Source organism: Streptomyces ruber, assembly GCF_014648075.1.
Classification (GTDB): domain Bacteria; phylum Actinomycetota; class Actinomycetes; order Streptomycetales; family Streptomycetaceae; genus Streptomyces; species Streptomyces ruber.
Window position 1 is genome coordinate 55,903 of sequence record NZ_BMQK01000017.1, and the last position, 57,553, is coordinate 113,455.

Consider the following 57,553-nt stretch of genomic DNA (forward strand, 5'->3'; position numbering starts at 1 on the left):
CCCCGGCACGACTGCGGGGTGTGGGCGCCCTCCCTGCGCCACCACGACGACCGATTCTGGATCTTCTGGGGCGATCCCGACCACGGTATCTTCCAGATCAACGCACCGGAGATCGGCGGCCCGTGGACCCGGCCGCACCTGCTCAAGGCGGGCAAGGGGCTCATCGACGCCTGCCCGCTGTGGGACGAGGACACCGGCGAGGCCTACCTCGTGCACGCCTGGGCCAAGTCCCGCTCCGGGATCAAGAACCGCCTGACCGGGCACCGGATGCGCCCGGACGGCACCGGACTGCTCGACGAGGGCAAGGTGATCGTGGACGGGGACCGCATCCCGGGCTGGTTCACGCTGGAAGGACCCAAGCTGTACCGCCACGACGGCTGGTTCTGGATCCTCGCGCCCGCCGGCGGCGTCGAGACCGGCTGGCAGGGCGCGTTCCGCTCACGGTCGTTCTTCGGCCCGTACGAGGAACGGGTCGTCCTGGAGCAGGGCGACACCGACGTCAACGGCCCCCACCAGGGCGGCTGGGTGCGCACGGCGGCCGGGGAGGACTGGTTCGTGCACTTCCAGCAGCGGGGCGCGTACGGGCGGGTCGTCCACCTGCAGCCGGTGCGCTGGGACGGTGGGGGAGGCTGGCCCGTGATGGGCGACGAGGGCGTCCCCGTCGCCGTACACCGCAAGCCGGCCCTCCCCCCGCAGCCCCCGGCCGCCCCCGCCACCGACGACGACTTCCCCGGCGGGCGGTACGGCCGCCAGTGGCAGTGGACCGCCAATCCCGGCGAGGGCTGGGCCCCCCGGCACTCCGCCGACGGACTCCGGCTGACCTGTGTACGCAGCGCCGACGCGCACGACCCGCGCAAGCTGCCCAACGTGCTCACCCAGCGGCTGCCCGGCCTCCCGGTCACCGTCGAGGTGGAGCTGCGGCTGCACGGTGAGGAGCCGGGCGCGAAGGCCGGACTGGTCGTCCTCGGCGACGCGTTCTCCTGGATCGGCCTGGAGCGCGGCGACGACGGGACCGTACGGCTCGTGCACCGGTTCGGGGAGTCCGTCGCCGCGTCGGAGCGGGACGCCGCGCCCGCGCGGCCGGCGCCCGGGGGCCGGGCCCGGCTGCGGATCGAGACCGCCGCCGGGGCGCGCTGCCGCTTCTCCTGCGACACCGGGGACGGCTTCCGCCCCTCGGGCCAGGTCTTCGCCGCGACGCCCTGGCGCTGGGTCGGCGCCCTGCTCGGCCTGTTCGCGGTGGCGCCGCCCGGCGGGGGACACGCCGGGGCGGCCACCTTCACGCGGTTCCGCATCACCGCACGGCCGACGTCCTGACGCACCACATCCCCACGCGACACGTTCCGCTCAGCCCCCCACACCGTCCCACCCCTCGTTGGATCCAGAAGAAGAGAGCCGACCGATGAAGATCAGCATTCTCAGGAACAGCCGAGGCACGCGCCGCGCACCGGCCGCCGTCACCCTGGGCGCCGCGCTCGCGCTGACGCTCACCGCCTGCGGTGACGACGGCACCGGCGCGGCCGGCGACGCGGGCGCCGAGGGCAGCGGCACGGGCAAGATCGTTTTCTGGGACAACAACGGCGGTGTGCGCACCGACATCTGGAAGGAGATCATCGCCGACTTCGAGAAGGCGAACCCGGACATCGACGTCGAGTACGTCGGCATATCGGCCACCGAGTACCAGTCCAAGGTCGACACCGCCATCCAGGGCGGCGGACTGCCGGACGTCGGCGGCGTCGGCGCCGCCATGGCCGCCGGTTTCGCGGCCCAGGACGCCCTGGAGCCGCTGCAGGACCGGCTCGCCGAGTCCTCGCTCGACGGCAAGGTCAACGAGAGCATGCTGGAGTCGCTGAAGTCGGCCGGCGGCTCCGAGGACAACCTCTACTCGGTCCCGACCTCCGCCAACAACGGTGTGCTCTACTACCGCACCGACCTGTTCCGGAAGGCGGGCCTCGAGGAGCCGACCACCTGGGAGCGGTTCTACGAGGCGGCCGAGAAGCTCACCGACGCCAAGAACAACGCGTTCGGCTACACGATCCGCGGCGGCGCGGGCTCCATCGCGCAGGCGCTGGACGCGATGTACGGGCAGTCCGGCATCACCTCGTTCTGGGACGAGAACGAGGAGAAGACCACCCTCAACGATCCCAAGAACGTCGAGGCGCTGGAGAAGTACGCGGCCCTCTACAAGAAGACCACTCCCTCCGCCGACCTCAACAACGACTTCACCAAGATGGTCGCCCAATGGGACTCCGGCACCATCGGCATGCTGAACCACAACCTCGGCTCGTACCAGGACCACGTGAACGCGGTCGGCACCGACAAGTTCCGCGGCATCCCGCAGCCGACCGGCCCCGGCGGCAAGCGGGTCCAGGTCTCCAACCCGGTCGACGGCCTCGGCATCTTCAAGAGCTCGAAGAACAAGGGCGCCGCCTGGAAGTTCATCGAGTTCGCCACGTCGCCCGAGGCGAACTCGAAGTTCAACGAGTCGGCGGGCCAGGTCCCGGCGAACAACGACGCCGCCAAGGACGAGTGGATCACCAAGGCCGAGCCGACCAAGCTCGCCGCGGACGCCCTCAGCGACGGCTCCACCACCATCGTCCAGCTCCCGTACTACCTGCCCGACTGGAACACCCTGTCCAAGACCGACAACGAGCCCAACTTCCAGAAGGTCCTGCTCGGCGACATGAGCGCCAAGGAGTTCCTGGACACGATGGCCGACCAGCTCAACGAGGCCCAGGCGGAGTGGAACGAGCGCAAGCAGTAGCGCTCCGCCGTCCGGTTCGGGTACAGCCCCCGCGCCCCTTCCAGGGGCGCGGGGCCCTCCTTCCCCGAAAGGCACACCGTCGTGTCACTCACCCGCAGACAGGTCACCACCGCGGCCCTGGCCGCCCTCCCCCTCGCCGTCGCGGCGGCGCCCTCCGCGTCCGCGCACGGCTCCCGGGGCCCCCGCGAGCGGACCGTCCACATCGCCGGTGACTCCACCGCCGCCCAGAAGTACGCGGACGCGGCCCCCGAGACCGGCTGGGGCATGGCCCTGCCGTTCTTCCTGAGCGGCGGCGTCCGGGTCGCCAACCACGCGGTCAACGGCCGCAGTTCGAAAAGTTTCGCCGACGAGGGGCGGCTGGACGCGATCCTGGCGGTGATCCGCCCCGGCGACCTCCTCCTCGTCCAGTTCGGCCACAACGACTCAAAGTCCGAGGACCCCACGCGCCACACCGAGCCCTGGACGACGTACCAGGACCACCTGCGCCGGTACGTCGACGGCGCCCGTGCCCGCGGGGCCCGGCCCGTGCTCGCCACGTCCGTCGAGCGCAGGCGGTTCGCCGCGGACGGCACGGCGGTGCGCACCCACGGCGCGTACCCGGCGGCGATGCGCGCCCTCGCCGCCGAGGAGGGCGTCGCGCTGCTCGACATCGAGGCGCTGTCCCTCGCGCTGTGGCAGGAGCTCGGCGTCGAGGAGACCAAGAAGTACTTCAACTGGACGGCCACCGAGCAGGACAACACCCACTTCGACCCGCCCGGCGCGATCGCCGTGGCCAGGCTCGTCGCGCGGGAGCTGCTGCGCCGCCGCGTCCTCGCGCCCCGTGACGTGCGGCGCCTGGAGGACGCGATCCCCGAGTCGTGGATCACCTGGCCCGAGGCGTAGCTCCGCAACCCCGAGAACCCGACCCGACCGAAAGGGACGTCACCTCATGCGCACCCGCGCCTGGCATGCACCTGTCATAGTTCGTACCACCGCCCTCGTCGGCTGCACCGCCCTCGTCCTCGCCGTCACCGCCACCACCGCCTCGGCCCACGGCCCCTCCCGCGACCTCGCCCGGCAGACCCTCGCCGCGAAGGACGGCTGGGCCGCCGAGGGCGCCGGGACCACGGGCGGCGCGGCCGCCACCGCCGAGCACGTGTACACGGTCACCACCTGGGACGGGTTCAAGGCCGCGCTCGCCGCCGGCGGGAACGCCCCGAAGATCGTCACGGTGAAGGGCACGATCGACCCGGTCGCGGACGGCTGCGACGCGTTCGAGGCCGAGGGCTACGACTTCGACGCCTACCTGGAGAAATACTCCCCGGAGAACTGGGGCCTCGACGAGGACCTGTCCGCCGAGCCCGCCGGCAGCCCCGAGGGCCTGCGCGCGGCCTCCGCCGCCGCCCAGGACAAGGCCATCAAGGTCAACGTGCCCTCCAACACCACCATCGTGGGCGTGGGCAGAGACGCCGGCATCAGAGGCGGCAGCCTCCAGATCAGAGACGCGGACAACGTCATCGTCCGCAACCTCACCATCGAGGCGCCCCTCGACTGCTTCCCCCAGTGGGACCCGACCGACGGCGACAGCGGCGCCTGGAACTCCGAGTACGACGCGGTCGTCGTGTACGGCTCCACCCACGTGTGGATCGACCACAACACGCTCACCGACGGCCGCTACCCCGACAGCACCCTCCCCGCCCACTTCGGCCGGACCTACCAGCAGCACGACGGTCTGCTCGACATCGTGCGCGGTGCGAACCACGTGACGGTGTCCTGGAACTCGTTCGAGAACCACGACAAGACGATCCTCATCGGCAACAGCGACGGCGCCTCCGCCACCGACGCCGGCAAGCTCAAGGTCACCCTCCACCACAACCGGTTCGAGGGCATCGTGGAGCGCGCGCCGCGCGTCCGCTTCGGCCAGGTCGACGCGTACAACAACCACTACGTGGTCACCAAGGACCAGAAGTACGGCTACTCCCTCGGCGTCGGCGTCTCCTCGCAGCTGTACGCCGAGAGGAACGCCTTCTCCCTCCCGGCCGGCACCAGCCCCGCCGCGACCCTGAAGAAGTGGAGCGAGGCCCCGCTCACCGCCAAGGACAACTACGTCAACGGCAAGCGCACGGACCTCGTCGCCGTGCACAACGCGGAGAAGCCGGAGGAGGCCCTCCAGTCCGGCGCCGGGTGGAAGCCCGCGCTGCGGACCAAGGTCGACGACCCGCTCCTCGTGCCCCTGGTCGTCGGCCTGGGCGCGGGCGCCGGGAAGGTGCGGTGACGGTGCGGCGCCCCTCCGTCAGCGTCAGCAGGAGGGCGTTCGTGGGCGCGGGAGCGGGCGCCGGTGCCGCGCTCGCGCTGGGGCTCGCCGCCCCGGCCCGTGCCCACGGGCGCGCGCCCTTCGGCCGCTACGGCTCCCCGCGCGCCCGGCTGACCCCGCGCACCCTGTACGTCCACCCCGGCGGCCGCGGCGACCACACCACGATCCAGGCCGCCGTGGACGCGGCGGGCAGCGGATACACGCTGGTCATCGCGCCCGGCACCTACCGCGGGACGGTGGCCGTCGACACCGCCCGCACGCAGATGACCTGGCTCGGCGCCTCGGACGACGCCCGCGACGTGACGATCGTGTACGACAACGCGGCCGGCACCCCCAGGCCCGACGGTTCGGGCACCTACGGCACCAGCGGCTCGGCCACCACCACCGTGCAGGCCGACGGGTTCACCGCCCGGCACGTCACCTTCGCCAACGACTGGCTGCGCGCCGACCACCCGGGGGTGAGCGGCACCCAGGCCGTCGCGATCAAGGTGCAGGGCGACCGGTCCGCGTTCCACCACTGCCGGTTCCTCGGTCACCAGGACACCCTGTACGCCGACACGAGGGCGCTCGGAGCCTTCGCCCGGCAGTACTTCGCGCACTGCTACGTCGAGGGCGACGTGGACTTCGTGTTCGGACGGGCCACCGCCGTGTACGAACACTGCCACTTCCGCACCCTGATCCGTACGGACCTGACCGGACCCCCGTACGGCTTCGTCTTCGCGCCGTCCACCGCGGGCGCCAACCCGCGCGGCTACCTGGTGACCGGGAGCCGGGTGACCAGCGAGGCCCCGGACGGCTCCTACAAGCTGGCCCGCCCCTGGGTGCCCAGCTCGGACCCGACCGCCCGCCCGATGCTGACCGTGCGCGAGACCCGCCTCGGCCCCGGCATCGACGCGGTGGAGCCGTACACGAACATGGCGTCCGGCCACCCGTGGCAGGACCAGCGGTTCGCCGAGTACCGCAACAAGGGCCCGGGCGCGGCCGTCACCGTCCCGGAGAACCGGCCGCAGCTCACCCGCTCGGAGGCCAGGGCCCACACCCGGGAGGCGTACCTGGGCGACTGGGCTCCCTGGGAAGGGCGCTGAGGCGGAGTGCAGGACGGCCTTCCCCCCTTCCATCCCCTCCTCAGGGACGAGCTCCGCTTCCCGCTCGCCTGGGGCACCTCCCCCATCCGGGACTTCGGTGCCTGGCGGCGGGCGGCGCGCGCCACGGTCGAGGAGCACCTCCTCGCCGCGCCGGACCACGGCACGCCGTACGACCCGGAGTTCGGGGGCGAGCGGTCGGAGGCGGACGGGTACACACGCGAACTGGTGCACGTCTCGCTCACCCGGTACGGCCGGGTGAGCGGGGCCCTCCTCACCCCGCACGGCACCGGCCCCTTCCCGGCCGTCCTCCTCCTGCACGACCACGGATCGAGGTTCGACATCGGGAAGGAGAAGTGCGTCCGGCCCTGGTACGGCGGCGAGCCCCGGCTCGCCTCCGCGCGCCAGTGGGCCGGCCAGTGCTTCGGCGGGCGGTTCGTCGGCGACGAACTGGCCCGGCGCGGCTACGTCGTCCTCGCCCTGGACGCGCTCGGCTGGGGCGAGCGGGGGCCGGTCACCTACGAGCAGCAGCAGGCCCTCGCGAGCAACCTGTACCTCCTGGGCTCCTCGCCCGCCGGGCTCATGGCCAGGGAGGACGTACGCGCCGCTGCCTTCCTGGCCGGGCTGGAGAGGGTGGACCGGCGGCGGGTCGCGGCCCTCGGCTTCTCGATGGGCGGCTACCGCGCCTGGCAGACGGCCGCGCTCAGCGACGACATCGCGGCCGCCGCGAGCGTGTGCTGGATGACCGGCCTGAGGGAGGCGCTGGTGCCGGGGAACAACATCCTGCGTGGCCAGTCCGCCTACTGGATGCTGCACCCCGGGCTCTCCCGCCACCTCGACTTCCCCGACGTGGCGAGCATCGCCGCGCCCCGGCCGATGCTGTTCTTCCACGGCGCGCGGGACACCCTCGCCTCCAGTGAGGGTGTCCGGGCCGCGTACGGGAAGATGCGCGCCGTGTGGCGTTCGCAGCGCGCGGAGGAGCGGTTGCTCACCAAGGTGTGGCCGGAGGCCGGTCACGTCTTCGACGTGCCCATGCAGGACGAGGTCTTCGCCTGGTTCGACGCCGTGCTGTGAGGAACCGCCCCCGTCAGCGCCGTACCGGCCCGATCGACTCCAGCGTCGGCACCACCGGCACGATCGTCCCGTCGGCCGCGAACTCCAGCCGGTCGATCGTGGTCTCCCGGTGCGTGCCGTCGCCGCCGGGCCGGCCGGGGCCGTCGAGGGCGAACCGGTGGTAGACGACGTACCAGTCGTCGGTGCCGGGCACGTTCACCGCCGAGTGGTGGCCGGTGGCCCTGATGCCGTACTCGGGCCGCTTGGACAGGATGACGCCCCGCTTGGTCCACGGGCCGAGCGGGGACGGGCCGGTCGCGTACGCGACCCGGTAGTTCTCGCTGCGGGTGTCGTCCTCCGACCACATGAAGTAGTAGGTGCCCTTCCGCTTGATCACGAAGGCGCCCTCGCGGAAGTTGTCCGGGGTGATGTCCTTCACCTCGGTCGCGTCGAAGGACACCATGTCGTCGTTCAGCGGCACGACGTACGCGTTGCCGTTGCCCCAGTACAGGTACGACTGTCCGTCGTCGTCGGTGAAGACCGCCGGGTCGATCATCTGGCCGCCCGGGTAGTCCGTCCTCCCGATCAGGGGCTTGCCGAGCGCGTCCCTGAACGGGCCGGCGGGGGAGTCGGCGACCGCGACGCCGATCTGCTGCTCGGCGCAGAAGTAGAACCAGTACGTCCCGTCGCGCTCGGCGATCGCCGGGGCCCAGGCGTCGCCGTCCGCCCAGGACACGTCCGGCCCCAGGTCGAGGATGACGCCGTGGTCCGTCCAGTGGACGAGGTCCTCCGACGAGAACGCCTTGAACCGGGTGCCGCTCCAGCCGGGGAAGCCGTCGGTCGTCGGGTAGATCCAGTAGCGGCCGTCCAGGTACCGCACGTCCGGGTCGGCGTACAGACCGGGCAGCACCGGGCTGCGGGTCGGCACCGCCTCGACCGTCCAGGTGCGGCGCGTGCCTCCCCCGGTGCCAGAAGCCTGGGAGGTACCCCCAGCCGCCGTCACCGTGTACGTCCGCGGCTCGCGGAAGTCGCGGGGCGTACCGGACCGCGGGGTCACCTTCGCGCCCTCGCCGGCCCACAGCTCCGGGGCGAGGCGGCGCAGATCGGCGCCGGGCTCCATCGGCAGGACGACCTTCGCGGACTCCTCGGTGACGACCGCGTACCCCTTCTGGCCGCGCGCCGTCACGTCCACGACCGACGTGGGGCCCACCGGGTAGGCGGCCAGCAGCCGGTCGTACTCCTCCCGCGTCACCGGGATCACCGTGCCGTGCCGCGGGCTCGCGGGCAGCTGGTGGTTCTCCGGGACCGTCCACTCGCCCGAGTCCAGGTCCGTCGTCTCGAACGGCACGTAGCCGCGGCCCCCGTACTCGTCGATGAACAGGTACCACTTCTCCTCGGTGTTGGACTTGAAGACCGTCGGCCCCTCACCGCGTTCCAGGGCACCGCTGCCGACGCAGTCCGCGACGAAGTCGTACGAGGTGTCGGTGAGGGACCTGGACTTCTCGACGGTGATGAACTTCGAACAGGGGCCGGCGGAACCGGGGTTCCGCTCGTCCTTGGTGTAGCGGTAGTACGTGCCCCGGTGCTCGACGACCGTCGAGTCGATCACCGAGTAGCCGGGGTCGCTCCAGACCTTCGGCTCGCTGAAGGTGCGGAAGTCCTTCGTGGTGGCGTACATCATCCGGTTGTACGTCGAGCCGGTGTGGTCCGGGTCGTCGCCGGCGTACAGCTTGGACGCCCAGAAGACGACGTACGCGTCCAGGGTGTCGTCCCAGTAGGCCTCCGGCGCCCAGGTGTTGCCCGCGTTGCCGGGGGAGACCCGGACCAGGCGCTGGTCGGTCCAGTGCACCAGGTCGGTGGAGTCCCAGATCATGATCGACTTGCTGCCGTGCCGCTGCACCTCGTCCCAGCTCCCGCTGGAGTTGCGGTACATGCGCAAGTCCGTGGCGATCATGTAGAACCTGTCGCCCTCGGGGGAGCGGATCACGAACGGGTCGCGCAGGCCCTTCTCGCCGACGGTGGAGGTGAGGACGGGTCTGCCCGCGTTCAGCTCACGCCAGTGCAGGGCGTCGTTGCCGCGGCTGAGGGCGTAGCGGATCTGCTCGCCGTCGGCCGTGCCCTCACCTGTGAAGTAGGCGAAGAGATAGCCGGCGTACTGGGGTTTCTTCACTGGGTGCCCTTCGGGGTGGGCCTGATGGGCCGCGGAGCCGGCCGAACCGGACGGTGCTCCGAGCAGGCTCAGCAGCAGAGCTGGCAGGAGCAGCAGGAGCGTATGAGTGGAGCGGCGCATGACACGCCCTGTGGGAGTCTGGTGGATTCTGTTGATGAGCGACGACCTTCGGAGTGTCATCAGCGGCGCACGGTGCGTCAATCGGTGTGCGGGTGACGGACGGTGCGAAAATTTTCGACTCTTTCTCGGGTTTCGCGGCAACCCCGCCGGGTCCGGCGGCGACAAGGGATCAGAAGCGGGCCGGAACCGGCCCCCCTCCGGCCCGCTTCGCTCCGCCCTCCCTCCCCTCGTCTCCCCTCCCTCGCGCCCCATGAGAGGACTCCCGTGCGCCAGAGCACCGGAAGCCGTCGCGGCGCCCGCACCCTCTCGGCCGCCGCCGCGGTGGCCGTGTCCGCGGGTGCGTGCGGCGTCTGGCTCGGTCTGTCGAACGGCGGCGCCCGGGCCGCCACCACGATCACCGTCTCCTCCACCGCCGAGCTCGAGTCGGCCGTCGCGAACATCTCCGCCGGCACGACCGTCCAGGTGCGCGGCGGCACGTACCACCCGGCGGCGACCCTCAGGTCCACCGCCGACGGCACCGCGTCGGCCCGCATCACGCTCCGGGCGTACGGCGGCGAGGAGGTGCGGATCGACGGCTCACGGCTCCCCGCCGGCTCCTTCCTCGCCGAGATCGCCGGCGACCACTGGACCGTCCGGGACATCACCTGGCAGAACAGCCCGGCCCAGGGCTTCGTGGCCACCTCCTCCACCGGAGGGGTGTTCCGGAACCTCGTCACCGCGCACAACGGCGACACCGGCTTCACCCTGCGCGGCGACGGCACGGCCGGCAACCTCGTGGAGAACCTGGACAGCCACGGCAACTACGACGTGGCGACCCACGGCCGCAACGCCGACGGCATCGCCGTCAGGTTCGGCTCCGGCACCGGCAACCGTGTCACCGGCGCCCGCCTGCACGGCAACGCGGACGACGGCCTCGACCTGTGGCAGTTCTCCTCGCCGGTCGCCGTCGAGCGCTCATGGGCGTACGGCAACGGCGTCGACCACTGGCGGGACCCCGCCTTCGAGGGCGGCGGCGACGGCTTCCAGCTCGGCGGGGGCGGCGCCGCGGCCGCGCACTCCGTCCGCTCCAACGCGGCCTGGGACAACACCCGCCACGGCTTCACCGGGAACGCGGGCACCGGCACCGTCCGGCTGGACCACAACACCGCCTACGCCAACACCGGCACCGGCTTCTCCTTCCCCGACGGCACCGCCCGCCTCACCCGCAACCTCGCGGTACACAACGCCGTGGGCGCGTCCGGACTCGGCCCCGCCACGGTCTCCACCGCCAACACCTGGGACGCCGGGGTCGCCACGCCGCCCTTCGTCACCACCGACGCGACCACCGCGTACGGCCCCCGCGGACCCGGCGGCGCGCTGCCGAGCACCACGTTCCTGACCACGGGCTCGACGGCCGTCGGCGCGGCGATGAGCTGACCGCTGTCGGCTGTCCAGGGGGTTTTCGACGCGCGGGCGTGGGGCTCGCGGGTGTGGCCCGTGGCGTGGCCGTCGGCCGTGGTGTCTCGTGAACTGCCGAGGCCGGTGGAGTGTGCAGGCGAGGCGGAGGTGGCCGGGGTTGAGCGGTACGGCGGGGCTGACCGCACCTGAGGCGGAGGTGCGCGTCCCGGGACAGGGCGGGTCGCTGGAGTGGGCGGGGGAACTGCTGACCCCCGCGCTGCGCGAGGCGATGGCGGGACTGCCGGAGCCGGAACGGATCGTCGAGGGGTACCACCGCGGCTGGACCGAAGCGGACGGGGAACCCCTGGCCGCGGTGGGCAGGCCGGGCGGCAAGGCGGTGCGGCCCGCGCTGGTGTTCCTCGCCGCGAAAGCGGTGGGCGGCACGGTGGACCACGCGGTACCGGGAGCCGTGGCGGTGGAACTCGTCCACGACTTCTCACTGCTGCACGACGACGTGATCGACGGGGATCCGCTGCGGCGGCACCGCCCCGCGGCCTGGACGGTCTACGGCACGCCGGCGGCCGTACTGGCCGGCGACGCGCTGCTGGTGGTCGCCCTGCGCACGCTGTCGGCGGTGCCCGGTCCCCGGGGCGCGGCCGGCTTGCGCGAACTGGTGACCGTGCTCGCCGACCTGATGCGGGGACAGAGCCGGGACGTCGCCTTCGAGAAGGCCCCGCGCGTCGGGGCCCGTGACTACCTGGCCATGGCGGAGGGCAAGACGGGCGCGCTGATGGGCGGGGCCTGCGCCCTGGGCGGCGTGCTGGCGGGAGCGGACGAGCACCGGGTCGCCGCACTGCGGGAGTTCGGGCGGCGCCTCGGCGTGGCCTACCAGTGCGTCGACGACCTGCTGGCGATCTGGGGCGACAGCCGGCGCAGCGGGAAACCCGTGGGCGCGGACCTCGCCGCCCGGAAGAAGTCCCTGCCGGTGGCGGTCGCGCTGGCCGACGACGGCACGGCGGGCCGCCGGCTGGCCCGGCTGTACGAGCGCCCCGAGCCGCTCACGCCGGCCGACGTCGCGGTGGCCGCACGGCTGGTGGAGGAGGCAGGCGGCCGCACGGCCACGGAACGGGAGGCACAGCGGCAGGTCACGGCCGCCCTCAAGGCGCTGGCCCGTGCCGAGCCGCCGCCGGACGTGCAACGGCAGCTGCACGCGGTGGCGATGGCGATGACCCGGCGCGACCGCTGAAATTCCGGTTCGCTTTTCCGGGTGCGGCGCGCAATTTCCGTACCCGGACCCGGGGCGCTTTCCCGTACGTAACCATGGGACGGGCCGGGCGTTTCCATACCGGGACCGCGGCGCCTACGAAGAAGACAGCGGTCATCGTTTCCCGAGCAGCGGCGAACAAGCGACAAGAAGGATATCCCCATGACAGGCCCGGAGCCGGTCGTTCTGCCGGCCGTCAGTGTTTTCGGTCTGCATGTCTGCATCGGCGAGAACGTCATCGTGCAGAACGTGAGTTTCGCCGTTCCGCGCGGTGCCATCGTCGGGCTCCTCGGACCGAGCGGCTGCGGGAAGACGACGCTGCTGCGCTCCGTCGTCGGCATCCAGCCCTGCACGGCCGGGCACGTCCAGGTCCTGGGCTTTCCGGCCGGCTCGCGGGTCCTGCGCACCCGGGTCGGCTACGTCACCCAGGCTCCCTCGGTCTACCCGGACCTGACGGTGCTGGAGAACCTGCGCTACTTCTCCGCGGCCCTCGGGATGCGCGGCTGGCGCCGGGAGGACGCCGTGGTCCGCGTGGTGAAGCTGGTCGACCTGGCCGAGTACGCGGACAAGCCGGTCGCCTGGCTGTCCGGCGGGCAGTACTCCCGCGTCTCGCTGGCCGTGGCGCTGCTCGGCTCGCCCGAACTGCTGGTCATGGACGAGCCCACCGTCGGCCTCGACCCCCTGGTGCGCCGCGAGCTGTGGACGGTCTTCCGGCGGCTCGCCGACGACGGTACGACCCTGCTGGTCTCCAGCCACGTCATGGACGAGGCCGACCACTGCGACCGGCTGCTGCTCATGCGCTCCGGCCGGCTGCTGGCCTCCGCCGGACGCGACGAGGTGCTGGAGTACACCGGCTGCGAGACGGTGGAGAACGCCTTCCTGGACCTGGTCACGGCCTCCGCCGCCCTCCAGGCGGCCGGTGACCGGGCACCCGTCGCGCGGGTGCCGGCCCCGCTGCTCACCGACGAGTCCGCCGACGCAGACCGTCCGTACTTCTCCTCGGGAGCACGATGCTGACCACCGGCGCCCGCACGGCCCGCCCCCTGCCGTTCTCGATGGGCATCACCACCGCCACCGCCGGCCGGGTGCTGCTGCAGATCCGCCGGGACCGCGGCAGCACCGCCCTGATACTGGTCATCCCCTGCATGCTGATGGTGCTGCTGAAACTGGTGTTCCACGACGCGGAGAGCACGTTCGAGCGGGTCGGCCCCCAGGTCTTCGGCATCTTCCCGGTGATCGTGATGTACCTGGTCGCCTCGGTGTCCACGCTGCGCGAGCGCAGCACCGGCACCGCGGAGCGGCTGCTGACCCTGCCCGTGCAGCGGCTGGACATCGTGCTGGGCTACAGCCTCGCGTTCGCGTTCCTGGCCGTGCTGCAGGCGACGCTGTCCACCCTGCTGGCCATCGGTCCACTGGGCCTGGACATCAAGGGCCCCGCGGTGCTGCTGATGGTCATCGCGATGCTGGGGGCCCTGCTGGGACTGGCCCTGGGCATCCTGGCCAGCGGCTTCGCCCGCAACGAGTTCCAGGCGGTGCAGTTCCTCCCCGCCGGGGTGCTGCCGCAGTTCCTGGTGTGCGGGCTGTTCGTGCCGCGCGAGGAGATGCACGGCTCCCTCGGGGCCCTGGCCAAGGTCATGCCGATGACGTACGCGGTCCAGGCCGCCGCCGAGGCCGCCGCCCACGAGGGCGTCACCGGCGTCTTCGTACGGGACGCCCTGCTGATCCTGGGCTGCGTCATCGGTGTCCTGATGGCCAGCGCGGCCACGCTCAAGCGCTGAGCGCCGGCGCGGAGGACACGGGCGGGGACGCAAGAGGTGCGGGTGGGGTGCGTGTCGGCGCACCCCACCCGCACCTGTGACGACGGTCAGTGCTCGCGGCCGGAGAGATTCCACGACAGGCCGCCGTTGACGTCGCCGCGCCGCGGGATCTCGAACGGACCGAAGTTCAGCGGGCGCTCATGGCGGCCGTGGTGGTGATGGTGGAAATGCCCGTCCCCGTCACCGGGCGGCGGAAAACTGCCGGCGGCCGGGAATTCGGCGGCCGGCGCCGCGGGGGCGCCTGCCACGGCGAGCGCGGCCGCTGCGGCACACACGGTCACAGCGCGGCGAAGGAAATACATCGGCAACCACAACTCCTTGCGGCGAGGAAAACACAGCAGATCGACAGCGATGCTAGTGAAATACGCCGTCGGCCCGGCGGAGAAATTCCGGCCCGTTCCGTGCTGTCCCCCGAATGAGGGCGAATTCGCCGGGGGTTCGCCGTCAGGCGAGGGCCGCGTCCCACCACCAGGCGACGCTGGGCAGGCCCTCGGGTGCGTGCGGGCTGCTGTCGGCGGGGGACTCCGCCCACCGCGGCGGCGAGCCGCCCTCCCCGCCGGAGTCCGGGCCGAGATAGCGCGGCACCCGGAGCGCCCACTCGATGTTGCCCCGCATCCCGTACCGCAGCCCCTGCAGATAGGTGCCGAGCGCCGCCGAGGCCCGCGGGCGCACCCGGTCGTACAGCCGGAGGAAGCGCAGCAGCATCCGGTCCCTGAGCCGGGTCGCCTCCCGCACCGCCTCGGGCAGCGACAGGGCCCCGTGCTGCGTCAGCACCGTATAGACGTTCTGGTCGGCGACGTCGCGGGAGAACTCCTTGTGCAGCGAGTGCCGGTCGTTGTCCAGGGCCGCCACCATGACGGCCAGCTCGGTCAGGGCCCGTACGGCCGGCCGCTGCATCTCCGCCTCGGGCACCTCCTGCCCGGTGGCCAGCTCCAGCAGGGCGAAGGTCGGTTCCCCGCCGCTGGCCAGCAGCCGCATGGCCAGGTACTCGTCGAGGCCGGGCATGCGCCCGACCGCCTGGTTGCCGATCTGCCAGGAGACACCGGAGAGCCAGGCCCGCTGGGCGTGCGCGAACCGCCGTACCTGCGACGGTGTGCCGAGGGCACGGAACCGGCGGGCGATGTCCTGCAGCGGGGCGGCGAACCGCTCGTCGGCCATGTCCGCGCCGGGTGCCTCGAACGCCCGCTGGATCCGGCCGGCCAGCGCGGTGAACTGCGCGGGCCGTGAGCTCAGCGGCCCGGCGTCGCAGCGGGCGTCGTCGAAGGCGAAACCGAAGTACACCCAGAGCGAGCCGGCCAGCAGGCGCTCGTCGTCCGCCGCGTCCGGGGCGAACCGCGCGAAGAACTCCGTGCCGCGGGACGCGACGGCCCAGGCGCGCTCCTCCTCGGACGCGCACATGCCGCTGTCCCCGATCCACGCCTCGGCCCGCTCCTCGACCTGGCGCACGCGCGGATGGACCGCCGACTCCAGCGGACACCAGTGGGGCGGGAAGTCGGCTTCGGTGGGGGAGAGTCCCATGTCACGTCCCTGGTGGAATCGGGGTGGTCGGCCGTAGAAGGAGGACTCATCCTTCTACGGCCGGTTCCGTCCCGGAACGAGACAGGCAACATCCAGCCGGAAATCAACACCAAACGGTCAGTCCGTGTCGCCGATTGACGGTGACGGTGACGGCCGCGGTGGGATCACCTGTAGGTGATGTCGGACGACGAGTACAGGCAGTTGGTGCTGTCCGGACCCGTGCCCACCGCGGTGGTGTTGTTGTACTTCTGGCAGGGAACGACCTTGCGGCTGCTGTCGTTGAGGATCGTGATGCCCCGCAGCGTCGCGACGTCGCTGCGGTTGGTGTTGATGCCGGCGATCCGCGCGGTGGAGCCGGTCCCGGTCACCTCGATGTTGCTGAGGTTGACCTTCCGTGTGTACTGCGTGGAGCAGTCGCCGCAGGAGCGGTAGAAGGTCTTGAACTCGCTGACGGCGAAGTTCGAGATGTTCACCGTGCCGCCGCCGTTGTGCTGGAACACCTTGTCGGCGGCCTTCCTCGCGCCGCCGCCGCTCACGGTGGCGACGGTACCGTTGCCGCCCCGGAACGTGGCGGCGTCCTCGCCGACGTCCTCCCACCACACGTTCTGCAGGGTGCAGTTGCCCTCGCAGTGGATGCCGTCGGCGCCGGGCGCGCCGATGATGACGTTCTTCAACGTCGCGCCGGCCGCGAGCTTGAAGATCGGGTCCTGGCCCTCCTCCTGGCCGTCACCGGCCAGGTTGCCGCTGCCGTAGTACCGGACCATCCCGCCGTCGCGGGTGCCGGACACCGAGATGGTGGAGCTCACGGCCTGGCTGCCGGAGGGGGAGGGCCAGGTCGCGGCCTCCGCGGCCGGCAGCGTGGAACCGCCGACGAGGGCGGCGCCGGTCAGACCGAGCGCGCCGAGGCCGCTGAGGAGGGCGTGCCGGCGTACGGTCCGGTGGGGGTGACGCACACGGTGCTCCGCTGGTGAAGTCATGTCCCGCTTCCTTCGGTGGGGGATCAGAGCGGTGCTTTCCTCTGCTGGTCGCCACCGGTGGGGAAAGGGTTGCCGGACGGGACGAACTTTTTCGCTCGCTCACTCGCGGCCTCACGCGCGGACTCACTCACGGGTTCACTCACGGGTTCACGAGTCGTCCCCGCTGCTCCCGTCGCCGTCGCCGTCGCCGTCGCCGTCGTCCCCGTCGCCGTCCCGCGGTGCGAAGTCGCCGCCCACGGTGTGCTCCTCGCCGTCCGCCGTCGCGGTCATCGTGTAGCCGTCGTCGCCGGCGTCACGGCCGCCGCGCGCGTGGTCGTACTGGCCCGCGAAGACCCACTCCCCGGCCGGGACCGTACGGCCCTCCTTGAGCACCCACCGGTGGACGAGGAAGCCGCCCTCCTCCTCGACCGTGAACGTGAAGTCCTGCTCGGGCAGCGAGCGCCAGGCGCCGGTGGAGGTGACCCCGTCGGTCAGCGCGACGCGCAGCTCGACGGTGAGCGCGGTGAGCTCCTCGCCGGTCCTCAGGGTGAGGTTGCTCTGCGCCCAGAACTCGTTGCTGTGCGGGTCGACCGAGCCGTCGGACCACAGCGGCCCGCTCGCGGTCCCGACGGCCCGGTGCTGCGCGGGCGGTCCGGACGAGACGGAGCCCGACGGCGCCTCCGCCTCCGTGGAACTCTCCGCGGACGGGGTGCCGCCCGGCTGCTCGCTCGTGCCGCCGCTCGGGGCCGGGTCGTCGGGCGGGAGCGGTGCGCGGCTCGTCGCGTCCGGGGAGACGACGGGCGTCGGCGACACCGTGACGGTACGGTCCGCGGGCTGCGCGTTCCTGACCGCCGAGGCGACCGCGTAGCCGCCCACCCCGAGGATCCCGGCGACGGCGGCCGTGGCGCCCGCCAGGCGCGCCCAGCCGGCCCAGCCGCGCAGGGGCCGCGACCGGTGCGTGGTGCGGGTCTCGTCGGTCATACCGCGTTCGATCCGGGCCAGAATCGTCGCGCGGTCGGGCTCGTGGGCCTCGGCCGCCTCGCGCAGGCGGGCGCGCAGCTCGTCGTGCACGTCCCTCATCTGTCCCTTCCTCCGGTGGCCCCGGACACCGCCCTGTGGATCTGCCGCGGGGCGTCCTGCGACCCGAGCAACCTCTGGAGTTCGGCCATCCCCTTCGAGGTCTGGCTCTTCACCGTACCCACCGACACTCCCAGTGCCAGCGCGGTGTCCTTCTCGGAGAGGTCGAAGGCGTGCCGCAGCACCACGCACGCCCGTTTGCGGAACGGCAGTCTGCGCAGCGCCTCCTGCACGTCCACCATGCCGGGAACGTCGGGGTTCTCGGTCTTCTCCTCGCGCTGCGACCAGAACAGCGTGATGCGCCGCCGCTCGCGGATCGCGCTGCGGATACGGGTACGGGCCAGGTTGGCCACCACACCGCGCGCGTACGCCACCGGATGGTCGGCCGCCCGCACCCGGTCCCAGCGGTGCCAGAGCGCGAGCAGCGCGTCCGCCGCGAGATCGTCGGCCGCGTCGGCCTCGCCCGTCAGCAGAGCGGCGAGCCGCGCCAGTTCGGCGTAGTGCCGCTCGAAGAAGGCGTGGAACTCCACGGAGGCGGCGTCGTCGACGACAGTGCCCACGGGCGACCTCTCTTCGCTGCGGCTCGACGGGGGACCGGCGTGGGGCGTGTGCGCCTGTGGATACGGCCCCGGGGTGCCCCGGCGTCGCGTCGCATGATCGTTTCTCTGGGGCGAGTGATCCGGAAGCGTAGCAGTGTTCGTACGGGCCTTCGGACGCCGTATGGTCCACCGAACTCGGGATCCGTAACAGGGAGAAAACCTGAAGTGCATGCGGCGCGGGAACAATCCAGCCAACGCCCGCACACCCGGAGCACGCAGGTCACGAGGGAGTATCCGCCATGTCTGACACCCAGCAGGCGGCCGGGCCGCCGAAGACCGGGTCACCCGCGGTGACCAGGGTCGACCGCTTCTTCCAGGTCACCGCCAGGGGCTCCACCTTCGCCCGTGAGTTACGCGGCGGCTTCGCCACGTTCTTCACGATGGCGTACATCCTTGTCCTGAATCCCCTTGTCCTCGGCAGCGCCGAGGACAAGTTCGGGCACCGGCTCGACGGCGCCGAACTGGCCACCGCCACCGCCCTGGTAGCGGCCGTCATGACGATCATCATGGGCGTCGGCGGCAACCTCCCGCTCGCGCTCGCCGCCGGACTCGGGCTGAACGCGGTCGTCGCCTTCCAGGTCGCCCCGCTGATGAGCTGGGCCGACGCGATGGGTCTGGTCGTCCTCGAAGGACTGCTGATCTGCGTCCTCGTGGTGACCGGACTGCGCGAGGCCGTCATGCGCGCCGTCCCGCAGCCGCTCAAGCAGGCCATCGGTGTGGGCATCGGCCTGTTCATCGCCTTCATCGGCTTCGTCGACGCGGGGTTCGTCAGCCGGCTGCCGGACGCCGCGAACAGCACCGTCCCCGTGCAGCTCGGCGCCACCGGCGCGCTGTCGGGCTGGCCGGTGCTCGTCTTCTGTCTCGGTGTGCTGCTGACGGTCGCCCTGCTCGCCCGCGGGGTCAGGGGCGCGATCCTGATCAGCATCCTGGCCATGACGGCCGTCGCGATCGTGATCGACGCGGTCGCCGACGTCGGGAGCTGGGGCCTGACCACGCCGGAGCTTCCCGACGACATCGTGGCGGCGCCGGCGTTCGGGCTGATCGGCGACTTCAGCCTGTTCGGTGCCTTCGGCGAGACCACGGTGATCACCGTGGTGCTGCTCGTCTTCACCCTGTTGCTGTCCGACTTCTTCGACTCCATGGGCACGGTCGTCGGCGTCAGCGCCGAGGCCGGACTGCTCGACGAGCGGGGCCGGGTGCCGAACCTGGGCCGGGTGCTGCTCATCGACGGCGCGGCGGCCGTCGCGGGCGGCGCCGCCTCCGCCTCCTCCGCGACCTCGTACGTCGAGTCGGCGGCGGGCGTCGGCGAGGGCGCGCGCACCGGCGTCGCGAATCTGGTCACCGGCGGGCTGTTCGCGTGCGCCCTGTTCCTCACCCCGCTGCTGACCATGGTCCCGATGCAGGCGGCCGCCCCGGCGCTGGTCGCGGTGGGCTTCCTGATGATGACCCAGGTCAGGCAGATCGACTGGGAGCGGTACGAGATCGCGGTGCCCGCGTTCCTGACGATCGCCGTGATGCCGTTCACCTACTCGATCACCAACGGCATCGGCGCGGGCTTCGTCAGTTACGTCCTGATCAAGACGGTGCTCGGCAGGGCGAGGGAGGTGCACCGGCTGCTGTGGGCGACCTCGGCGCTGTTCCTGGTGTACTTCGCGATCGACCCGGTCGAACAGCTCCTGGGCGTGAGGTGACGCGGGGCGGCGCGGGAGTTCCCCTGCTCAGTCCTCCAGCGCCGCCGCCATCATCCTCTGGGCCACCGGCGCCGCCAGCCCGTTGCCGCTGACCTCGGAGCGGGCCGCGTCCGACTGTTCGATGATCACCGCGACCGCGACCTGCTTGCCGTTCGCGTCGGACTGCGCGTACGAGGTGAACCAGGCGTACGGCGTCTTGCTGTTGTTCTCGCCGTGCTGGGCGGTACCGGTCTTGCCGCCCACCGTCGCCCCGGAGACCTGGGCGTTGGTGCCCGTGCCGTCCTCGACCACGGTCTGCATCGCGGACCGGAGCTGTGCGGCGGTGGAGGGGCTGACGATCTCCTTGGTCTCCGTCTCGTCGGCGTAGTCCTTCAGGACGTTGCCGTCGGCGTCGCTGGTCTGCGCCACCATGTGCGGGGACACCAGCTCGCCGCCGCCTGCGATGGCCGCCGACACCATGGCCATCTGCAGCGGGGTCGCCGTCACGTCGAACTGGCCGATGCCCGACAGCGCGGTCTGCGCCTCGTCCATGCCCGACGGGTACACGCTCGCGTACGCCCGCACCGGCACGTCCAGCTCGTCGTCGTTGAAGCCGAACTTCTCCGCCATCGCCCTCACCCTGTCCTGGCCGAGGTCGACGGCCAGCTTTCCGAAGACGTTGTTGCAGGAGTACTGCAGGGCGACCCGCAGCGTGGCGTTCTCGCAGGGCGCCGAGGGATTCTCGTTCTCCAGCTCCCGGACCGTGCCGGGCAGGGTGTACGGGACCGGGCTGTCCGTGCGCTCGTCCACGGACCCGTACAGCCCGTCCTCCAGCGCGGCGGCCGCGACGACCAGCTTGAACGTCGAGCCCGGCGGCAGCGGCTGCCGCAGCGCCCGGTTGACCAGCGGCTTGTCCTCGTCCTTGGTCAGCTTCCGCCAGGCCGCCGCGTCGGACGAGCCGGAGCCGCTGATGGTGCCCGGGTCGTAGGACGGGGTGGAGACCACGGCGAGGATCTCCCCGGTCGACGGGTCGATCGCGACGGCGGCGCCCTTGGTGTCGCCGAGCGCCTCGTACCCGGCCTTCTGCACGTCCGGATCGATCGTCGTGACCACGTCGCCCGGGGCTGCGCGCTCCTTGGTGAGCACGTCCAGCGGGTCCTTCAGCTCGGCGCCCGTGCCGTCGAGCAGGTCCTGGTAGATGCCCTCCAGCTGCGTCGCCCCGTACACCTGGGAGCTGTATCCCGTGACGGCCGCGTACAGCGAGCCGTCCGTGTACGAGCGCTTGTACGCGAGGTCACCGCTCTCCGTGCGCGCGGAGCCCGTGACCGCGTCGCCGCCCACGATGATGTTCCCGAGCGGCTGGGCGTACTGCTCGATCACCGTGCGCCGGTTGTTCTTGTCGTCCGCGAGCGCCCGCGCCTCGTAGAACTGCACCCAGGTCGCCCTGACCAGCAGGGCGAACACGAGCAGCAGTGTGAAGACGGCGGACCGCCTGATCGTCTTGTTCATGGCGTCCGGAAGGACGAGCGGAACGGGGACGGACGTTCCCTTCCGCCCGTTTTCTCATGCTTTCCTCATGTGGCCGTACGGCGTCACAGCCTCCGCGTCGCCAGCGTCAGCCGGTCCCGGGCGTCGAACAGGGCGTCCTTGACCAGCTGCTCGTGGGCGGGGGTGAGCCGGGCCACCGGCACCGAGCAGCTGATCGCGTCCCGGGCGGGGGTGCGGTACGGGACGGCCACGCCGAAGCAGCGCAGGCCCAGCGTGTTCTCCTCGCGGTCCACGGCGATCCCCTGCTCACGGATCAGGTGCAGTTCCTCGATGAGCTTCTCGCGGTCCGTGATGGTGTGCTCGGTCAGCGCCGGCAGCGTCTCCGGGAGCAGCTTGCGGACCTGCTCGTCGGTGTGGGTGGCGAGGAGCGCCTTGCCCAGCGACGTCGAGTGGGCGGGCAGCCGGCGGCCCACCCGCGTGAACGGGCGCAGGTAGTGCTGCGACTGGCGGGTGGCGAGGTAGACGACGTTCGTGCCGTCGAGCCGGGCCAGGTGGATCGTCTCGGTGGTGTCGTCGGAGAGGCGGTCCAGCGTCGGCCGGGCCGCGGCCACCACCTCGTCGCCGTCGATGTAGGAGGTGCCGACGAGCAGCGCCCGCACGCCGATGCCGTACCGCGTGCCCGTCGCGTCCGTCTCCACCCAGCCGAGGTCCACCAGGGTGCGCAGCAGCATGTACAGACTCGACTTGGGGTACCCGACCGCCTCCTGCACCGAGGCCAGGGAGTGCATGCCGGGACTGCCCGCGAAGTACTCGAGCAGTTCCACCGTGCGCACCGCGGACTTGACCTGCGTCCCACCGCCCGTCTCGCCTGCCGACATCGCCCTTGACCCCTTCGTTCGCCGGGAAATAGTCTCCCGGGTGTTCATCAATGGAGACGGCGTTCAGCATATCGAACGCCGCTGGTGGACGACGTACGAACTGCGGCAAGAGCGGTATGACATGTGGAGGGAACCCGCGGTGGCAGCAGCACCAGTCTGGAGTGTCGACCCCCGTACCGGGAAGCAGCGCGAGCAGGTTGCGGTGGAGGCCACAGCCCAGGGGGTGGACGAGGCCGTCCGGGCCGCCCACGCCGCGCGCGGTGCCCTCGCCGACCGCACCGTGCGCGCCGCGTTCCTGCGCACCGCCGCCGACCGGCTGGAGGGTGCGAAGGACCGCCTCGTGGAGCTGGCGGACGCCGAGACCGCGCTGGGTGCCACCCGGCTCACCGGCGAACTCGCGCGCACCTGCTACCAGTTGCGGTCCTTCGCGGACATCGTCGACGAGGGCGCGTACCTCGACGTCGTCATCAACCACCCCGACGACACCGCCACCCCGCCCATTCCGGACCTGCGCCGCTACAAGGTGCCGCTCGGTGTCGTGGCCGTCTACTCGGCCTCCAACTTCCCCTTCGCCTTCTCCGTCGCCGGCGGTGACACCGCGAGCGCGCTCGGGGCCGGCTGCCCCGTCGTCGTGAAGGCGCACCCCGACCACCCGGGGCTGTCCGAGCAGGTCGCCGCCGAGCTGCGCGCCGCCGCGGCCGAGCACGGCATCCCCGAGGGCGTCGTCGGTCTGGTCCACGGCTTCGAGGCGGGCGTCGAGCTGGTCAAGCACCCGCTGGTCGCGGCGGCCGGCTTCACCGGTTCCGTACGCGGCGGCCGTGCCCTCTTCGACGCGGCGGCGGCCCGCCCGGTGCCGATCCCGTTCCACGGCGAGCTGGGCTCCCTGAACCCCGTCGTCGTCACCGAGGCCGCGGCGGCCGAGCGCGCCGAGGCGATCGGGGCGGGGCTCGCGGGCTCGATGACGCTGGGCGTGGGCCAGTTCTGCGTGAAGCCGGGTCTCGTCCTGGCGCCGGCGGGCGAGGCCGGCGACAAGCTGGTCGAGTCGCTCTCCAGCGCGGTCGCCGACGTCGACGCCGGGGTGCTCCTCGACCACCGCATGCGCGACAACTTCCTCGCGGGCGTCACCGAGCGCGCCGAGCTGCCCGGCGTCGAGGCCCCGGTCGCCGCGGGACCCGGCGACGACGAGCACACCGTCCGCCCCGGCTTCCTCACGGTCCCGGCGGACAGGCTGGCCGTCGAGGGCGGTGAGCACGAGCTGCTGCTGGAGGAGTGCTTCGGCCCGCTGACGGTCGTGGCCCGCTACGCGGACGACGGCGAGGCCAAGGCGCTCCTGGGCCGGCTGCCCGGCAACCTCACCGCGACCGTGCACCTCTCCGAGGCGGAGGCCGCGGGCGAGGGCCGGGGCGCGGAGATCCTCGCGGAACTCACCCCGCTCGCCGGCCGCGTCCTCGTCAACGGCTGGCCCACCGGTGTCGCGGTCGCCCCGGCCCAGCACCACGGCGGCCCGTACCCGGCGACGACCTCCACGTCGACCTCCGTGGGCGGCACGGCGATCGAGCGCTGGCTGCGGCCGGTCGCGTACCAGGGCGCCCCCGAGGCGCTGCTGCCGCCGGAGCTGCGCGACGACAACCCGCTGGGGGTGCCTCGGCGGTTCAACGGCGTGCTGGAGCGGTAGCCGCTCCGCTTCTGGCTGCGTTTCGGCTGCGCGCTCGTCGTGGCCGGTCGCGCAGTTCCCCGCGCCCCTTCCGGGGCGCGGGCACACAGCGGAGGACCCCGGTCGCCCAGGCGACCGGGGTCCTCCGCTGTGTGCCCGCCTACTCCGGCGGCGTAGGGGTGTCGTGGGTGCGGTACATCGCCTGGACGTCCAGTTCGAGCTGGATGGTCGGGCCGACGACCGCGATGCCACGGGCCAGCATCGAGCGCCAGTTGAGGGTGAAGTCCTCGCGGTGCAGCTCCGCCTTGGCGAGCGCGGCGCAGCGCAGTTCCTGCTCGTAGCCGCCGTTGACCATGCCGAGGTACGTCGTGTCCAGGCCGACCGAGCGGCTGATGCCGTGCATGCTCAGCGTGCCCTGCAGCGTCCACTTGGAGCCGCCGCGGTACACGAAGCGGGTGCTGGCGAAGTCGATGTACGGGTAGCGCTCGACGTCGAGGAAGTCGGCGGACCGCAGGTGGTTGTCACGGGTGTTGTTGCCCGTGTTGATGCTGGAGGCGTCGATGCGCACCGACACCCGGGAGTCGCCCATGTTCTGCGCGACCTGGATGCCGCCGTCGAAGCGGGTGAAGCGGCCGTGGACGTGGGCCATGCCGACGTGCTTGGCGATGAACCGGATCGCGGTGTGCGGCGGGTCGAACAGCCAGGTGCCGGGCGAGGGCAGTTCGAGCTGGCGGGCGGGCTGGAGGCCGACGCGCAGGGTGGGCTGGGAGGTGCCGGAGACGACCTCGACGGTCTCCCTGGCGGGCGACAGGCCCTCGGCGGCGACCATCATGCTGTAGCTGCCGGACGGCAGCGTCGCCATGAAGTGGCCGAAGGGGTCGGTGATGCCGCGGGTGGCGACACGGTGGGTGTCCAGCGCGGTGACTGTGACATCGGCTCCGCCCATGGGCTGCCCCATGGGGTCCACGACCTCGCAGCCGATCGCGCCCGCGCCCGGCGGCAGGGGGATGGTGAGGCCCGCAGCGCCGGAACCGCTTTTGGAACGCCGGCGTCGGAGCAGTCCGAGGACCATGCTGTTCACCTTTCTTCACACTTGTCGGAGTCGCGTGGGGCCGCTGAACAGATCGTGTTCGCGGTCGCCAAGTGCGCCCGAAAGCAGGGGCGCAGACACGGAGATGGGCGGCTCGTCCGACGATCATAAAGCAGTCGGTGAGGGCGTAGATCACGCGAGGCTGCGCCTGGCGTGAAGGTTGGGAGACGGCCTGTTCACAAGGTGTATCGGCGGCTCACCGGGGCCGGGGTCCAAGTCGCTCGATTTCGGAGATTTGCATCGACGCTGTGGTGAAGGACCGAATTCGCGGAGAGGTGAATCGGGGAAATCCCGAAGGCCGGGGAATGCGGCGCGATGATTGAAGGTTCACGAAAAAGAGCGGAGTAGTCCCCGTCAACCCGTACGACCTGGAGAGAGAGCCACAGACATGCGCGTCGAGATCTGGAGCGACATCGCCTGCCCCTGGTGCTACGTGGGCAAGGCCCGCTTCGAGAAGGCGCTCGACGCCTTCCCGCACCGGGACGGGGTCGAGGTCGTCCACCGTTCCTTCGAGCTCGACCCGGGCCGGGCCAAGGGCGACGTCGAGCCGGTGGTGCGGATGCTGGCGAAGAAGTACGGCATGAGCGAGGAGCAGGCGCGGGCCGGCGAGGAGAACCTGGGCGCCCAGGCCGCCGCCGAGGGCCTGGCCTACCGCACCGAGGGCCGCGACAACGGCAACACCTTCGACATGCACCGCCTGCTGCACTTCGCCAAGGAGCACGGCCGGCAGGACGAGCTGCTGCAGAACCTGTACCGGGCGAACTTCGCCGAGGAGCGGTCCGTCTTCGCCGACGCCGACGACCGCCTGGTCGAACTCGCCGTCGAGGCCGGGCTGGACGCGGACGCCGCCCGCGCGGTCCTCGCCGACCCGTCCGCGTACGCGGACGACGTCCGCGCCGACGAGCGCGAGGCCGCCGCGCTGGGCGCGAACGGCGTCCCCTTCTTCGTCATCGACCGCAAGTACGGAGTGTCGGGCGCCCAGCCCGCCGAGGTCTTCACCCGGGCCCTGACCCAGGCCTGGGGCGAGCGCTCCCCGCTGACCCTCGTACAGGGCGGGGACGGGGCCGCCGGGGACGCCGCGGCCTGCGGGCCCGACGGGTGCGCCGTGCCGGAGCGGTAGGCGCCCGGGCGGAAACGGGATGGACGGCGCGTGCACGGGAGCACACAGTGGTCCCATGGAGACCACCTTCGAGAGCCTCGTCCGCGCCGAGTTCGCCCCGAAGACCACCTACCTCAACACCGCGAGCACCGGCCTGCTGCCGGCCCGTACGGTCGACGCCCTGCGCGAGGCCGTCGAGTCCGCCGCGGCGGGCCGGCCCACCGACATGTTCGCCGACGTGGAGGCCGCCCGGGCCGCCTTCGCCCGGCTGACGGGGGTGCCGGACCGCAGGGTCGCGGCCGGCGCCTCCGTCGCCGTGTACACGGGACTGATCGCGGCCTCCCTGCCCGAGGGCGCCGAGGTGCTCACCGCCGAGGGCGACTTCAGCTCCGTGCTGAACCCGTTCCACGTGCGCCGCGACCTGAAGGTGCGCACCGTGCCGCTGGAGCGCGTCGCCGAGTCGGTGCGTCCCGGCACCGCGCTCGTCGCGGTCAGCGCCGCCCAGTCCGCCGACGGCCGGGTCGCCGACCTGGACGCGATCCGCGAGGCGGCCCGCGCGCACGGGGCGCGCACCTACGTCGACGCCTCCCAGGCCGCGGGCTGGCTGCCCCTGGACGCGGGCGCGTACGACTTCGTCTCGGCCGTCGCCTTCAAGTGGCTGCTGTGCCCGCGCGGCGTGGCCTTCCTCGTCGTCCCGGACGACCTCGGCGGGCTCACCCCGGTCTTCGCGGGCTGGGTCGCGGGGGAGCGGCCCTGGGACAGTTGCTACGGCCCCGTCGAGGAACTCGCCCGTTCCGCGCGCCGGTTCGACGAGAGCCCCGCCCTCTTCTCCTACGCGGGCGCCCGCCGCTCCCTGGAACTGGTCGAGGAACTGGGGGTCCGGGCCGTCCGGGACCACGACCTCGCCCTGGCCGGGCGGTTCACCGCGGGCCTCGCCCGGCTGGGCCACGAACCCGTCCCCGCACCCGGCTCGCCCATCGTCTCGGTGCCCGGCCTGGGCCACCGGCAGCCCGCGCTGAGCCGGGCCGGGGTGGAGGTCTCCGACCGTGCGGGCAGTCTGCGGGCGGCTTTCCACGTGTACAACACTCCGGCCGACGTCGACAGGCTTTTGAACGTTTTGTCCGGCTGACCGGCGGACGCCTTTCGTCCGCTCGGTGAGGGCGCTAGGAAGGGCACCACGAGGTGGTGGTGCCCGTGGAGCGCACGACCGACAGGACCGGGGACCCGCCCGACGCGGAGCTGCACCGGCGGCTGGTGTACGGCGACGAGTCCGCGCTGGGCGAGGCGTACGCCGCGTACGGCCCGCTCGTGCGGCGCGTGGCCGTGCGGGTCACCCAGAGCCCCGTCGCGGCCGAGGACGTGGCACAGGAAGTCTTCGCCCAGATGTGGAGCAGACCGTACGCCTACGACCCGGGCCGCGGCTCGCTGCGCACCTGGCTGTCGCTGCTCGCCCACCGGCGGGCCGTGGACTGGGTGCGCAGCGAGGCCCGGCACCGCAAGGCCGTCCCCGCGGACGACGCGGTGCTGTACGCCGTCCCCGACGCGAGGCCGGGCCCGGACCAGGCGGTCGTCGACCGCGAGCGCTCGCTGCTGCTGCACACGGCGCTCGCGGAACTCCCGCGCTCCCAGCGGGAGGTGGTCCACCTCGCCTACTTCGCGGGCCGCACCTACCGGCAGGCCGCCGTGGAGCTGGGCATACCCGAGGGAACCGCCAAGACCCGGCTGCGCTCGGCGCTGCGCAAGCTCGCGGAGACCCTCACCGACCCGCCGGACCCGGCGTACGAGAGGGGCGCGTGATGACGGCCCGGGCAGCGGCAGGAGGCCTGTGATGGACACGGACCACGACGGCGTACGGGCGTCGCTGGCGGCCTGGGCCGTCGGTGCGCTGGAGCCCGGCGAGCGGCGGACCGTGCCGCGGCACCTGGCCGGGTGCGATGCCTGCGCGGCGGAGGCGGAACGTTTCACGGAGCTGGTACGGCTGCTGGACGGCCCCGCCGTACCACCGCGGCGGGACGGACGGGGGAACCCCGACGACACCGCCGTGGACGCCGCCGACACCGCCGTCGCCGACGACACCGCCGCCGTCGCGGACCGTGCCGGCGACCACGCCGACGGCGTCCTCGCCGCGGCGCTCGGTCTCCGCCCCCGCACCCCGCCGGTCGCCCCGCACGCGGCCCCGTACGCCGCCGCCGTCGCCGGACTGCGGGCGCTGCTACCGGAGCTCGCGGGGCGCTGGACCGTTCCCGTCGTGCACACCTGGACCGCGCACGCGACCCTCGCGCACCTCCTCGCCGCCGACGAGCCCCTGGCGGCGGTGCTGGGCATCGCCCCGCGCGTGCCCGCCCCGCACGGAAACGGCCGGAAGGGCGCCGGTCAGGGCGGCGGAGAGGGCGCCGGGGCGGCCGGCTGGGCGGACGCCTGGAACGCGCGCACCGCCGACGTCATCGCGCACGAACTCGCCCGTACGCCCGAGCAGACCGTCGCCGCCTGGGCCGCCCAGGCCGACGCCCTGCTGGCCGCGCCGGAGGCCCGCGACACCGGACGCGCCGCCGCGCCCGCGACGCTGATGGGCATGCGGCTGCCCGTCGCCGAGCACTACCTCGTGCGCGCCTTCGAGGTGTGGATCCACACCGACGACCTCGGCCGGGCCCTGGGACTGGCCGTTCCGCCGCCTCCCGAGGAGCACCTGTGGACCCTGGTGCGCCTCGCCGTGCGCATCCTCGGCGGGGCGCTCGGCCCCGCCTCGCCCCCGGTGCTGTTCACGGTGGCCCGGAGCGCGGGCGGAGAGGCCGGCGACCAGTGGGTGCTGGGCGCCGAGGACAAGCCGGTGCGGGCCGAACTGGTGGTCGACGCCGTCGACTTCTGCCTGCTCGTCGGTGGGCGGTACCCGCCCGACGCGATCCCCAGAACGGCCGTGGGCGACGAGACCGCCGCACGGCACGTGCTGGCGACGGCGGCGTCGCTGGCCTGGCTCTGACGAGGTCCTGAGGGCGCCGGACGGCCGCGGGCCGGGCCCCCGCGAGGGATGCCCGGCCCGCCGTGCGCGTGCCGCCGCGGGGCGCGGGGTGTCAGCGCACCGGCGTGAAGTCCCTCGCCCCGATGAACTCCGGCCTGCGCACCGGTGCCGCGAACGGCTCGACCGCCGTGTTCTCCACGCTGTTGAACACGATGAACACGTTGCTGCGCGGGAACGGCGTGATGTTGTCGCCCGAGCCGTGCATGCAGTTGCAGTCGAACCAGGTCGCCGACCCGGCCCGGCCCGTGAACAGCTTGATGCCGTACTCGGCGGCCATGGCCGTCAGCGCCTCGTCGGACGGGGTGCCGGCGTCCTGCATCTGCAGCGACTTCTTGTAGTTGTCCGTGGGCGTGGCACCCGCGCAGCCGAGGAACGTCTTGTGCGACCCCGGCATGATCATGAGGCCGCCGTTGGTGTCGTGGTTCTCGGTCAGCGCGATCGACACGGACACCGTCCGCATGTTCGGCAGCCCGTCCTCGGCGTGCCAGGTCTCGAAGTCCGAGTGCCAGTAGAAGCCGGAGGCGCCGAAGCCGGGCTTCACGTTGATCCGGGACTGGTGGACGTAGACGTCCGAGCCGAGGATCTGGCGGGCCCGGCCCACCACGCGCTCGTCGCGCACCAGCCGCGCGAACACCTCGCTGATCCGGTGCACCTCGAAGACCGAGCGGATCTCCTGCGACTTCGGCTCGACGATCGAGCGCTCGTCGGCCCGGATCGCGGGGTCGCCGACCAGCCGTTCCAGCTCCGCACGGTACAGCGCGACCTCGTCGTCACCGATGAGCTGCTCGATGGCCAGGAAGCCGTCGCGCTCGTACGCCTGCAGGTCCGCGGTGGGGATGGGGCCCGGGGTGTCCGGCGCGCCCCAGACGACCGGGTCCTGGCGGGGGACGGCCACCTCGGTGGTGCCGCGCGTCGGGTACAGGTCGGTGAGCGTGGTCATCGGTTCAGACCTCCTCGGTCAGCAGGGGGTACACACCGTTCTCGTCGTGGTCCTCCCGTCCGGTGACGGGAGGATTGAAGACGCAGATGCACCGGAAGTCGGTCCTCGGGCGCATGGTGTGGCGCTCGTGGCCGTCCAGCAGGTACATCGTCCCCGGCGTGATCAGGTACTTCTCGCCGGTCTCGTCGTCGGTCAGTTCGGCCTCGCCCTCGACGCAGAGGACGGCCTCGATGTGGTTGGCGTACCACATCGACGTCTCCGTGCCCGCGTACATGGTCGTCTCGTGCAGGGAGAAGCCGACGCCCTCCTTGGCCAGGACGATGCGCTTGCTCTCCCAGGTGCCCCCGGCGGCCTTCACGTGCCGGTCGGTGCCCTCGATGTCCTTGAACGAACGGACGATCACGGTGTCTCCTTCGCCTCCTCGGTGTGCTGGTGTGCTGGTCGGAAGGGGGTGGTTCAGGCGGTCTCCCGTACGGCGCGGGCCAGGACGCTCAGGCCCTCGTCCAGCTCCTCGGGGGTGATGGTCAGCGCGGGCAGCAGCTTGACGACCTCGCTCTCCGGGCCGGACGTCTCCACGAGCAGGCCGAGCTCGAAGGCGCGCCGGGTGACCCGCTCCGCCCGCGACCTGTCGTGGAACTCGATGCCCCACACCAGCCCGCGGCCCCGGTACTCGCGCACGTCGGCGAGGTTCTCCTCGGTGACGGAGATCAGGGCCTGCTCGACCTGCTCGCCCCGGGCGCGGGTCTGCTTCTCCATGGCGGAGCCGTCGGCCCAGTACGACTCCAGCGCGGCGGTCGCCGTCACGAAGGCGGGGTTGTTGCCGCGGAAGGTGCCGTTGTGCTCGCCCGGCTCCCAGATGTCCAGTTCGGGCTTGAACAGGCACAGCGACATCGGCAGCCCGTAGCCGCTGATCGACTTCGACACGGTGACGATGTCGGGGACGATGCCCGCTTCCTCGAAGGAGAAGAAGGGGCCGGTGCGTCCGCAGCCCATCTGGATGTCGTCGACGATCAGCAGCATGTCCTGCCGGTGGCACAGGTCCTGCAGCTCGCGCAGCCACTCGGCGCGGGCGACGTTGATGCCGCCCTCGCCCTGCACCGTCTCGACGATCACCGCGGCGGGCTTGTTGAGGCCGGAGCCCTGGTCCTCCAGGAGCCGCTCGAACCAGAGGAAGTCGGGGACCTTGCCGTCGAAGTAGTTGTCGAACGGCATCGGTGTGCCGTGCACCAGCGGGATGCCCGCGCCGGCCCGTTTGAAGGCGTTGCCGGTGACGGCCAGCGAGCCCAGCGACATGCCGTGGAAGGCGTTGGTGAAGGAGACGATGGCCTCGCGCTCCTTCACCTTCCGTGCCAGTTTCAGCGCGGACTCCACCGCGTTGGTGCCCGTCGGGCCCGGGAACATGACCTTGTAGGGCAGGTCGCGCGGCCGCAGCACCAGGTCCTGGAAGGTCTGCAGGAAGGTGCGTTTGGCGGTGGTGGACATGTCGAGTCCGTGGGTGACGCCGTCGCGCTCCAGGTAGTCGATCAGGGCCCGTTTGAGGACGGGGTTGTTGTGTCCGTAGTTGAGTGATCCGGCACCGGCGAAGAAGTCCAGGTACGCGTGGCCGTCCTCGTCGTACATGCGGCTGCCCCGCGCGCGGTCGAAGACGGTGGGCCAGCCGCGGCAGTAGCTGCGCACCTCCGACTCCAGGGTCTCGAAGACGCTCAGGTCCGGCTGGGTGATGGTCACGGCGAGATCGCTCCTAGGTGCGATGAAGGTCGGTGCGATGAAGGTCGGCAGGGGTCGGCAAGGGGGTCCGGCTCGCTGGCCGGGCCGCTCACGGCCGGCGTACGGCGCTCAGCGCGCCGGCACGCCGACGCGGAGGAGCGGGCCGATGCGGTGCAGCACCTCGGGCTCGTGCGGCCCGTCGGGGAAACGGTCCGCCGCGAACAGCACCTCGTGCTCGACCGTGGCCCCGTGCCGGGCGGCGTACGAGGCGAACAGGCGCTCCGAGGCGGTGTTGCCCGGGGTGATCGTGGTCTCCAGGGTGGTCAGCGGGTGCTGCCGGGCGACGCGGGCGGTCAGTCCGTCCAGCAGCGCCCCGGCGAGGCCGCGGCCCCGGTGCGCGGGGTCGACGGCGACCTGCCACACGAGCAGGGTGTGCGGGCGCTCGGGACGGAGGTAGCCGGTGACGAAACCGACGGGCCGCCCGTCCGTGTCCCGGGCCACCGCCGAGGTGCCGGCGAAGTCACGGCACCACAGCAGATAGCTGTAGGAGGAGTTCAGGTCGAGGGTGCGGGAGTCCCTGGCGAGGCGCCACAGGGCGGCGCCGTCCGTCACGCCGGGACGGTCGATCCGCAGCCCCTCGGGCATGTTCAGGAATTCGGCTGGTAGTTCTGGCAGTTCTGGCAGGTCTGCTTGAGCAGCTGTCATGCAAATTGAACTTACCCAGCAGAAGCAGAAATTGCATCGCCGGTCGGGGTTACGGATGAGGTCCGTGCGTGTTATCGCGCGGGCAGGTACATCCCCATGGAGAGGTGGAGGAACGTACCGTTCTGACCGAAAAATGCAGGACAAAAGGGGTGTGATGTGGGGTTGCTCACACGCCTGTAACGCCGACGGAATGCGCCTGAATTACCTCGGCGGGCCTTCACCCGACTGAAATGTTTAGGATCAGGGATAGCGGGCAGAAGCATTTGGGAAGTGAGCCGGAATGCCGTAAGTGATAATTGGTGGAGAGGTAAGTGTTCAGGCTCCCGTGGTGCCGTCGATCCGCTCCCGCAGGAGGTCCGCGTGCCCGTTGTGCCGCGCGTACTCCTCGATCAGGTGGACCAGGATCCAGCGCAGGCTGACCTCCGCCCCGGCCATCGCCGGGGCGCCCTCGGGAATCCGGCCCACCGCGTCCAGCGGCCGCCCGGCGCACAGTTCCCGGCCGCGGGCGACCTCCTCGCGCCAGACGCGCAGCGCCTCGTCGATGCCGCGTTCCGGATCGAGCGCGTAGCCGGTCGGCTCCCCGTGCACCGGCGGCACGTCCAGGCCGGCGAACACCCGCTGGAACCAGTTCCGCTCGATCTCCGCGAGATGCTGCACCAGCCCGAGCAGGGTCAGCGTCGACGGCTCGACCGCCGCGCGCCGCACCTGGGCGTCGTCGAGCCCGGCGCACTTCAGTTCCAGCGTGGCCCGGTGGAAGTCGAGCCAGCTCTCCAGCACGGCCCGCTCGTCGCCGGTCATGAGCGGGACGGGGCGGCCGTCGGGGAGCGTGCGGGGTGTGTCGGTCGTCATGCGGGCAGCATTGCACAGTTGTTCGAGTTGCGGCGGGCGGCCGGGGCGGGCCGCCGCCGCGCGGCCCTACCCCCAGGCGTCCTCCGCCGCCCGGCACGCGGCCTGCGGGTCCACGGCCGGGCCGCGTCCGGCCAGCGCCGCGCCCAGGGCCGTCAGGCTCGACCGCACCGTCTCCACGGTGGCGGCGGGACCGTAGTGGTTCACCCTGATCATGTCCTTCGCCAGGGCGCCCCCGCCTGCGGCCAGCGGCAGCCCGGGGTCCTCCGCCAGCACCCGGGCGACCAGCTCGGAGGCGACGACGCCGGGCGGCGTACGGAGCGTCGTGGCGACCGGCGCGGCCTGTGCCGCCTCGTGCACGTACGGCTCCAGGCCGCCGCCGAGGGCGAGCGCGCCCGCCCGGGTCGCCGCCGCGGCGGACGCGTGCCGGGCCGTCACCGTCTCCAGGCCCTCCGCCTCGATCCGCTCCAGACACGCCTCCAGCGCCAGCATCTCCAGCTGCGCCGGGGCGTGCAGCAGGGCGCGGCGGCCGCCGTCGATCCACCGCTCCTTCCAGTCCAGCAGGGACAGGTACGAGTGGCGCGGCGCCCGCGGGTTCGCCGCCATGCGCGCCCACGCCCGCTCGCTCACCGAGATCGCCGACACCCCCGCCGGACCGCCCATCGCCTTCTGCGCCCCGATCACGCACAGGTCCACGCCCCACGCGTCCGGCAGCACCGGCTCCGCCCCGACGGAGGCGACCGCGTCCAGGTAGAACAGCGCGCCGTGCTCCCGGACCACCGTGCCGATCTCCGCGACCGGGTTGGTGTTGCCGGTCGCCGCCTCCGCGTGCACCAGCGACACGAAGTCGATCTCCGGGTGTGCGGCGAGCGCCTCGCGGACCTGTTCCGCCGTGACCGCCGTGTGGAAGGGCACGGACAGGTCGACCACCGTCGCCCCGCAGTCGCGCAGCCAGTCGCCGAAGGTCTGCCCGTACGGCCCGGTGATCACGTTGAGCGCGGTGGTGCCCGGCCCGGCGGCCCCGCGGATGGCCCCCTCCAGCGGCAGCAGCGCCTCGCCCTGGGTGATCACCACGTCCTGAGCGGTGCCGAGCAGCCGTGCCACGCGGTCCTCGATCGAGGCGAAACGCGCGGCGCTCAGCGGCGGCAGACCAAGGAGGGGATGCGTCACAGTGATGCTCTCTCTGCTCATGGGTACCAATGGCCAAAGGGTGGAAGTCATCGGTGTCGGAAGTACTGGAAGAGCGTAACCATCTCCTGCAGGAGGTCCCCGTGAACCCCGTGACCATGGTCCTCGGCCGCCGCGGCCGAGTCCTGGCCGCCGCCACCGCGACGGCCGGGCTGCTGCTCGTGGCCGGCTGCTCCTCCGGCGACGGTGACGGCGGCGGAGGCGAGACCGTCAAGGGGGTCACCCTCGTCAAGGCCGGGCAGCTCACCACCTGCACCCATCTGCCGTACCCGCCGTTCCAGTCGGAGATCGACGGCAGGGTGCAGGGCTTCGACGTGGACCTGATCGACCTGGTCGCGAAGGACCTCGGCGTCGAACAGCAGATCCTCGACACGCCGTTCGAGAACTTCAAGACGGGCGCGTTCCTCAACTCCGGCGAGTGCGACCTGGCCGCGGCCGGCATGACGATCACCGAGGAGCGCAGGAAGAACGTCGACTTCTCCGACCCGTACTTCGACGCCACCCAGGCCGTCCTCGCCGCCAGGGACAGCGGCATCACCTCCCTCGCCGACGTGAGGTCGGCGGGGCGGAAGCTCGGCGCCCAGGCCCAGACCACGGGCGAGGAGTACGTGAAGGACCAGGGCTACGACCCGGTCTCCTTCGAGAGCTCCGACGCCGTCCTCAACGGGCTGCGCACCGGCCAGGTACAGGCCGTTGTCATCGACTACCCCGTCGTCCAGGGCTGGCTGAAGAACAAGGCCAACGCCGACGCCTTCGAGGTCGTCGGCCAGCTCGAGACCGGTGAGCGGTACGGCTTCACCGTGAAGAAGGGCAACACCGCGCTCCTCGACGCCATCGACGAGGCCCTGGCGGACGCGCGGGCCGACGGCACGTACAAGAAGATCTACGAGAAGTGGATCGGCCCGTACGACGAGGACGCCGCCTCCCCGTCCCCGTCGGCCCCGTCGGCCCCGGCGGACCCGTCGGACTCGGCCGGCTCGACGGCCACCCCGGCGGACTCGTCGACCCCGGTGATGCCGACGGACTCGGCCTCCGCGTCCTTCACGCCCTCCGAGTCGCCCTCGTCCGCCTCATGAGCGGCGCGGACACGACGAGGGAACGGGCGGCACCCCGGAAACCGGGCCTGAGCCGCCGCAGGAAGCGGGCCCTGTCCCGCGCCGTGCAGTACGCCGTCTTCGTCGCGGCCGTGGCCGCCCTCGCGGTCACGGCCGACTGGGGCCGGCTGCGGAACCAGTTCGCGCAGGGAGACCTGGCCGGGGAGATGTTCCCGGAGATCATCACGCTGGCCCTGCGCAACACGGTCCTCTACACGGTCTCCGGCTTCGTCTTCGGTCTGGTGCTCGGCATGGTGGTCGCGCTGATGCGGCTGTCGTCCGTCGGCCCGTACCGCTGGGTCGCCGGCGTCTACATCGAGATCTTCCGCGGTCTGCCCGCCCTGCTGATCTTCATCTTCGTGGGCGTCGCCGTGCCGCTCGCCTTCCCCGGCACGGAGATCCCGGGCGGCACGTACGGCAAGGTCGCCCTCGCGCTCGGCCTGGTCTCCGCCGCGTACATGGCCGAGACCATCCGCGCGGGCATCCAGGCCGTGCCCCGGGGACAGATGGAGGCGGCCCGCTCGCTGGGCTTCTCGCACGCCCGCGCCATGGTCTCGATCATCGTCCCGCAGGCCTTCCGGATCGTGATCCCGCCGCTCACCAACGAACTGGTGCTGCTGTTCAAGGACTCCTCGCTGGTGCTGTTCCTCGGAGTCACGCTGCAGGAGCGGGAACTGGCCAAGTACGGCCGCGACCTGGCCAGCACCACGGCCAACTCCACGCCCATCCTGGTCGCGGGCCTGTGCTACCTGCTGGTGACGGTGCCGCTCGGCTTCGTCGTACGGCGCCTGGAGGCGAAGGCGGGGGAGGCGAAGTGAGCACACGCACACGGACGGCGGACACGGCACGGACGGCGGACACCGTCCCGGAGATCGAGATCTCCGGACTGCACAAGTCCTTCGGCGACAACCACGTCCTGCGCGGCATCGACCTGGAGATCGGCACCGGCGAGGTCGTCTGCGTCATCGGCCCCTCCGGGTCCGGCAAGTCGACGCTGCTGCGCTGCGTCAACCTGCTGGAGGAGCCCACCGGGGGCCGGGTCGTCGTCGGCGGTACGGAACTCACGGACCCGGACGTCGACATCGACGCCGTGCGCCGCCGCATCGGCATGGTCTTCCAGCAGTTCAACCTCTTCCCGCACCTGACGGTGACCGAGAACCTCACACTGCCGCAGCGCCGGGTGCTGCGGCGGGACAAGGCGGAGGCGGCGCGGGTGGCCGCGGAGAACCTGCAGCGGGTGGGCCTCGCCGAGAAGGCGGACGCGTACCCGTCCTCCCTCTCCGGCGGCCAGCAGCAGCGGGTGGCGATCGCGCGGGCGCTGGCGATGGGCCCGAGCGTGATGCTCTTCGACGAGCCGACGTCGGCCCTCGACCCCGAACTGGTCGGCGACGTCCTCGCGGTCATGCGGATGCTGGCGGACGAGGGCATGACGATGATGGTGGTGACCCACGAGATGACCTTCGCACGCGAGGTCGCCGACCGGGTCGTCTTCATGGACGGCGGCGTCGTCGTGGAGGACGGCACCCCCGGACAGGTCATCGGCAGCCCGGCCCACGAACGCACCCGCCACTTCCTCTCCCGCCTCCTGGACCCGGCGATGGCGGAGGTGGAGGAGGGGAGGGGCGGGCCGGGCCCCGGCTAAGGTGCCCCGCATGAGCGATGGCGTGGTGCTGCACGTGAGGGGGCGGGTGCTCCGCACACCCGAGGACGTCCGGGACGAACTGTGGGTCGTCGGCGGCAGGATCTCGTACGAGCGCCCCGCCGGCGCCCGCGACGTCCGCACCGTCGAGGGCTGGGTGCTGCCCGGACTGGTCGACGCGCACTGCCACGTCGGCCTGGACGCGCACGGGGCGGTCCCGAAGGAGGTCGCCGAGGAGCAGGCGCGCACCGACCGCGGGGCGGGCGCCCTGCTCCTGCGGGACGCGGGCTCCCCGTCCGACACCCGCTGGGTGGACGACCGCCGGGACCTCCCGAAGATCATCCGCGCCGGCCGTCACATCGCCCGCACCCGCCGCTACATCCGTAACTACGCGCACGAGATCGAACCGGAGGACCTCGTCGCGTACGTACGCCAGGAGGCGCGGCGCGGCGACGGCTGGGTGAAGCTGGTGGGTGACTGGATAGACCGCGAGGCGGGCGACCTGTCGGCGTGCTGGCCGCGGGAGGCGGCCGAGGCGGCGATCGCGGAGGCCCACCGCCTCGGCGCCCGCGTGACGGCCCACTGCTTCGCGGAGGACTCGCTCCGCGACCTGGTGGAGTCGGGCATCGACTGCGTCGAACACGCGACGGGCCTGACGGAGGAACTGATCCCCCTCTTCGCCTCCCGGGGCGTGGCGATCGTCCCGACCCTGGTGAACATCGCGACGTTCCCGAAGCTCGCGGCGGGCGGCGAGGCGAAGTTCCCCCGCTGGTCGGCCCACATGCGACGACTGCACGAACGCCGCTACCGGACGGTGCGCGACGCGTACGACGCCGGAATCCCCGTGTACGCCGGCACGGACGCCGGCGGCACGCTGCCGCACGGGCTGGTGGCGGCGGAGGTGGGGGAGCTGGTGAAGGCCGGCATCCCACCGGTGGCCGCCCTGTCGGCGACGACGTGGGGCGCGCGGGAGTGGCTGGGGCGCCCTGGGCTGGAGGAGGGCGCGGCGGCGGACCTGGTGGTGTACGGGGCGGATCCGCGGAGGGATGTGGGGGTGCTGGGGGCGCCGCGGCGGGTGGTGCTGAACGGGGAGGTCGTGGCCTAGGCGGTGAGTCCGCCCCGCCGGACGGGCTGATCCCAGCCCGTCCGGCGCTCGAGGACGAGGCCGCCCAGGCCGACAGCGGGGCCTGGGGGCGCAGCCCTCGGGAAGGGATGGGACGGGTAGGGGCGGCGGGGGCGCGACCCCTAGGCCAGCGCACCGCCCAGCGCCCCCAAGAACCGGTCCGACGTCGCCTCGTCCCGCACCGCCAACCGCAGCCAATCGGCGTCCAGACCCGGGAACGTGTCCCCCCGTCGCACGGCGAACCCCGCACCGCGCAACCGCTCCCGCACCGCCGCCGCCCCCGGCAGACGAACCAGCACGAACGGCCCCTCGGCCGGTTCGTGCACCACCAGGCCCGCGGCGGCGAACCGCCGCAGCCCGGCCACCAGATGCGCGCGGTCCGCCGCGATCCGGCGGGCCGTGTCCGCCGCCTCCGCCAGCGCCCGCGGCGACACGCACGCCTCCGCCGCCGCGAGCGCGGGCGTGGACACCGGCCACAGCGGCTGCGCCCGTTCCAGGCCGGCGATCGTCTCCGGCGCGCCGAGCACGTACCCGATCCGCAGCCCGGCCAGCCCCCACGTCTTGGTGAGACTGCGCAGGACGACGAGCCCGGGCACGTCCGTCCGTCCGGCCAGGGCCTCACGCTCGCCCGGCACCGCGTCCATGAACGCCTCGTCCACCACCAGCGTCCGCCCGGGCCGGGCGAGTTCCGCGATCGCCGCCGCCGGGTGCAGCACCGACGTGGGGTTCGTCGGGTTGCCCAGCACCACCAGGTCCGCGTCCCCGGGCACGGCCGCCGGGTCCAGCCGGAAGCCGTCCGCCGCCCGCAGCAGCACCCGGTCGACGGTGTGCCCGGCGTCCCGCAGCGCCGCCTCCGGCTCCGTGAACTGCGGGTGCACGACCACGGGCCGGCGCACCTTCAGGGCGCGGGCCAGCAGCACGAACGCCTCGGCGGCGCCCGCCGTCAGCAGCACCCGCTCCACGGGCAGCCCGTGCCGCGCCGCCACCGCCGCGCGCGCGGCCCGTCCGTCGGGGTAGGCGGCGAGCCCGGAGAGGGAGTCGGCTATCCGCTCCCGCAGCCACTCCGGAGGCGTGCCCGTCCGCACGTTCACGGCGAGGTCGACCAGCGCCGACCCGTCGTCGCGGACCTCGGCGTCCCCGTGGTGCCGGAGATCAGGCCCTTCGGTCTCAGTGCGCATGCGAGTGCGCGTGCCCGCCGTGGTGATGCCCGTGCCCGTGGGAGTGACCGTGGCCGTGGCCGTGCTCCCCGTCGTCGTCCGGGTGGAAGTGCGGCTGCTGCGGCAGCCCCACCTTGTCCTCGAAGCCCGGCAGCGCGATCCGGTACACGCACGAGTCGCAGTTCATGCGCAGATCGCCCTTGACCGCCTCCCGGTAGCGCTCCATCACCAGGTCGAGGAGTTCCGGCTCCGGACCGATGACGTCCGCCGACCGCACCTCGGTCTCCGGGTGCGCGGCGGCCCATTCCTCCGTCTGCTGCCGCACCCGGTCCGGAAGGATGCCCGTGAACAGGAAGTAGGGGAGGACGACGATCCGCTTCGCGCCCAGTTTCGCGCACCGGTCCAGGCCGCTCGGCACGTCCGGCGCCGCCAGCGACACGAACGCCGTCTCGACGCCCGCGTACCCGCGGCCCTCCCAGAGCAGCCGCGCCGCCTTGTGCACCTCGGCGTTGGCGTCCGGGTCGGTGGAGCCCCGCCCGACCAGCAGCACGGTCACCTCGGACCGGTCGGCCGCGGTGCCGGAGCCGGTGCCGTCCGCGAGGGCCTCGTCCAGCCGCCGCTCCAGCACGTTCAGCAGCGCGGGATGCGGGCCGAGCGGGCGCCCGTAGGTGTACGAGATCCCGGGGTGGCGTTCCTTCTCACGGGCCAGCGCCGCCGGGATGTCACCCTTCGCGTGCCCGGCGGACACCAGCATCAGCGGCACGGCGGCGAACCGGCGCACCCCCTGCTCGACCAGCTCGGTCACGGCCTCGCCCAGCGGCGGCGGGGACAGCTCGATGAAACCGCCCGCGACGGGCAGGTCGGGGTTCCGGCGCCCCAGCTCCCGTACGAAGGAGCGGAACGCCTCGGCGCCCGCGTCGTCCCGGGTGCCGTGACCGGCGATGAGCAGGGCGGGGGGCGGGGTGGTCACGGTTTCTCCTCGGGCGCGGGGGCGGTCACAGGGGTGGTGGGGTGGTACAGCAGGGCGTTCAGCGCGGCCGCGGCGACCGCCGAACCGCCCTTCTCGGACACGTTGCTGACGGCGGGCAGCCCGCTCTCGCGGAGCGCCGCCTTGGACTCGGCCGCGCCGACGAAACCGACGGGCAGCCCGATGACGAGTGCGGGGGAGGCGTCCAGGGTCAGCAGCTCCTCCAGGGCGGTCGGCGCGCAGCCGATCACCCACAGGGCGCCGGGGCCGACCTGCTCGTACGCGAGCCGGACGGCGTGCGCGGAACGCGTCAGCCCGGGACCGGACCTCGCCTCCTTCAGCCGGCAGACGGTCTCCCGCCGGGTGATCCCGGCCGCGACCATCTCCACGTCCACGACCACGGGCGCCCCGGCGTGCAGCGCGGCGTGCGCCCTCTCCAGGTCGGCCTCGGCCATGACGAGGTCCGTGGCGTAGTCGAGGTCGGCGGCGGAGTGGATCACCCGCTCCACCACCGCCCTGGTCAGCGGCGGGAAGGGGGAGGTGTCCAGACGGGCGCGCAGCCGCCGGAAGGACTCCTGCTCGATGGGGTGCACGACCCGGTCGGCCGGGGACGTCGTGCTCACTTGGGCTCCTCCTGCCAGCGGTAGCCGCGCGGCGTGACCATACGGCCCGCGATCTCACGGGTCGCGGTGTTGCCGACGGTCACCACGGTCATCATGTCGACGGTCGCCGGGTCCAGGGCCGCCAGGGTCGTCAGCCGGCTGGACTCGTCCGCGCGGGACGCGTTCCGCACGACACCGACCGGCGTCGCCGGCTCCCGGTGCTCCGCGAGGATCGCCAGCGCCTTGGGCAGCTGCCAGTCACGGCCCCGGCTGCGCGGGTTGTAGAAGGTGACCACGATGTCGGCCTCGGCCGCCGCCCGCACCCGCCGCTCGATGACCTCCCACGGCGTGTGCAGGTCGGACAGGCTGATCGACACGTGGTCGTGGCCGAGGGGCGCGCCGAGGATCGCCCCGGCCGCGAGCGCCGCCGTGACACCCGGAACACCGATCACGTCGATGTCGTCGGACGCCTCGGCCAGCGCGGGCGACGCCATCGCGTACACGCCCGCGTCACCGCTGCCGATCAGGGCCACCGCGTGCCCCTTCCGCGCCTCGGCGACCGCCGTGCGCGCCCGCTCCTCCTCGGCGCCGAGGCCGGATTCGAGGACACGGGTGCCGGGGCGGAGCAGGTCGCGGATCTGGTCGACGTACTGGTCGAGGCCGACCAGCACGGACGCGCGCCGCAGCTCCGCCTCCGCGCGCGGGGTGAGCAGGTCGCGGGCGCCGGGACCGAGCCCGACGACCGCGAGCCGGCCGCGTCCGGGACGCCGTACGACGGCGCAGGTCGCCATCGCGGGACGGCCGTCCGGGCGCTCCGACTTCCGCTTGGGCACGAGGAGTCGGCCGCCCCGGGCCAGCGCGGCGGCCTCCGCCACGGACGGCGTGCCGACGGCCGTAAGGGGCGCGTCGGACGGGTTCGGCACGCTCACGCGCGCGAGCTCCTCCGCGCCGTACGTCACCACGGGCACCCCGAGCCGTTCGGCCGCCGCCACGATGCCGGGCTCGTCCGCCTTCGCGTCCACGGTGGCGAGCTCGGCGACGCTGCGGGCGGAGAGACCCGCGTCCCGCAGGGCGGCCTCGACGAGGCCGAGGATCTCGTCCGTGGGAGCGCCCTTCGAGGCGCCCACGCCGACGACGAGGGTCGGGGGACGCAGCAGCACCTCGCGCTCGGCGGGGACGGGCTCGACGAGACGGTCCGTCAGCCGGATCGTGTACGCACCGCCGTCCGTCACCGGCAGCGGCGGCAGCGGCCAGCTCACCTCCGCCTCCAGCGCGACCGGCTCCCCGTCGAGGAGGGCCCGCGTCACCCCGGCGACGTCGCCCTCCACCGGGAGGCCGAGGGTGTCGAGGCCGGGCAGGCCCACGGCGTCCGTCGCCGTCGTCACCACCGGCTCCGCGCCCAGCACCTCGCCCACCTCGCGGGCGAGCGCGTTCGCGCCGCCGCCGTGCCCGCCGACGAGGGACACGGCGAACCGCCCGGCCTCGTCCACGCACACCACACCCGGGTCGGTGGTCTTGTCGCCCAGCAGCGGCGCGACCAGCCGGACCACCGCCCCGGTCGCGAGGAAGCACACCAGCTGCCCGCACTCCCCGAACGCCCGCCGTACGGCGTCCGCCACGGGACCGTCGTACACGCGCGTACGGTCCGGCCACGCAGCGGCCAGCCGGTCACGCGCCGCCGCACCCGCCGAGGTGGCGGAGATCAGGCCGATCACTGAGCTACTCCTTCGACTTCCGTAACTTCCGTATGAGTCATACGTGCCGGGGGCCGCACGCCCCACAGCAGGAACACGGGATTGGCCGCCGCGAGCCGGGTCACGTCCCCGGGCAGCGGCGCCAGCCGGGACGACTGGAGCAGCACGCCGTCGCAGCCGAACCCGGCCGCGACCAGCGCGTCCCGCACCGCGGGCACCCGGTCCAGGGCGGCCACGGCGACCACCACGGTCCGCCGGGCGCGCCGCGCGCACGCGGTGACGATCGCGGGCAGCTCGCGCCCCCCGCCGCCGACGAACACCGCGTCGGGGTCGTCCAGGTCCGACAGCACGGTGGGCGCCGCCCCGTGCACCACATGCACGTCGACCCCGTGCGCGGCGGCGTTGGCGCGCACCCGCTCCACCCCGTCGCGGGTCTTCTCCACCGCGACGACGGCGGCGCCGAACCGCGCGCACTCCACGGCCACGGACCCGGAGCCCGCGCCCACGTCCCACACCAGCTCGCCCGGGCGCGGCCCCAGCCGGGCCAGCGCCAGCGCCCGCACCTCGAACTTGGTGATCATCGAGTCGCGGTGGGCGAACGCGTCCTCGGCCAGTGCCCATCCGGCGGGCCCCGGCGGCGCCCCCGCGACGGTGCGCGCGGGGGCGCTCACGGACGTCCGCTCCTCGTCCAGGCACAGCACCACGTTCACCGCGTCGCCCCAGTCACGGGCCGCGGCCTCGGCCGGCGTCACCCGTTCCAGCCGCTCGCGCACCGGGTCGCCGAGCGCCGACGCCACCACCAGCACCCGCCGGCTCGCCCGCAGCCCCGCCCCCAGCTCGGCGGGCCCGGCGCCCGGCCCGGTGAGCACGGCGACCTTCGGACGGGCCCGGCACACGTTCAGCGCGGTGCGCGGGTCGCGTCCGTGCGCGCTGACCACCACGGCGTCGTCCCAGGTCAGCCCCAGCCGCGCGAACGCGGTCGCGACGGACGACACTCCGGGCCGTACGTCGAGGCGCCGCGGCCCGAACCGCTCGGCGAGCGCCCGTACGATCCCGAAGAACCCGGGGTCGCCGGAGGCGAGGACGACGACCGGCGCCTCGCGCCCGTCCGCGTGCTGCTTCGCGAGGTGCTCCTCGACCGCGTCCAGCGCGGGCGCCGGCGGACCGAGGACGATCCGCTGCACGGTGTCCGGGAGTCCGGCCGCCTCCAGGTGCCGCCGGGCGCCCACCACGAGCGCCGCCCCCGCCAGCGCCTCCCGGGCGTCCGGGGCGAGGGGCGCCCCCGTGCCCGTACCGATGACGGTGATCACGCCTGGGTACTCCGTTCCCGCTCCCGGTCGCGGTCCCGCGCCCGTTCCTCGCGCAGGGCCCTGCGCGCCTCCGGGTCGGCCTTGCGGTAGCCGTGGAAGTGACCCGGGTGGTACAGGTGCGAGCGGGTGCCGTGCGCGGCGAGGGCCGGGCCGACCAGGAACAGCGTGTGCTTCCACAGCTTGTGCTCCTTGACGGTCTCCTCCAGGGTGCCGATCGTGCACCGCACGACCAGCTCCTCCGGCCACGTCGCCTGGTACGCGACGACGACGGGCGTGCTCGTCGGATAGCCGCCCTCCAGCAGCTCCCGCACCAGCTGACCGCTGCGCGCGGCCGACAGGAACACCGCCATCGTCGTGCCGTGCTTCGCGAACTCCCGCACCTCCTCGCCGGGCGGCATGGGCGTCTTGCCACCGCCGAGCCGGGTGAGCACCACGGACTGCGCGACCTCGGGGATCGTCAGCTCGCGCTGCGCCAGCGCCGCCACGGCGGAGAAGGAGGAGACGCCCGGCACGACCTCCGTCGCGATGCCGATCTCCGCGCACCGGTCGAGCTGCTCCTGGGTGCCGCCCCACAGGGCGGGGTCGCCGGAGTGGATACGGGCGACCTTCAGGCCCTCCTCGTGGGCGCGCCGGTAGACGGCGACGACGTCTTCCAGGGACATGGCCGCCGAGTCCAGGATCTCGGCGCCCTCGCGCGCGTGGTCGAGGACCTCCGCCTGCACCAGGCTGGCCGCCCAGATCACGACGTCGGCCGCCGCGATGGCACGTGCGGCACGGAACGTCAGCAGGTCGGCGGCGCCGGGGCCGGCACCGACGAAGGTCACCTTGCCGGTGGGGGCATCGGCCATGGGGGATCGGTCCTCTCGTACGGGAAGTGGGTGAAGCGGGTGGTGGTGCCGAGTGGCGCGGGGAGGGGTCAGCGGGCGGCGGCCGTCACAGCTTCCCGCCGCGGCCGCCGTCGCGTCGCGCGGGTGCGATCAGCGTGGACAGGTACGGCAGCGGGGCGTCGTCCAGTTCGGCGGCGGGCCGGATCGACTCCTCCGGCAGCCCGAGCGCGGACCCCCACACCGCGTCCTCGATCCGCCCGGTCTCCCGCAGCGCGGCGGCCACCTCGTGCGCCTGCCGCCCGAACTTGTACGCCACGACCGTGCCCGGCCCGTGCAGCGCGTCCTTCAGTACGGCCGAGCCCGCGGTGACGGGCACCAGCGTCAGCGGCTCGGTGCCCTCCGTCAGCACGGCGCCCGACCGCGCGGCCAGGTCCTGCATGGCCGTGATGCCCGGCACGGTCTCCACGACCGTCCCCGGCACCAGCTCCCCGACGGTCAGCGCGAGGTACGTGAACGTGGAGTACACGTTGGGGTCGCCGATCGTCGCGAAGGCCACGGAGCCGTGGCGGCGCAGCAGCTCGGCCACCCGCTCCCCGGCCGCGTCCCAGGCCGCCTCGCGCCGGGCCCGGTCGGACCGCTCGTTCAGCGCGAACACGACCCGGACGACCTTCTCCTGGGGCACGTAGTGGAGCACGGTCGCCTCCGCCCGCCCCGGCTCGCCGCCGTCCCTGCCGTCGGGTGCGGCCATGACGGGCACGACGACCACGTCGGCGGCCCGCAGCGCGTTGACGCCCTTGACGGTCACCAGCTCCGGGTCACCGGGCCCGACCCCGACCCCGACCAGCCTGCTGATCTCCCTGTTCCCGCTGCTGTTCTCGCTCTTCTCGCCGTTCATGACGTCCGGCACCTCTCGACGAACCGACGGGCGACACCGGGCTCGGACGCCCAGTGCGTGTGCAAGTAACTGGCGTGCACGCCCTGCTGTACAAATCCTTCGACCCGCCGCCGGGGAGCGCGCACGCCCCAGGCGGGCGCCGGTCCCGCGCCGGGCTCGACGACGGTCCGGTGGAACTCGTGGCCCCGCATCCGCGTACCGGCGGCGGCCAGGACGCTGTCGCCGACGGCCACGGCGTCCCGGTACCCGAGCGTGAGCCGCGCGTCCATGCGCGCGGTCGCGTCGAGCACCCCGCACATGAGCCGCCCGTCCAGCTCACGGCACAGGTACAGCAGCCCGGCACACTCGGCGGCGACCGGCGCGCCGCGCTCCGCGAGCACCGCGACGGCCTTGCGCAGCGGCTCGTTGGCGGACAGCTCGGAGGCGTACACCTCGGGGAACCCGCCGCCGACGACCAGCCCGCCCGTCCCCTCGGGCAGCTCCTCGTCCCGCAGCGGGTCGAACGTGACGACCTCCGCCCCGGCGGCGGTCAGCAGTTCGGCGTGCTCGGCGTACGAGAACGTGAAGGCGGGCCCGCCGGCGACGGCGACCACCGGACGCTTTCCGTCGCGGGGCGCCGCCACAGGGGGCTCCCACGGCGCGTCCGGCAGCGCACCGGCGCCCCGCGCCAGCGCGAACAGCGCGTCCAGGTCGCAGCCCGCCCGCACCTGCGCGGCCATGGCGGCCACGGCGTCGACCGCCTCGGCCCGCCGCTCGGCGACCGGGACAAGACCCAGGTGCCGGGACGGCGTGTCCACCTGCGGCGCCCGCCGCAGCACCCCCAGCACGGGCACCCCGGACGAGTCCAGCGCCTCCCGCAGCAGCTCCTCGTGCCGGTCGGAGGCCACCTTGTTGAGGATGACGCCCCCGATCCGCACCTCCGGGTCCCACGACGCGAACCCGTGCACCAGCGCCGCCACCGACCGCGACTGCGACGACGCGTCCACGACCAGCACCACGGGCGCCCGCAGCAGCTTCGCCACCTGGGCGGTGGACGCGAGCTCGCCCTCGCCGGCGGCCCCGTCGTACAGCCCCATGACCCCCTCGACCACGGCGATGTCGCAGCCGCGCGCCCCGTGCAGGAACAGCGGAGCGACCAGCTCCGGCCCGCACAGGTAGGCGTCGAGGTTCCGCCCCGCCCGCCCGGTGGCGAGCGCGTGGTACCCGGGGTCGATGTAGTCCGGCCCCACCTTGTGCGGGGACACGGCGAGGCCGCGCGCGGTGAGCGCGGCCATCAGCCCCGTGGCCACGGTGGTCTTGCCGCTGCCCGAGGACGGCGCGGCGACGACCAGCCGGGGCACGGCGGACAGGGCGGCATTCACCACTCGATGCCCTTCTGGCCCTTCTGCCCCACGTCCATCGGGTGCTTGACCTTCGACATGTCGGTGACGAGGTCGGCGAAGTCGATCAGTGCCTCGGGTGCGTTCCGCCCGGTGATCACGACGTGCTGGGTGCCGGGCCGGTCGCGGAGCACCTCGATCACCTCGGCGGTGTCGACCCATCCCCAGTGCATGGGGTACGCGAACTCGTCGAGCACGTACAGCTTGTACGTCTCGTCCGCCAGGTCCCGCTTGACCTGCTCCCAGCCCTCGAGGGCCTTCTCCTCGTTGTCCATCTGCGCGTCGCGCTGGACCCAGGACCAGCCCTCGCCCATCTTGTGCCAGTCGACGGTGCCGCCCTCGCCGGAGGCACCGAGCACCCGCAGCGCGTTCTCCTCGCCGACCTTCCACTTCGCCGACTTGACGAACTGGAACACCCCGATGGGCCACCCCTGGTTCCAGGCGCGCAGCGCCAGCCCGAAGGCGGCGGTCGACTTGCCCTTGCCGACGCCCGTGTGCACGACGACGAGCGGACGGTTGCGGCGCTGACGGGTCGTCAGCCCGTCGTCCGGTACGACACTCGGCTGTCCCTGCGGCACTACGCGGCCCTCCTGTTGCTGCCCTGGCTGCCCTGCACGTCCCTGACCAGCCCGGCGATCGAGTCCGCCCGCAGCTCGTCCAGCGTCACCGCCGTACCGCCCAGCTCACCCGCGAGCTGCCCCGCGAGCCCCAGCCGCACCGGCCCCGCCTCGCAGTCCACGACCACGGACGCGACACCGTCGGCGGCGAACAGCCGCGCCGCCCGCCCCGCGAGCGCGACGGGCTCCGGACCACCGGTGGCCCGCCCGTCCGTCACGACCACGACGAGAGGCCGCCGCGCCGCGTCCCGCAGCCGCTCCACCCGCAGCACGTCGCGCGCCTTCAGCAGCCCGGCCGCGAGCGGCGTCCGCCCACCGGTCGGCAGCGACTCCAGCCGGGCCGCCGCCGCGTCGACGGACGAGGTCGGCGGCAGCGCCACATCGGCGGCCGACCCCCGGAACGTCACCAGCCCCACCTTGTCCCGCCGCTGGTACGCGTCCAGCAGCAGCGACAGCACGGCACCCTTCACGGCGCTCATGCGCTGCCGGGCGGCCATCGAGCCGGAGGCGTCGACGACGAAGAGGACGAGGTTGCCCTCGCGCCCTTCCCGGGTGGCCTGCCGCAGATCGTCCCTGCGGACGACGAGCCCGGGGCCCGACCGGCCCCGCGCCCGCTGGTGCGGCGCCGCGGCCTGCACGGTCGCCGCGAGGTGCAGCTTGGTGAGGGCACCCTGAGGCCGCCGGGAGCCGGTGGTCCGCCCGTGCTCGGTGCGGGCCCGGGACCGGCGGCCTGCCGTTCCCTCGCCGATGCCGGGCACGCTCAGCACCTTGGTAGGGAACGGCTCGGCGGCCCGTACGGCGGACTGCTCGCCCGCGCCGGCACCGGAGGGCCGGGGCTCGCCGCCGTCGGCGGCCTCGGGCTGGGCGGGGGCGTCGCCCGCGTCGGGGCTGTCGGGACCGTCCTGGGGCGGCTGCCCGCCACCCCCACCAGGGCCGTCCGGATCCGGATCGTCGTCGCCCGCGTTCTCGTCCCGCCCGCCGAACTGCTCCAGCGTCTCGTCGAGCTTGTCCTCGTCGAGGCCGGGCGCGTCGAAGGGCGCCCGACGCCTGCGATGAGGCAACGCGAGCAGTGCGGCTTGCCGCACATCCTCCGCCAGCACATCGGTCCGCCCGGCCCACGCGGCCAGCGCCGTTGCCGTCCGCGCCATCACGATGTCGGCGCGCATGCCGTCCACCTCGAACGCGGCACAGGTCGCCGCGATCTGCCGCAGCGCCCCGTCGCCGAGCCGCACGGACGGCAGCAGCTTCCGCGCCGCCACGACCCGCGCCCGGACGGCGACCTCCTCGTCGGCCCACCGCGCCGCGAAACCGTCCGGGTCGTCGTCGTAGGCGAGCCGCCGTCGCACGACCTCGACCCGCTGGTCGGGCTCGCGCGACGCGGCCACCTCCACGGTCAGCCCGAACCGGTCGAGCAGCTGCGGCCGCAGCTCGCCCTCCTCGGGGTTCATGGTGCCGACCAGCAGGAATCGGGCGGCATGCCGTACGGAGACGCCCTCGCGCTCGACGTAGGAGGCGCCCATGGCGGCGGCGTCGAGCAGCAGGTCGACGAGGTGGTCGTGGAGGAGGTTGACCTCGTCCACGTAGAGGATGCCGCGGTGCGCGTCGGCCAGCAGGCCCGGCTCGAACGCCTTCACGCCCTCCGAGAGCGCCCGCTCGATGTCGAGCGCGCCGACGAGCCGGTCCTCGGAGGCGCCGACGGGGAGCTCGACCATGCGCGACGGCCGCGAGGTGCCTTCACCGGGCTCGTGCGGCCCGTCCGGGCACTGGGGGTCGGGGGCCGCCGGGTCGCAGGAGAAACGGCAACCGGGGACGACGTCGACCTCCGGCAGCAGTGCGGAGAGGGCGCGTACGGCCGTGCTCTTCGCGGTTCCTTTCTCTCCCCGGACCAGCACTCCACCAACCGCGGGGCTGACAGCGTTGAGGAGCAGGGCGAGGCGGAGGTCGTCCTGTCCTACGACAGCAGTGAAGGGAAAGGGCATGCTCACGCGGTGATCACTCCTTCGGGTGACGCAGGGGAAAGCGGCTCGCCGTCCGGCCAAAAGCCCGCCGGGGTGGAGACCTGTTCCCCGCCGACGCGGGGGTGGTCCGGCGCCGTTGTATCCGTGACGGCGGATTGCAGTGTGCTCCCCGCCGACGCGGGGGTTTCCGGAGAGATCACTCGTCTCCCTCCAGATCTCCCTCAAGTTCGAGGTAGGTTGCCCGGAGCCGGTCCAGGGTTTCCTGGTCCGGCTCCGCCCACAGCCCGCGGTCCGCAGCTTCCAGCAGCCGTTCAGTGATGCCGCGCAGCGCCCAGGGGTTGGACTTCCGCATGAACTCCTGGTTCTCCGGCGAGAACACGTACTCGGCCGACAACTTCTCGTACATCCAGTCGTCGACGACCCCAGCGGTGGCGTCGTAGCCGAAGAGGTAGTCCACTGTCGCCGCCATCTCGAAGGCTCCCTTATACCCATGCCTTCTCATGGCGCTCATCCAGCGCGGATTGACCACCCGCGCGCGGAACACCCGGTGCGTCTCCTCGCCCAGCGTGCGGGTTTTCACCTGGTCCGGCACGGCCGAGTCACCCACATACGCCTCGGGACTCTCACCCGTCAGGTGCCGCACCATGGCCACCATGCCGCCGTGGTACTGGAAATAATCGTCCGCGTCGACGAGGTCGTGCTCCCTGGTGTCGACATTTTTCGCCGCCACCGCGATCCGCTTGAACGCCGTCTCCATGTCCCCGCGCGCGGCCCGCCCGTCGAGCCCGCGCCCGTACGCGTAACCGCCCCAGACGGCGTACACCTCGGCGAGGTCCGCGTCGCTGCGCCAGTTCCGCGCGTCGATCAGCGGCAGCAGACCCGCCCCGTACGCCCCCGGCTTCGAGCCGAAGATACGGGCCGTCGCGCGCCGCCGGTCACCGTGCTCGGCGGTGTCCTCGTCGGCGTGCGCCCGGACGTAGTTCTGTTCGGCGGGCTCGTCCAGCTCCGCCACCGCCCGCACCGCGTCGTCGATCAGCCCGACCACGTGCGGGAAGGCGTCCCGGAAGAACCCGGAGATACGGACCGTGACGTCGATGCGCGGCCGGCCCAGTTCCTCCGGCGGCACGATCTCGAAGCCGGTCACCCGGCGCGACGCGTCGTCCCACACCGGACGGCACCCCAGCAGCGCCAGGATCTCGGCGATGTCGTCGCCCTGGGTGCGCATCGCGGACGTGCCCCAGACCGTGAGGCCGACCGACTTCGGGTACTCGCCCGTGTCGGCCAGGTACCGCTGCACCAGCGAGTCCGCGAGCGACTGGCCGACCTCCCAGCTCAGCCGGGACGGGATGGCCTTCGGGTCGACGGAGTAGAAGTTGCGGCCGGTCGGGAGGACGTTGACCAGGCCGCGCGTCGGCGAACCGGACGGGCCGGCCGGGACGTAACCGCCGTCCAGCGCGCGCAGGATGTGCCCGATCTCGTCCGTCGTACGGGCGAGACGCGGCACGACCTCGGTGCACGCGAACTCCAGCACCGCGACGGCGTCCGGCAGCTCCGTACCACCGAGCACCTCACGCACCAGCGCGGGCGCGGCCGAGCCGTCCCACGCACGCTCCTCCATGCCCTCCGCGATCCGCCGGCACAGCTGCTCCAGCAGGTCGATGGCGTCGGCGGCCGTGCGCGAAGGGCCCTCGACCAGGTCCGTCAGCTCCACCGGCACCTTCACCGGCGCGCCCGGCTCGGCGAGCAGTTCCTTCTCCACCAGTCCGAAGTGCTCGGCGAGGGAAGCCCTGAGGCCCGGCAGCGCGTTCGCCTGCCCGCCCCACACCTGCGAGGCGCGCAGCACGGCCAGCACGAGGTTGACGCGCGGCTCACCGACCGGGCCACCGCCCAGGATGTGCAGGCCGTCGCGGATCTGCACGTCCTTGATCTCGCACAGGTAGCCGTCGATGTGCATGACGAACTCGTCGAAGTCGTCGTCGTCCGGCTGGTCGTCCACGTGCAGGTCGTGGTGGAGCTCGGCGGCCTTGACCAGCGTCCAGATCTGGGCGCGCACGGCCGGGGCCTTCGTCGGGTCGAGGTCCGACACCAGCGCGTACTCGTCGAGGAGCTGCTCCAGCTTGGCCAGGTCGCCGTACGTGTCGGCGCGGGCCATCGGCGGGACCAGGTGGTCGACCACCGTGGCGTGGCCACGGCGCTTGGCCTGGGTGCCTTCGCCGGGGTCGTTGACGATGAAGGGGTAGATCAGCGGGAGGTCGCCGAGGACCGCGTCCGGCGCGCACCCGCGCGACAACCCCAGCCCCTTGCCCGGCAGCCACTCCATCGTGCCGTGCTTGCCCATGTGGACGATCGCGTCGGCGCCGAACGAGTTCTCCAGCCACCTGTACGCGGCCATGTAGTGGTGCGACGGCGGCATGTCCGGGTCGTGGTAGATCGCGATCGGGTTCTCGCCGAAGCCGCGCGGCGGCTGGATCATGACCACGACGTTCCCGAACTGGAGCGAGGCGAGCACGATGTCGTCGCCGTCCACGTAGAGGCTGCCCGGCGGCTCGCCCCACGCCTCCAGCATCGCGTCCTTCAGCTCCGGGTCGAGCTTGTCGAACCAGGCCCGGTAGTCGGCGAGCGGCACGCGCGCGGGAGCCGCGGCGAGCTGGTCCTCGGTGAGCCATTCGACGTCGTGGCCGCCGGCCTCGATGAGGCGGTGGATCAGCTCGTCGCCGTTGTCCGGGTGGCCCTCCACGACGTAACCGGCGTCCCGCAGCGAGTCGAGCACCCGTACCGCCGAGGCGGGGGTGTCCAGGCCGACCGCGTTGCCGACGCGCGAGTGCTTGGTGGGGTACGCGGTGAAGACGAGCGCGATCTTCTTGTCGGCGTTCGCCTTGTGCTTCAGCTGCGCGTGCCGTACGGCGATCCCGGCGACCCGCGCGGCCCGCTCGGGGTCGGCCACGTACACCGGGACGTCGTCCGGGCCCTGCTCCTTGAAGGAGAACGGGACGGTGATCAGCCGGCCGTCGAACTCCGGGATCGCGACCTGCATCGCGGCGTCCATGGGGGAGAGGGCGGCGTCGGACTCCTCCCAGGCGCTCCGCGAGGAAGTCAGGCACAGGCCCTGCAGCACCGGTACGTTCAGGTCCGCGAGCGCCCCGATGTCCCAGGCCTCCTCGTCGCCGCCCGCCGACGCCTGCGAGGCGTGCGTGCCGCCGGCCGCGAGCACGGTGGCGACCAGCGCGTCGGCCTGCCCGAGGATCTCGTACAGCCCCTCGTCCGCGCCGCGCAGCGAACCGCAGTACACGGGCAGCGCGTTGGCGCCGCGCGCCTCGATCGCGTCGCACAGGGTGTCGACGAAGGCGGTGTTGCCGCTCAGTTCGTGGGCCCGGTAGAAGAGCACGCCGACGGTGGGACGGCCACCGAGAAGGGCCCGGTCGCCGTGGACGCCGTACTCCGGCATCTTCCGCGGCTCCTCGAAGCCCTCACCCGTGAGCAGCACGGTGTCGGAGAGGAAGCGCGCCAGCTCGGTGAGGTTCTCCGGGCCGCCCTCGACGAGGTACCGCAGCGCCTCGGCGACCACGCCCGCCGGGACCGACGACTCGGCCATCAGTTCGGCGTCGGGCACGGCCTCCCCGCCGAGCAGCACGGTCGGGATGCCGGACGCCTTCAGCGCCGCGAGCCCGTCCTCCCAGGCGCGCTTGCCGCCGAGGAGGCGTACGACGGCGATGTCCGCGCCGTCGAGGAGACCCGGAAGCTCCTCGGTGACGTCCACGCGGGTCGGGTTGCCGATCCGGTAGGAGGCGCCGGAGGCACGGGCCGCCAGCAGGTCCGTGTCGGCGGTCGACAACAACAGCACAGTGCTCATGCGGGCGCTCCCGGTGCGATGAAGGGCAGTCCTGACGGCGCGCCCGACTCGATGAGCCGCCACAGCGCGTCCGTGTCCGCGTGTTCTTCGATGAGGTCGCCGAGCCGGTCGAGCTGCTGCTCGCGCAGCGCGGCGAAGGAGGTGTCGGGGGCGGGGACGAAGCGGCGGCCCGCGGCGGCCGCCACCTCGCGCAGGAAGGCCCGGCGGAACCCGTCGGACTCCAGCGAACCGTGCCAGTGGGTGCCCCAGGTCTGACCGATCCGGCAGCCGTCGAGGAAGGCGTCCCCGCCCTGCACGTCGGCGACGCCGTGGTGGATCTCGTACCCCTCGACCCGCTCGCCGAGGGCCTCGCCCACCGGCCGGGTGAGGGTCTTCTCGCGGGCGAACCGCACCCGCACGGGCAGCAGACCCAGCCCCTCCACGTGCCCGGCGCGGGACTCGACCTCGTCCTCGATGTGCTCGCCGAGGAGCTGGAAGCCGCCGCAGATGCCGAGCACGGGGCGCCCTTCGGCGGCCCGGCGCGCGAGGGCGTCCGCGAGCCGGCGCTCGCGCAGCCACTCCAGGGCGCGTACGGTGCCGCGCGTCCCGGGGACCACCACCAGATCCGCGTCGGCGAGCTCCTCCGGCCGGTCCACGAACCGCACCACGACCCCCGGTTCGGCGGCCAGCGCGTCCACGTCGGTGAAGTTGGACATCAGCGGGACGGCGCACACGGCGACGCGCAGCACGTCCTCGCCCACGGGCGCGGTGACCGCCGACTCGCGCACGGCGCCGCGCAGCGACACCGCCATCCCGTCCTCCTCGTCGATCCCGAGGCCGTGCCGGAAGGGAAGGACGCCGTACGTGCGCCGCCCGGTGAGGCCCTGGAGCATGTCCAGTCCCGGCTCCAGCAGGGAGACGTCCCCGCGGAACTTGTTGACGAGGAACCCGGCGACGAGGTCCTGGTCCTCGCGCGAGAGCAGCGCCACCGTCCCGAAGAAGGAGGCGAAGACCCCGCCGCGGTCGATGTCGCCGACGACGAGGACGGGCAGGCGCGCATTGCGCGCGATACCCATGTTGACGATGTCGGTCCGCCGCAGATTGATCTCGGCGGGCGAACCGGCCCCCTCACAGATCACCGCGTCATACGTGCCCCGCAGTTCGGCGAGGCAGTCCAGCACGGTGCCGAGGAGCGCCTGCTGCCGTCCGCCGTGGTAGCCGCGCGCGCTCATCTCGCCCACCGGCTTCCCCAGCAGCACCACCTGACTGCTCCGCTCACCGCCGGGCTTGAGCAGCACGGGGTTCATGAGCGCGGTGGGTTCGACGCGGCACGCCTGCGCCTGCATGGCCTGCGCGCGCCCGATCTCCGCGCCCTCCCGGGTCACGAACGAGTTGAGGGACATGTTCTGTGCCTTGAACGGCGCGACCTTCACGCCCTGCCGGACCAGCCACCGGCAGATCCCGGCGGTCACGACGCTCTTGCCGGCGTCGGAGGTGGTCCCGGCGACGAGCAGCCCACCACCGCTCATGACGTACGCCCCTTCGTCTTCGTGAGAGTCCTGGCCGCGCGGACGGCGAACCGCGCACCGGCGCACACGCCGAGTGCGAGCGCGCTCACCCGCCGGGACAGCCGTACGGCCCGCTCGATGTCCCGCACCTCGACGGCGCGGCCCTCCCCGTTCAGCACCGGCCGGTGCTCCACCCGCCCCCCGTACGAGAGGGTGCCGCCCAGCCGTACGCCCAGCGCGCCCGCGAAGGACGCCTCGACGGGCCCGGCGTTGGGGCTGGGGTGCTTGTGCGCGTCCGCGCGCCAGGCGCGTACGGCGGTGCGCGGGGCGCCGCCGGCCAGGACGGCGAGGGCGGCGGTCAGCCGCGCGCCCGGCCACCCGGCGAGGTCGTCGAGGCGCGCGGAGGCCCACCCGTACCGCAGGTACCGGGGCGACCTGTGCCCCACCATGGCGTCGAGCGTGTTGACGGCCCGGAAGCCCACGAGCCCCGGCACCCCGCCCACGGCGCCCCACACCAGGGCCCCGACCACGGCGTCGGAGGTGTTCTCGGCGACGGACTCGACCACGGCCCGGGCGATCCCGTCGGCGTCGAGCGCCTGCGGATCGCGCCCGCACAGATGCGGCAGCCGGGCGCGGGCGGCCTCGATGTCACCGGACTCCAGCGCCTCCCCGACGGCCCGGGCCTCCCGCCCGAGCGAGGTCCCGCCCACGACGGCCCAGGTGGTGGCCGCGGTCAGCGCGACGGAGGCGGCGGCGGAGGTACGGACGGCACGGGCGGCGACGGCGGCCAGAGCCACGGCGCCGCCGGCGCACACGGCGGCGTGCAGCGCGCCCCGGCCCCGGTGGTCCCGCCACAGCACCCGTTCCACGGCACCCGCGGCCCGCCCGAACACGGCGACCGGGTGCCCACGGCGCGGATCGCCGAGGAGCAGGTCGCCGAGGAGGCCGGCGGCGGCGCCGTACGCGAAGACGCGTTCGGCCCGCATCGGCTCAGCCGGCCGTCGGAGCGGACGGGACGTCGCTGGTGAATCTCGGTCGGCAGCCGTGCATGGCGATATGTCCTCACTCAGGGTGTCCACGCCCTGGCTCGACGAAATCCGGCGGTGAGAGTTCCTGGCTCCCGGGGTGTACGCCCCGGTGACAGTGGCGGGACCGCGCCGGATTCTCACCGGCTTCCTCTCCTGCCGCCGTAACTGGCTCCGGCAGTCCACCACGGGCTTCGAATCTCAGTCAACTTGCGGTTGACCTGCGCAAGGGGGATGTGCGAAGGCCCACATCTCCTGCCACAGCGGACACGGCACGAGGGCGCCCCGGGTACCGGCCCGAGCCGGCATCCGGGGCGCCCTCACAGGGAGTGCGCCGTCAGGCGACGATCAGATAGATCCCGTACGCCACCGCCGCCGCGCAGGCCGCGAAGCAGGCGTAGGCGGTCGTGGTCGCGAGAACGGCGGAGCCTCCGGACTCGGCCGCCCTCTCCCGCTTGGAGAGACCGATGATGCCGAGGCTGAAGAGGCCGACGAGAGCCACGGTGGCCACGAGACTGACGCCGAAGACGGAGCCGAGGGCTGCCCAGTCGATGTGCATGGTGGGTTACTTCCTTGGAGCTCGGGCCCGGTGCTCAGACCGCGGCCGACGAGGACGAAGCGCCGGCGGTGGCGGCCGGGGTGGCCGCTGTGGCCGGGTCGGACTGGGCCGGGATGGTGACCGCCAGGTCGTCGGTGACCGGACCGGCCGCGGCCGGCGACGGGGTGGCGGCACCCTCGGCGGAGTCGTCGGCTCCGTCCGTGCCGTTGACGTTGGTGTGGTCGACCACCTCACGGCGCGAGACGAGCCAGATCGCCGCGCTGGAGGCGACCAGGAAGACCGCGACGACGGCGGTGCCCCAGGCACCGAAGCCGGTGACCCACTCCGCGAGCGCGGCGACCAGGGCCGCGGCCGGCAGGGTGAGGCCCCAGGCCACGAACATCCGGGTGGCGGTGGACCAGCGGACCACACCGCCCTTGCGGCCGAGGCCCGCGCCCATCACGGCACCGGAGACCGAGTGCGTGGTGGAGAGGGAGAAGCCCAGGTGGGAAGAGGCCAGGATGACCGTCGCCGCGCTGGTCTGGGCGGCGAAGCCCTGCTGCGGCTGGAGGTCGGTCAGCCCCTTGCCCATCGTGCGGATGATGCGCCAGCCGCCCAGGTAGGTGCCGAGCGCGATGGCGAGACCGGCGGAGAGGATGACCCACACCGGCGGGTCGGAGTCCGGGGCGAGCGCGCCGCCGGCGACCAGGGCCAGGGTGATGATGCCCATCGTCTTCTGGGCGTCGTTCGTGCCGTGGGCCAGCGAGACCAGGCCCGCCGAGGTGATCTGGCCGGCGCGGTAGCCCTTGGAGGTGGCCTTCTCGCTCGCGTGCTCGCCCAGCCTGTACGTGAGCCGCGTACCGATCATGGCGGCGACGCCCGCGACGAACGGCGCCGCGACGGCGGGGATCAGCACCTTGGTGACGAGGACGTCGCCGTGCACCGCGCCCATGCCGGCCGAGGCGACGGTGGCGCCGATCAGGCCGCCCATGAGGGCGTGCGAGGAACTGGAGGGGAGCCCGA

At 72.9% G+C, this 57,553-nt stretch carries 49 protein-coding genes, 1 pseudogene and 1 riboswitch (2 of these 51 running past the window's edge); of the genes and pseudogenes, 20 read left to right on the top strand and 30 right to left on the bottom strand.

Going from position 1 to position 57,553, the window contains the following annotated elements:
• The 6 genes from IEZ04_RS27985 to IEZ04_RS28010 form a co-directional block, all read left to right on the top strand.
• On the top strand, positions 1-1,314 hold the 3' portion of the coding sequence (locus tag IEZ04_RS27985) for a glycoside hydrolase family 43 protein (RefSeq protein WP_229821314.1). Its footprint begins 252 nt before the window's first position; only the last 1,314 of its 1,566 coding nucleotides appear in the window; its start codon lies off the left edge, out of view; it ends in the stop codon at positions 1,312-1,314.
• 85 nt (positions 1,315-1,399) lie between these two features.
• The gene (locus IEZ04_RS27990; RefSeq protein ID WP_189219763.1) at positions 1,400-2,761 is read left to right on the top strand and encodes an ABC transporter substrate-binding protein; all 1,362 of its coding nucleotides are present in this window, start codon (positions 1,400-1,402) and stop codon (positions 2,759-2,761) included.
• Positions 2,762-2,842: 81 nt separating this feature from the next.
• Complete coding sequence (locus tag IEZ04_RS27995) at positions 2,843-3,643, top strand: rhamnogalacturonan acetylesterase (protein WP_189219764.1); 801 nt, start codon at positions 2,843-2,845, stop codon at positions 3,641-3,643.
• Positions 3,644-3,689: 46 nt separating this feature from the next.
• Complete coding sequence (locus IEZ04_RS28000; RefSeq protein ID WP_189219765.1) at positions 3,690-5,015, top strand: pectate lyase family protein; 1,326 nt, start codon at positions 3,690-3,692, stop codon at positions 5,013-5,015.
• 2 nt (positions 5,016-5,017) lie between these two features.
• Positions 5,018-6,139 (top strand): pectinesterase family protein, encoded by a 1,122-nt coding sequence (locus IEZ04_RS28005; protein WP_189219766.1) that lies wholly within the window; start codon positions 5,018-5,020, stop codon positions 6,137-6,139.
• A gap of 6 nt (positions 6,140-6,145) precedes the next feature.
• On the top strand, positions 6,146-7,210 hold the full coding sequence (locus tag IEZ04_RS28010; RefSeq protein WP_189219767.1) for a dienelactone hydrolase family protein: 1,065 nt from the start codon (positions 6,146-6,148) through the stop codon (positions 7,208-7,210).
• A gap of 13 nt (positions 7,211-7,223) precedes the next feature.
• Here the strand turns inward: IEZ04_RS28010 and IEZ04_RS28015 are convergent, their stop codons facing one another.
• Positions 7,224-9,479, bottom strand: coding sequence for a glycoside hydrolase family 43 protein (locus IEZ04_RS28015; protein WP_189219768.1), 2,256 nt, complete (start codon positions 9,477-9,479; stop codon positions 7,224-7,226).
• A 264-nt stretch (positions 9,480-9,743) separates the two neighbouring features.
• On the opposite strand from IEZ04_RS28015, the gene IEZ04_RS28020 reads away from it, so the two are divergent.
• The 4 genes from IEZ04_RS28020 to IEZ04_RS28035 all read left to right on the top strand — a co-directional run bounded on the left by IEZ04_RS28020 (position 9,744) and on the right by IEZ04_RS28035 (position 13,898).
• Positions 9,744-10,895 (top strand): right-handed parallel beta-helix repeat-containing protein, encoded by a 1,152-nt coding sequence (locus IEZ04_RS28020; protein ID WP_189219769.1) that lies wholly within the window; start codon positions 9,744-9,746, stop codon positions 10,893-10,895.
• A 139-nt stretch (positions 10,896-11,034) separates the two neighbouring features.
• Positions 11,035-12,102, top strand: coding sequence for a polyprenyl synthetase family protein (locus IEZ04_RS28025; protein ID WP_229821315.1), 1,068 nt, complete (start codon positions 11,035-11,037; stop codon positions 12,100-12,102).
• A gap of 180 nt (positions 12,103-12,282) precedes the next feature.
• The gene (locus tag IEZ04_RS28030; protein ID WP_189219770.1) at positions 12,283-13,137 is read left to right on the top strand and encodes an ABC transporter ATP-binding protein; all 855 of its coding nucleotides are present in this window, start codon (positions 12,283-12,285) and stop codon (positions 13,135-13,137) included.
• A complete protein-coding gene (locus IEZ04_RS28035) occupies positions 13,131-13,898 on the top strand; it encodes an ABC transporter permease (protein ID WP_189219771.1) in 768 nt (255 codons plus the stop codon). The genes IEZ04_RS28030 and IEZ04_RS28035 overlap by 7 nt, the downstream gene beginning before the upstream one ends.
• A gap of 86 nt (positions 13,899-13,984) precedes the next feature.
• Here IEZ04_RS28035 and IEZ04_RS28040 read toward each other — a convergent pair whose 3' ends face one another.
• The 5 genes from IEZ04_RS28040 to IEZ04_RS28060 all read right to left on the bottom strand — a co-directional run bounded on the left by IEZ04_RS28040 (position 13,985) and on the right by IEZ04_RS28060 (position 18,048).
• A complete protein-coding gene (locus tag IEZ04_RS28040; protein ID WP_189219772.1) occupies positions 13,985-14,245 on the bottom strand; it encodes a hypothetical protein in 261 nt (86 codons plus the stop codon).
• A 136-nt stretch (positions 14,246-14,381) separates the two neighbouring features.
• Positions 14,382-15,455, bottom strand: a complete 1,074-nt coding sequence (locus tag IEZ04_RS28045) for a terpene synthase family protein (protein ID WP_189219773.1) — start codon at positions 15,453-15,455, stop codon at positions 14,382-14,384.
• 164 nt (positions 15,456-15,619) lie between these two features.
• On the bottom strand, positions 15,620-16,432 hold the full coding sequence (locus tag IEZ04_RS28050) for a pectate lyase (protein WP_189219774.1): 813 nt from the start codon (positions 16,430-16,432) through the stop codon (positions 15,620-15,622).
• A gap of 147 nt (positions 16,433-16,579) precedes the next feature.
• Positions 16,580-17,491: a hypothetical protein gene (locus IEZ04_RS28055; RefSeq protein WP_189219775.1), complete on the bottom strand. Its 912-nt coding sequence runs from the start codon at positions 17,489-17,491 to the stop codon at positions 16,580-16,582.
• A complete protein-coding gene (locus IEZ04_RS28060; RefSeq protein ID WP_189219776.1) occupies positions 17,488-18,048 on the bottom strand; it encodes a SigE family RNA polymerase sigma factor in 561 nt (186 codons plus the stop codon). The genes IEZ04_RS28055 and IEZ04_RS28060 overlap by 4 nt, the downstream gene beginning before the upstream one ends.
• Positions 18,049-18,326: 278 nt before the next feature.
• On the opposite strand from IEZ04_RS28060, the gene IEZ04_RS28065 reads away from it, so the two are divergent.
• Positions 18,327-19,778 (top strand): NCS2 family permease, encoded by a 1,452-nt coding sequence (locus tag IEZ04_RS28065; RefSeq protein ID WP_189219777.1) that lies wholly within the window; start codon positions 18,327-18,329, stop codon positions 19,776-19,778.
• Positions 19,779-19,805: 27 nt separating this feature from the next.
• On the opposite strand, the gene IEZ04_RS28070 is transcribed toward IEZ04_RS28065, so the two are convergent.
• Positions 19,806-21,266, bottom strand: coding sequence for a peptidoglycan D,D-transpeptidase FtsI family protein (locus tag IEZ04_RS28070; RefSeq protein WP_189219778.1), 1,461 nt, complete (start codon positions 21,264-21,266; stop codon positions 19,806-19,808).
• An 83-nt stretch (positions 21,267-21,349) separates the two neighbouring features.
• Positions 21,350-22,123 (bottom strand): IclR family transcriptional regulator, encoded by a 774-nt coding sequence (locus IEZ04_RS28075; protein ID WP_189219779.1) that lies wholly within the window; start codon positions 22,121-22,123, stop codon positions 21,350-21,352.
• Positions 22,124-22,262: 139 nt separating this feature from the next.
• Between IEZ04_RS28075 and IEZ04_RS28080 the strand changes: the two genes are divergently transcribed.
• Positions 22,263-23,798 (top strand): aldehyde dehydrogenase (NADP(+)), encoded by a 1,536-nt coding sequence (locus IEZ04_RS28080; RefSeq protein WP_229821316.1) that lies wholly within the window; start codon positions 22,263-22,265, stop codon positions 23,796-23,798.
• Between the two features lie 139 nt (positions 23,799-23,937).
• Here IEZ04_RS28080 and IEZ04_RS28085 read toward each other — a convergent pair whose 3' ends face one another.
• Entirely contained in the window at positions 23,938-24,849 is a 912-nt protein-coding gene (locus IEZ04_RS28085) for a YceI family protein (protein WP_189219781.1), read from the bottom strand.
• Between the two features lie 406 nt (positions 24,850-25,255).
• Between IEZ04_RS28085 and IEZ04_RS28090 the strand changes: the two genes are divergently transcribed.
• Genes IEZ04_RS28090 through IEZ04_RS28105 form a run of 4 tightly spaced genes read left to right on the top strand, consistent with a single transcriptional unit; the run spans position 25,256 to position 28,943 of the window.
• Positions 25,256-25,987, top strand: coding sequence for a DsbA family oxidoreductase (locus tag IEZ04_RS28090; RefSeq protein WP_189219782.1), 732 nt, complete (start codon positions 25,256-25,258; stop codon positions 25,985-25,987).
• A gap of 19 nt (positions 25,988-26,006) precedes the next feature.
• Positions 26,007-27,095 carry an aminotransferase class V-fold PLP-dependent enzyme gene (locus tag IEZ04_RS28095; RefSeq protein WP_189219783.1) on the top strand — a complete coding sequence of 363 codons (1,089 nt, stop codon included), beginning with the start codon at positions 26,007-26,009 and terminating at the stop codon, positions 27,093-27,095.
• A gap of 53 nt (positions 27,096-27,148) precedes the next feature.
• Complete coding sequence (locus tag IEZ04_RS28100) at positions 27,149-27,763, top strand: RNA polymerase sigma factor (RefSeq protein ID WP_189219784.1); 615 nt, start codon at positions 27,149-27,151, stop codon at positions 27,761-27,763.
• A 31-nt stretch (positions 27,764-27,794) separates the two neighbouring features.
• The gene (locus IEZ04_RS28105; protein WP_189219785.1) at positions 27,795-28,943 is read left to right on the top strand and encodes a zf-HC2 domain-containing protein; all 1,149 of its coding nucleotides are present in this window, start codon (positions 27,795-27,797) and stop codon (positions 28,941-28,943) included.
• A gap of 91 nt (positions 28,944-29,034) precedes the next feature.
• Here IEZ04_RS28105 and thpD read toward each other — a convergent pair whose 3' ends face one another.
• The 6 genes from thpD to IEZ04_RS28135 all read right to left on the bottom strand — a co-directional run bounded on the left by thpD (position 29,035) and on the right by IEZ04_RS28135 (position 34,350).
• Positions 29,035-29,922: an ectoine hydroxylase gene (gene thpD / locus IEZ04_RS28110; protein WP_189219786.1), complete on the bottom strand. Its 888-nt coding sequence runs from the start codon at positions 29,920-29,922 to the stop codon at positions 29,035-29,037.
• Positions 29,923-29,926: 4 nt separating this feature from the next.
• Positions 29,927-30,325 (bottom strand): ectoine synthase, encoded by a 399-nt coding sequence (locus tag IEZ04_RS28115; RefSeq protein WP_189219787.1) that lies wholly within the window; start codon positions 30,323-30,325, stop codon positions 29,927-29,929.
• Between the two features lie 53 nt (positions 30,326-30,378).
• Complete coding sequence (ectB, locus tag IEZ04_RS28120) at positions 30,379-31,650, bottom strand: diaminobutyrate--2-oxoglutarate transaminase (RefSeq protein WP_189219788.1); 1,272 nt, start codon at positions 31,648-31,650, stop codon at positions 30,379-30,381.
• 108 nt (positions 31,651-31,758) lie between these two features.
• A complete protein-coding gene (gene ectA, locus IEZ04_RS28125; protein ID WP_189219789.1) occupies positions 31,759-32,334 on the bottom strand; it encodes a diaminobutyrate acetyltransferase in 576 nt (191 codons plus the stop codon).
• A 315-nt stretch (positions 32,335-32,649) separates the two neighbouring features.
• Positions 32,650-33,183 (bottom strand): DinB family protein, encoded by a 534-nt coding sequence (locus tag IEZ04_RS28130; protein ID WP_189219790.1) that lies wholly within the window; start codon positions 33,181-33,183, stop codon positions 32,650-32,652.
• Positions 33,184-33,249: 66 nt separating this feature from the next.
• Positions 33,250-34,350: a pyridoxal-phosphate-dependent aminotransferase family protein gene (locus IEZ04_RS28135; protein WP_189219858.1), complete on the bottom strand. Its 1,101-nt coding sequence runs from the start codon at positions 34,348-34,350 to the stop codon at positions 33,250-33,252.
• A 110-nt stretch (positions 34,351-34,460) separates the two neighbouring features.
• On the opposite strand from IEZ04_RS28135, the pseudogene IEZ04_RS28140 reads away from it, so the two are divergent.
• The 4 genes and pseudogenes from IEZ04_RS28140 to IEZ04_RS28155 all read left to right on the top strand — a co-directional run.
• A pseudogene (locus tag IEZ04_RS28140) lies at positions 34,461-35,306 on the top strand (transporter substrate-binding domain-containing protein); the annotation flags it as partial.
• A gap of 134 nt (positions 35,307-35,440) precedes the next feature.
• Positions 35,441-36,280 carry an amino acid ABC transporter permease gene (locus IEZ04_RS28145; protein ID WP_189219791.1) on the top strand — a complete coding sequence of 280 codons (840 nt, stop codon included), beginning with the start codon at positions 35,441-35,443 and terminating at the stop codon, positions 36,278-36,280.
• Positions 36,277-37,104, top strand: a complete 828-nt coding sequence (locus tag IEZ04_RS28150) for an amino acid ABC transporter ATP-binding protein (protein ID WP_308429838.1) — start codon at positions 36,277-36,279, stop codon at positions 37,102-37,104. The genes IEZ04_RS28145 and IEZ04_RS28150 overlap by 4 nt, the downstream gene beginning before the upstream one ends.
• A 10-nt stretch (positions 37,105-37,114) precedes the next feature.
• Positions 37,115-38,206: an amidohydrolase family protein gene (locus tag IEZ04_RS28155; RefSeq protein ID WP_189219792.1), complete on the top strand. Its 1,092-nt coding sequence runs from the start codon at positions 37,115-37,117 to the stop codon at positions 38,204-38,206.
• Between the two features lie 140 nt (positions 38,207-38,346).
• Here IEZ04_RS28155 and cobC read toward each other — a convergent pair whose 3' ends face one another.
• From cobC to IEZ04_RS28230, 15 genes are all read right to left on the bottom strand, one after another.
• The gene (gene cobC / locus IEZ04_RS28160; RefSeq protein ID WP_189219793.1) at positions 38,347-39,402 is read right to left on the bottom strand and encodes an Rv2231c family histidinol phosphate aminotransferase CobC; all 1,056 of its coding nucleotides are present in this window, start codon (positions 39,400-39,402) and stop codon (positions 38,347-38,349) included.
• On the bottom strand, positions 39,392-40,351 hold the full coding sequence (locus tag IEZ04_RS28165; protein WP_189219794.1) for a sirohydrochlorin chelatase: 960 nt from the start codon (positions 40,349-40,351) through the stop codon (positions 39,392-39,394). Before IEZ04_RS28165 ends, cobC begins: the two co-directional genes overlap by 11 nt.
• Positions 40,348-40,971 (bottom strand): precorrin-8X methylmutase, encoded by a 624-nt coding sequence (locus IEZ04_RS28170; RefSeq protein WP_189219795.1) that lies wholly within the window; start codon positions 40,969-40,971, stop codon positions 40,348-40,350. The genes IEZ04_RS28165 and IEZ04_RS28170 overlap by 4 nt, the downstream gene beginning before the upstream one ends.
• Positions 40,968-42,665, bottom strand: a complete 1,698-nt coding sequence (gene cobJ, locus IEZ04_RS28175; protein WP_189219796.1) for a precorrin-3B C(17)-methyltransferase — start codon at positions 42,663-42,665, stop codon at positions 40,968-40,970. Before cobJ ends, IEZ04_RS28170 begins: the two co-directional genes overlap by 4 nt.
• On the bottom strand, positions 42,662-43,954 hold the full coding sequence (gene cbiE / locus IEZ04_RS28180; protein WP_189219797.1) for a precorrin-6y C5,15-methyltransferase (decarboxylating) subunit CbiE: 1,293 nt from the start codon (positions 43,952-43,954) through the stop codon (positions 42,662-42,664). Before cbiE ends, cobJ begins: the two co-directional genes overlap by 4 nt.
• Positions 43,951-44,802: a precorrin-4 C(11)-methyltransferase gene (gene cobM / locus IEZ04_RS28185; RefSeq protein WP_189219798.1), complete on the bottom strand. Its 852-nt coding sequence runs from the start codon at positions 44,800-44,802 to the stop codon at positions 43,951-43,953. Before cobM ends, cbiE begins: the two co-directional genes overlap by 4 nt.
• 85 nt (positions 44,803-44,887) lie before the next feature.
• Complete coding sequence (cobI, locus tag IEZ04_RS28190; protein ID WP_189219799.1) at positions 44,888-45,676, bottom strand: precorrin-2 C(20)-methyltransferase; 789 nt, start codon at positions 45,674-45,676, stop codon at positions 44,888-44,890.
• Positions 45,673-47,040, bottom strand: coding sequence for a cobyrinic acid a,c-diamide synthase CobB (locus IEZ04_RS28195; RefSeq protein ID WP_229821319.1), 1,368 nt, complete (start codon positions 47,038-47,040; stop codon positions 45,673-45,675). The genes cobI and IEZ04_RS28195 overlap by 4 nt, the downstream gene beginning before the upstream one ends.
• Entirely contained in the window at positions 47,034-47,633 is a 600-nt protein-coding gene (gene cobO, locus IEZ04_RS28200; protein WP_189219800.1) for a cob(I)yrinic acid a,c-diamide adenosyltransferase, read from the bottom strand. Before cobO ends, IEZ04_RS28195 begins: the two co-directional genes overlap by 7 nt.
• Positions 47,633-49,657: a putative cobaltochelatase gene (locus IEZ04_RS28205; protein WP_189219801.1), complete on the bottom strand. Its 2,025-nt coding sequence runs from the start codon at positions 49,655-49,657 to the stop codon at positions 47,633-47,635. The genes cobO and IEZ04_RS28205 overlap by 1 nt, the downstream gene beginning before the upstream one ends.
• A gap of 169 nt (positions 49,658-49,826) precedes the next feature.
• On the bottom strand, positions 49,827-53,480 hold the full coding sequence (gene cobN / locus IEZ04_RS28210; protein ID WP_189219802.1) for a cobaltochelatase subunit CobN: 3,654 nt from the start codon (positions 53,478-53,480) through the stop codon (positions 49,827-49,829).
• Entirely contained in the window at positions 53,477-54,988 is a 1,512-nt protein-coding gene (locus IEZ04_RS28215) for a cobyric acid synthase (RefSeq protein WP_189219803.1), read from the bottom strand. Before IEZ04_RS28215 ends, cobN begins: the two co-directional genes overlap by 4 nt.
• A complete protein-coding gene (locus IEZ04_RS28220; RefSeq protein ID WP_189219804.1) occupies positions 54,985-55,953 on the bottom strand; it encodes a cobalamin biosynthesis protein in 969 nt (322 codons plus the stop codon). Before IEZ04_RS28220 ends, IEZ04_RS28215 begins: the two co-directional genes overlap by 4 nt.
• A gap of 102 nt (positions 55,954-56,055) precedes the next feature.
• Positions 56,056-56,194: riboswitch (cobalamin riboswitch) on the bottom strand.
• Between the two features lie 135 nt (positions 56,195-56,329).
• A complete protein-coding gene (locus tag IEZ04_RS28225; protein WP_189219805.1) occupies positions 56,330-56,551 on the bottom strand; it encodes a hypothetical protein in 222 nt (73 codons plus the stop codon).
• 34 nt (positions 56,552-56,585) lie between these two features.
• On the bottom strand, positions 56,586-57,553 hold the 3' portion of the coding sequence (locus IEZ04_RS28230; protein ID WP_189219806.1) for an inorganic phosphate transporter. The gene runs 295 nt beyond the window's last position; 968 of the gene's 1,263 nt are visible here — the last part of the coding sequence; the start codon falls outside the window, past its right edge — the gene reads right to left on this strand; the stop codon is at positions 56,586-56,588.

Excerpts from the sequence above, each read along its gene's own strand:
- IEZ04_RS27990 (WP_189219763.1), top strand. The coding sequence starts at position 1,400 with ATGAAGATCAGCATTCTCAGGAACAGCCGAGGCACGCGCCGCGCACCG.
- IEZ04_RS28000 (WP_189219765.1), top strand. The coding sequence starts at position 3,690 with ATGCGCACCCGCGCCTGGCATGCACCTGTCATAGTTCGTACCACCGCC.
- IEZ04_RS28015 (WP_189219768.1), bottom strand. The coding sequence starts at position 9,479 with ATGCGCCGCTCCACTCATACGCTCCTGCTGCTCCTGCCAGCTCTGCTG.
- IEZ04_RS28030 (WP_189219770.1), top strand. The coding sequence starts at position 12,283 with ATGACAGGCCCGGAGCCGGTCGTTCTGCCGGCCGTCAGTGTTTTCGGT.
- IEZ04_RS28035 (WP_189219771.1), top strand. The coding sequence starts at position 13,131 with ATGCTGACCACCGGCGCCCGCACGGCCCGCCCCCTGCCGTTCTCGATG.
- IEZ04_RS28045 (WP_189219773.1), bottom strand. The coding sequence starts at position 15,455 with ATGGGACTCTCCCCCACCGAAGCCGACTTCCCGCCCCACTGGTGTCCG.
- IEZ04_RS28050 (WP_189219774.1), bottom strand. The coding sequence starts at position 16,432 with ATGACTTCACCAGCGGAGCACCGTGTGCGTCACCCCCACCGGACCGTA.
- IEZ04_RS28055 (WP_189219775.1), bottom strand. The coding sequence starts at position 17,491 with ATGAGGGACGTGCACGACGAGCTGCGCGCCCGCCTGCGCGAGGCGGCC.
- IEZ04_RS28065 (WP_189219777.1), top strand. The coding sequence starts at position 18,327 with ATGTCTGACACCCAGCAGGCGGCCGGGCCGCCGAAGACCGGGTCACCC.
- IEZ04_RS28070 (WP_189219778.1), bottom strand. The coding sequence starts at position 21,266 with ATGAACAAGACGATCAGGCGGTCCGCCGTCTTCACACTGCTGCTCGTG.
- IEZ04_RS28075 (WP_189219779.1), bottom strand. The coding sequence starts at position 22,123 with ATGTCGGCAGGCGAGACGGGCGGTGGGACGCAGGTCAAGTCCGCGGTG.
- IEZ04_RS28085 (WP_189219781.1), bottom strand. The coding sequence starts at position 24,849 with ATGGTCCTCGGACTGCTCCGACGCCGGCGTTCCAAAAGCGGTTCCGGC.
- IEZ04_RS28090 (WP_189219782.1), top strand. The coding sequence starts at position 25,256 with ATGCGCGTCGAGATCTGGAGCGACATCGCCTGCCCCTGGTGCTACGTG.
- IEZ04_RS28095 (WP_189219783.1), top strand. The coding sequence starts at position 26,007 with ATGGACGGCGCGTGCACGGGAGCACACAGTGGTCCCATGGAGACCACC.
- IEZ04_RS28105 (WP_189219785.1), top strand. The coding sequence starts at position 27,795 with ATGGACACGGACCACGACGGCGTACGGGCGTCGCTGGCGGCCTGGGCC.
- thpD (WP_189219786.1), bottom strand. The coding sequence starts at position 29,922 with ATGACCACGCTCACCGACCTGTACCCGACGCGCGGCACCACCGAGGTG.
- ectA (WP_189219789.1), bottom strand. The coding sequence starts at position 32,334 with ATGACAGCTGCTCAAGCAGACCTGCCAGAACTGCCAGAACTACCAGCC.
- IEZ04_RS28130 (WP_189219790.1), bottom strand. The coding sequence starts at position 33,183 with ATGACGACCGACACACCCCGCACGCTCCCCGACGGCCGCCCCGTCCCG.
- IEZ04_RS28145 (WP_189219791.1), top strand. The coding sequence starts at position 35,441 with ATGAGCGGCGCGGACACGACGAGGGAACGGGCGGCACCCCGGAAACCG.
- IEZ04_RS28155 (WP_189219792.1), top strand. The coding sequence starts at position 37,115 with ATGAGCGATGGCGTGGTGCTGCACGTGAGGGGGCGGGTGCTCCGCACA.
- cobC (WP_189219793.1), bottom strand. The coding sequence starts at position 39,402 with ATGCGCACTGAGACCGAAGGGCCTGATCTCCGGCACCACGGGGACGCC.
- cobM (WP_189219798.1), bottom strand. The coding sequence starts at position 44,802 with ATGGCCGATGCCCCCACCGGCAAGGTGACCTTCGTCGGTGCCGGCCCC.
- cobI (WP_189219799.1), bottom strand. The coding sequence starts at position 45,676 with ATGAACGGCGAGAAGAGCGAGAACAGCAGCGGGAACAGGGAGATCAGC.
- cobN (WP_189219802.1), bottom strand. The coding sequence starts at position 53,480 with ATGAGCACTGTGCTGTTGTTGTCGACCGCCGACACGGACCTGCTGGCG.
- IEZ04_RS28215 (WP_189219803.1), bottom strand. The coding sequence starts at position 54,988 with ATGAGCGGTGGTGGGCTGCTCGTCGCCGGGACCACCTCCGACGCCGGC.
- IEZ04_RS28220 (WP_189219804.1), bottom strand. The coding sequence starts at position 55,953 with ATGCGGGCCGAACGCGTCTTCGCGTACGGCGCCGCCGCCGGCCTCCTC.
- IEZ04_RS28225 (WP_189219805.1), bottom strand. The coding sequence starts at position 56,551 with ATGCACATCGACTGGGCAGCCCTCGGCTCCGTCTTCGGCGTCAGTCTC.